The sequence below is a fragment of the Fructobacillus tropaeoli genome (assembly GCF_001047135.2).
Taxonomy (GTDB): Bacteria; Bacillota; Bacilli; order Lactobacillales; family Lactobacillaceae; genus Fructobacillus; species Fructobacillus tropaeoli.
Genome location: NZ_DF968086.1, coordinates 1 through 40,969, shown reverse-complemented (window position 1 = coordinate 40,969; position 40,969 = coordinate 1). Strand labels below are relative to the sequence as shown.

Below are 40,969 nucleotides of genomic sequence, written 5' to 3'. Positions count from 1 at the left end.
GGCCTTATACCAAGCCTCGGAGCGATTGTTTACTTACGTTGTTAATTTTAGGGTTGCACGTAGCTTGTAAAATTAAAGTTAACAGGGGAGCTTTAAACCGTTATTCAGTAACGGTTCTCATCGACTTAGGTGTGCAGAATAAGCTAATTTGTTAGCTTATTTTTTTTTGCACTTTTTTATCGAAAAATAAATACATTCTAAATAAGGGTACATATCATGAAACAACATATTGGGGAATTTGTTAAGGAATACCGTCAGTCTCACGTCTTATCACAAACTGAGTTTGCTAAGAGCGCTGGCACAACACAAAGTTTAATCTCTGCTATTGAACAGAACAATTATGGTCGCCATTTAAATATGCGAAACGCTGAGAAATTGGCGAAAGCTATGAATATGACTTTAAGTAAGTTACTAGAGAAAGTTGATTTTTAGATTAACAACGGTCCGTTATTATGCAGCGAATATCATTAGAACAAGTTAAAACATTTGAACAGTTTTATCGTCTTCCAAAAGTCTTTTTCACTTCTGAAAAATATCAGGATATGAAGCTGGAATCAAAAACAGCTTACGCCATTTTGCGAGATCGTTTTGAGTTGTCACTTAAAAATGGTTGGATTGATGAGGAACAAAATGTCTATTTTGTTTTTACGATCGCTGCTCTTCAAGAAATCTTGGGTTGTGGTAATAAAAAAGTTATTGCAATTAAACGCGACCTGACTAAATTCGGTCTTCTAGAAGAGGTTCGTCAAGGGCTAAACAAACCAAATAGACTATATCTTGGAGCCGCTAACGATGAAAATCCTCTAATAAAAGACGGAGAAGGCTTGGGAGAACCGGAAGTGTCAAAACGACACTTCAAGAAATGTCAAAATGACACTTCAAGAGATGTCAAAACGACACTTCAAGAGATGTCAAAACGACACTCTAATGATACTGAGTATAGTGATACTTACTTAAATCATACTGAGATTAATTCTATTGATGATGAAGATGATGACTATGTATATACGCAAGCGCAATCAGACATTGACCTGTTGGTTGACCAATACATCGACGAAACGGATTCTAAAATGTCGCAAGTCAAAAAAAGAACGCTTGAACAACTAAAGAATCAGTATGGTGCTTTGCTTGTTAGTGAGGCAATCACCAAGGCCGCTAATAACGATTCGGCTAATATGGTCTATATTCAACGTTGTTGTGAAACACTTGACCTTGAAATGAAAAAGAACTTTCCAGGGTTGGAGCCATTTGAATAGTTCCTGTGATTAAACGAATCATTTAATTATTTTGGCCCCGGGGAAGGCCATCTAAAAGCCGTCCTTGAACATTGAAAACTGAAAAAAACCATCGTCCCGATTAGTGCTGCTATGGATAAAGTGAATAGGGGAGATGGATGCTGAGCCTAATCGCTCAGTCCAGCAGCCAACACCAAACAAAAATTTGGGGAGTTTGCCGTTACTAGACTTAAAACGGTATGTAAAAAAAAGCAGTCGGCCCTACTGACATGATTTGGTCAGTAAGAGTACAGCTAACGCCATAATGATGGCCGTGTATGCCTAAGGAGGTAGTAGAAATGCACGAATTAACAATTAATGATCTTCGCCGTTTAGGACGAATTGGAAATGTCGAAGGCGTGTTAAATAACGGAAAGAAAGGGAAGGTAAAGGCCGATGGCTTTTACTTCATTCGCACAGACGCCGTGATTAACGGCATGTCTGCAGCAGTTGCTTTTAAAATGCCCTTTGTCAAAGCGCTTTCACAGTTATATTCCTTGTCACAAGGACGTATTCTTATCGCTAAGCGACAAGGAGGCCACTTAGTTGCCACTAAGGAGTATGGTTCTCGATTCGCACCTAAAGGAGATTTAACATGAAAATAATTACCGTCAATGTCAATAAAGGTGGTGCTGGTAAAACCACCTTAGCTTTTAACTTAGCTGAATACTTAAAAAAGAATCATCGAGTGCTTTTATTGGACTTTGATGACTCAACCAACTTAACCAACCGATACGGACACTATACGAACTTAAACAACACGGTTGTCAATCTATTTGAGAATGGTGATGTTTCACCAATTAAATTGGGTGATAACTTTGATCTCATTGCCGGGCATAGCTCAGTCGAACAGTTAAAAGAACGCTTGAACTCACGAAGGCGTCGCGAGTATATCTTTGGCAAATGGTTAGCGCTTAACGAAGAAAAATTATCCAAAAAGTATGATTACATTGTGATCGATACTGAGAACGATGAAGGCATTTTAACGCAAAACGCTCTTATTGTTTCGGACCTTGTTCTAGGAGTTGCTGAGGCCTCTAAAGATTCTTTCTTAGCTATAGTTGCTTTAAAGAAGTTTGTGCAAGAGCTAAATGATGATTTTAACTCAGAAATAAAGCTAGCTTTAATTGCTAATAAGATCAACTTGTCAGAAAATGCTTCTAAGGATCTCTTAGCTGAGTTGCAGAGTTACCCTGAGTATCTCGGTTATCTACCAAGAAGAACAAGGATTGCTGACGATAAAGCCGTTTTTTCAACCACTGATGAGGTCTTGAAAGAACAGTTGCGAGCAATCTTTGAGAAAGTAATTGAGGTGGTATAAGATGACCAAGGGAACAAACAAATTTGCGCAATTCTTAGATAATGAGCCAACCGGTAAAAAAGCAACAACTGTAAAAAAGAGGGAAACTGTCAAGCAGAAGTCAGGATCCTTATCCACTTCTGGAACCAAGTCTGTTCGAATCAACTCGGATAATTATGCCGAGCTAATTGAGTTGAAAAATAAGACCGGCGTTCCATTGTTACACTTATTAGATCAGGCTGTCGCTTCTTTTATCGAGCAGGAAAAAAGAAATGATTAGCCTAGAAAAAAGGAGATCATCATGCTGCGATTAAAAGATATTCGACAAATTGCTTACAACCACACCGCTGTTCCTACTGCTAAATTAGCAGATGGGGTCATTTATGATTTGCGTGCAGATCGATTAGTCGGTCCGGCACAAATTGGAATCATTCATGGAAAGGAACATGAGGTTCGTATGTCCTACAAGTTGAGCGATAAGTGGCAAGAAATCCAATCGATCAAGGTTGGTAAAAAGCTGATTGCTGTTCGTGATGAAGTAGGAGAACTTGTTTTAAAGCAATAAAAAAGCATGTACACTTAGCTTCTGTTCTAAAAGAAGTTGAACACAGAGACAAGGAGTAAACTATGGCCGATTTTTTCGCTTTCGACTGGGAATGGTCTGATATACCAGGCTTTCTATGGCAGTGCATTCTCTTTCCATTTCGAGCTATTTTGATCATTATTGGGGCCATCTATTGGTTCGCTCAATTATTGATTGGATTAACAGTGATGGGAGTGGTTTTGTTCTTCACCATTCCAATTGTTATCTATATCTTTTGGTTCTGTGTTCACTCAGTCTTTCCTAATATTATGTAATTGTATTCAGGATCACTTTTCATCAGAACTTACTAAGTATTCAGAAAAAGGAAAAAGGTTTAAAAATGACATTTGACGTATCAATTCTTACCAAAAAAGTACCATTTATGCTTGCTGGTGCAGCCGCTGCTGCCATGTTTGCAGGATCAACGGCCCATGCCGCTGACAGTAACGCGACTGGTTACGTTTATTCACCAGAAGTTTCGACTGCTAATGGTGGTTGGAACTGGCTCGAAAACGGTAAGCCTTACACGGGCTTCCGCTATCATGCAGGTACCTTCTACTGGTTTGTTGATGGTGTTCGCCAAAATGAAGGTTGGCGCCAAGCATGGGGCTTGACTTATTACACGGATCAAGATGGCCGTGCCGTTCAAGGTAACCGTATCATTGGCGGACAGGTCTTCAACTTTGGTGATGACAACACTTATTACCAGCGTCCATTGCAAGGTTACATTTGGGATAACTCATCAGCTAATGGTGGTTACCGCTGGTATGAAGATGGTCAACTCTACACAGGCTTCCGCTACTATACCGGCACTTATTACTGGTTTATCGATGGGGTTCGTCAAAATGCTGGCTGGCGTCAAGCTTGGGGTCTGACTTACTACACTGACCAAGATGGTCGTGCGGTACAAGGTCAAGTAACCATTGATGGCACGAACTATGATTTTGGAAACGATGGTACTTTCTATCTTCGAGTTCCAGGAACTAAGACGGCGACAACCCCTGGTATTGGTGGTGCACCGGAAGCTGATAAGAGTCCAGATACAATTGTGGCTCCTGTTACGACCACTTCAGAGCCAGAACAAAAGCAGGCAACTGCACAACCAGCAGCTACTAACACTAACCAAACAACTGCCCCCGCTACTTCAACGACAACCCGTACCTATACCGGCTGGGTTAAGAATGAAAAGGGTGATGTTATTTGGACAAAAACGGACTTTAGCACTATGAAGGACGCTGAGACTACCACTACTGACTATATGAATACCCACATGTGGGATGAAGGTGATATGGAACCTTATAGCTATGGTGCATATTAATAATTAGCTTACTTAAAGACACTCTATGGAGTGTTTTTTTTATTTGAAAGGAATTACTTATGGAAAACGCACAACCGCGACAGCACTATAAGCTGTATAAGTCTGGAAAGTGCTGGATTACCGCAATGGTATCTAGTCTTTTTTTGGCAACGATTGGCGCTATTAATGGGGGGCCGGCTCATGCCGATGAGTTGCCACAAGATGGAAAGGTTTCCTTTGCCGGCCCGAACCCAATTCAAGGGCATATTCAATTTTCTGATGGACACAATGACCCTGTTTTGAACATTCGAGTGAATGATCAAGTTGTCTTTTGTATCAATCCTTTTGCTCACTTGAAGGGGGGCGAATACGCCTCAAGCGCCCAGGGGCAACAAGATTTAACTGCGAACTACTGGCAATCGTTGACAAAGCAACAACAGAACTTGATCAATAATGCTGCTTACTTAGCGCAAGCTCAAGGGGCAGCACATGACAGTGAAACTTATTTCGCTGGACAATTGGTTGTTTGGTCGATTATCTCAGGTCAAAATGGGATTCCTGGTGTAATGGCCGGTTCTGACAAAATTGACTCAGCCGATATGCACAACGCCATTGGCGCAACCATCACTGGTTGGGACTCCAGCGTTGTTGGTTCCGGGGCAATTACCAAGACTGAACAGATTTTGAACAATGCCGCTGCTATGGGACAACGACCCAACTTCTCTCCGGCCCCATTGAACATCTTAGCTGGTCAGTCCGGGACTGTTACTGATACCAACGGTGTTCTGCAACAGTTTAAGAACATTAATGGATCTAATGGACTTTCTGCGTCCATTAGCGGCAACGACTTAACCGTCAATTCTGCTGATGACGCACAGGACGGTTCAATCCGTTTAAAGAATACAGCACGAGATTTATCCGACCAGCCTTATTATGTATATGGAACTTACGTCGGCAACGACTTGTCTAACCCACAACAGCCTGTCTTTGCAGCGAAGGACCCTAGTCGTAATTCGGCAGACTTACAAGTCAAGGTGAAGAAAGCCAACTTGAAAATTGATAAGTCAATTCTCAAGAATGGTGGTGTTTCTACTAAAGACTTGACCAACGGTAACTACTCATTGGCGAACAACGTCTTTGAAGTCCACAAGGACACGGCAGATGGTGAAGTCGTTGCCACAGTCACAACCGACGCCAATGGTACTGCCGAAACCGGTAATGTTCTTGCGGCTGGTAAGTATGTGGTCACAGAAAAGCAAGCCTCTGACGGTTTGGCTCGTACCTTCGACCCGGTCACGGTCAATGTTGACTCGGTCGATAATCTGGAAGTTCACGCTTCTGGAACCAATAAGGAAGTTACCGGTGGTATTAGTATTCAAAAGAAGGGTGCTGAAACCGGTACGCAATTGTGGAATGAAAATTACTCACTAGCAGGCAACGTCTTTAAGATTCATAAGGGTGACATTAATGGCGAGGTAGTTGATACTGTCACCACTGACGAAAATGGTTATGCCAAGACCCGTGAGGACTTGCCACTTGGTCGTTACGTCGTCGAGGAAGTTCAAGCCTCAAAGGGCTTCCAAAAGACCTTTGAACCAAAGACCGTTGACATCAACTATGAAGGCCAGGACAAGCAAGTTGTTCTGTCAATGACTGATGGAACCAACCAGGAAACTAAGGGCCGTGTTCTGATTGATAAGTCTGGTGAAGCAACCGGTAAGAACATGATCAATGAACACTACACCTTGGCTGGTAACGAATTTGACGTGATTGACTCAACTGGAAAAGTTGTGGATCATGTCACGACTGACACCAATGGTAAGGCGGCTTCAAAAGACTTGCCATTGGGGAAGTACACGATTGTTGAAACGAAGGCCTCGGAAGGATTCGCCAAGACTGCAGCCCCTAAAGATGTGCAGTTGAAATACAACGGGCAAGATATACCAGTAGTATTTGATACGGCCTTTGAAACGAACAAAGAAGTGACGGGCGGGATTAAGATTCATAAGGAAGGTGCCGAATCAGGGAAGACCCCTTGGAATGGTAACTACTCTTTGAAGGATAATGTTTTTGTTGTTCATAAGGGCGACATCAATGGCGAAGTAGTCGCTGAAGTTTCAACAGACGCAAATGGTTATGCTGAAACGAAGACGGATCTTCCACTTGGACATTATGTAGTGGAAGAAAAGCAAGCTTCTCAAGGATTTTTGAAAACCTTCATTCCGCAAGACGTTGACATCACTTATGCTGGTCAAGAGTTGTCAATCGTGATCGCTTCAACGGGCGGAACTAACCAGGAAGTGAAGGGTCAGTTGATTATTGATAAGTCTGGCGAAAAGTCAGGCAAGAACATGATCAATGAACACTACACATTGGCTGGTAATGAGTTTGACATCTTAGACGAGCAAAACAACGTCGTTGATCATGTGACAACGGACTCTTCTGGAAAAGCTTACTCAAAGTCTGACTTGAAGTTGGGTAAGTATACAGTTGTCGAAACGAAGGCCTCTGAGGGATTTGCCAAGACGGCAACCCCACAGAAGGTCGAATTGGCTTACAACGGCCAACAAACTCCGGTTGTCTTTGATACGGCTTTTGAAACCAACAAAGAAGTCACGGGTGGCATTACCATTCAAAAGACCGGTGCTGAAACCGGTACCCAGATGTGGAATGATAATTACTCACTGGCAGGCAACGTCTTTAAGATTCATAAGGGTGACATCAATGGTGAAGTTGTTGATGAAGTAACGACTGACGCAAATGGTTATGCCCATACACGAGAAGATTTGCCACTCGGGACTTATGTGGTTGAAGAAGTTCAGGCCTCAAAGTGCTTTGTGAAGACCTTTGAACCAAAGACTGTTGATATTACTTATGCTGGACAAGATAAGCAAGTTGTTCTTTCTTTGACAGATGGTACTAATCAAGAAGTTAAGGGCAAGATTGTCGTTGACAAGTCTGGAAAAGAATCAGACAAGAAGCTCTGGAATGGTAATTATTCTCTTGCCGGAAACGAATTTGATGTTCACGAAAACAACGAACTAGGCAAGGTTGTGGCCCATATCACCACTGATGAAAATGGACACGCTGAAACCGACGCTAACCTGCCACTTGGTGATTATGTCGTCACCGAAAGCAAGGCTTCAAAGGGCTTTGTGAAGACCTGTAAGCCACAGAAGGTGACATTGAAGTATGTTGGCCAAACGGTTGCTTTGGTGGCTGATTTGGCTCGTGATACGAACCAGGAAGTTACTGGATCCACGTCTGTTATCAAGCAAGATAAGCAGACTGGTGACAAGACACAAGGACGGGCAACCTTTGCTGGTGCAGAATACACTCTGTACCACGCTGACGGAACGCCGGTTAAGTGGAGCGAAGCAGGACAACCTGTTCCTGAAGTAACCGTTGGTAAGAAGGTTAGTCGTGACAACGTGACCCTGCGAATTGATGAAGATTTGAACCAAGCTGGTGTTAAGCATTTGGCCTTGGGTGACTACTACTGGAAAGAAACCAAGGCGCCTGAAGGCTACCAAAAGGATAAGGAACAGTACAAGTTCTCAATCAATTATCAAGACGAGTACACACCGGTTGTAACCAACGAGGAAACGTCGAAAGAACAAGTGATTAACTTCTCCTTTGATGGTTTCAAGTATACCCAGTCGCCAAGTGGTAAGTCTCAGTCAGGCTATGATGGGATTCAGCTTTCTTTGATTCCAATTAATGGTACCAAGGGTGAGAAGCAAACGGTCACAACTCATACAGACGCAAATGGTTACGATGGCTACTACAAATTTGACAATATATCTTACGGGGATTACGAATTGTGGGAAGAAAATGCACCAGAAGGCTACCAGCATATTGATCCGCTTTATGTTCATATTGAACTAAACGCGGACAAGACGGCTTATGTCTTTACAGTTACGGAAAAGGGACAGTCCACTCCGCTAAAGAAGATGACGGTACCGGTTTCTAAGATTGATGAAGGCACGGGGAATGTTTACCTGTCAAAGTTGTTCTTGTTTGATAAGTCAGAAGACACGAAGAGCTGCAACGGTGGGGGCAATAATCAACCGGTTATTAACATTACGAATAATAACCAGTCGAATGCCACAGCTAACCCAGTCGTTAACAACCAGTCGAGTTCAAACTCTCAGTCAAACCCAGCGATTAGCAACAACCCGCAAATTTCCAACAATAACCAGCAGCAGCAAGAAGAAAACCAGCAACAAGTGCATGGTGATCAAACGGTAACACAAACTGGTGCTAGTCAAAAGTTAGATGGGCCAACGACAACCCAGAACGGGGGCAATGTTCAACAAACTGTTGGTGATCAAAAGACCGAGCAAAGCCAAACTGGTCCAAATGCGACTCAGAACGGTGGTGATGTTCATCAGACAGGCGGCAGCCAACATCAGGAAGGGGCAACCATCACGAATACGCCTCAAATCACCAACAATAACAGTCAACAGCAGCAGCAACAGCAACAAGAGCCAACTGCTAAGCCAGCAGAAGCGACGCAAGTCAAGACCTCGGTGCAACCGGCAGCTGAGCAACAAACAGCGCCAGCAACCGAATCTGTGAGCCAAACAGGTAAGTCTACTTACTCAACGCCAGCCACAGCTACAAAGTCAACACGTAGCACTGCTCTTCCATCAACGGGAAAGAAGAATTCTAACCAGAAGGTTACGTTGCTGGCATTGGCAACGGCTACCGCGGGGGCTATCTTTGTCTCAGGTAACTTTGCCAAGGTTAAACAATTGAAGCGCAAGAAGGCACGTTTGGCAACGGCTAACAAAACTGCTTAATTGGTCTTAGCCGTCGATTTAAATTAAATGTGCAGTAAAAATCGACCGAAGTAGGAAAGGTAAAAGATAGATGAAAAGTGAAAAGTTAGCAGCTAGGGGATTGTTATTATTGATGTTGATGTTAGCATTCCTTGCCTTGTGCCTAATTAACTGGAGAATCTATTTATTCGGTATGTTTGCTCTGTTTCTATCTATTTGGACAGGAATTTGGTGCTATCTCAAGATTTGCTATATTTTTGATCGAGATAATCGTAGTGAATTTTAGCCTCAGATAATGAATTGTAAGAACATATTCTGTGATATGCTACTTTGTCTGGCAATACTTTCTTGTAAACAAGATTGTCTTTATCGAGTAGCTTTTGTTCAATAGTTGCTTCATATACAATGTAAAAAGCAACACCTGATACGGGAATAATATATTTTAAAATTCCTATTTCCTTTTTTTGTGATTCATCGGGCATGTAGGTAAATGAACAAATTGAATTATAGTAGCGTAAGTAAGTGCCAGAAAATATTGGTGTAATCCCTGGATATTTAATACTTCTTGAATAAATAGCCTGTAGTAATAAAAAAATTGTTAAAAATAGGTTTCCCCAAAACAACACGTTCTCACATAAAGTTACAGTGTCAGTAACAATGAATTGTCGTTCGTTTTGAAAAGTGTTTCCGTATAAAGTAGATATCAAGAAATAAATCGTCCAAAAGTTATAAATCAGTATTCTGACAATACTTAAAATAGGACTAACTCCAAAAGTTACTGACCAGTCGCGTGACGGTTGATGATCTACATCGGCATACAATGATCTTTTAATTGGTAAACGGGTGGTTACTTCCATACAAAATATTGTAAATAATATTCCAATAATCATCCAAAAAAGAATCGAAGGCATGTGAGCAATAATAATTATTGTCATTTGATTGAATAGAGGAAGAAATGGTATTCCCTTTACTGATAAATTATTATGAACGGCCTGTCCAAGATTTAATAAATTGAAGGCAGTGACGTATAGGATTGCGTTGGTTAAAGTCCACCAAGAAATTCTGATGCGTTTTTCTGTCCATTCTGAAAGGTCCTTAAATATACTATAAATAAGTGACATTAGATTTCTCCTTACATGTATTCTCGTCGATATTTTAGTTATTATTCAATATATCTTGGCATTAACTGTTTTGCAAAAAGATTCTATGAGTGACGCATTTCAAAAGTAAACGTAATTTCAGAAAACACCGCAATCAGCGGGACTAGCTGAACAGTCAAAGCAGGAACAGACAGTTTCAACCGTAAAGCCAGTCGAAGCTGTTTAACAATCAGCCCGACGAGCATGCCATCAACCGAGGAAATATTCTTGACATGGTGTTTTAATATTAAGAAAAATATTGGTACTAGTTGGAATAACCATATTATTCGAAATGATTTCAAAAGGAAAGGATCTGTCGAGCTGAGTCGGCAATCCTTACTCAGCGAATTTAGCAATATTACCAAAAGCAACGAATAAATTATTCGTTGCTTTTTTATTTGAAAAGAAAGAGAGTTTTAACTCATGGAACTTGTTACACGTTTAATTGGAATTACTGGAAGTGTCTTGGTTGTTATTGGATTGGCCGGAGTGCTCTTTGGTTACCAAAAATGGTCCGAAGGAAACAAGAATGACGATCCCAACAAGATTGATTCTGGCTTGAAGGGCATGATCAACGGAGGGGTCATGGCCGCTATCTCAACAGGGGTGACGGCAAGTATCATTGCCACACTCAGTACCATTAGTTTCTAACACATACAAGATACAGGACGGTTCCTTAAAACCCGCACGGGGTGAGAGGCCCGTGCTACATAAGCATGAAGAAAGGAATGAGAATGTATGTTTTTATTTAAATCAACCATCAGTAAAGATGAGTTAAATAATTTGACCTCGTCGATGGCCGAATATAACTCGAATACCAATGATTGGGTCCAAGCCATCGTCCACTCAATGATTCCAATTGCCTTGGCAATTTTAGGTGTCTGTTTTTTAGTCGAGTTCACCAAGACTAGTGAGCGTTTTCGCGAAACACAGGGGACACCCATTGACTCAGAAATCATGATGCAAATGGCGCTCAAGTATGTCCTAACTTTTCTCGCCATCATGTTGGCTTCTCAAATCATTGACGCAGTGCTTTGGGTTACAAATGTGATTGGTAAGAATGTGGCCACCACCGGTGGTTTATCTGGCCACAATGGTCCCGAAGAAAATGCCTTGTTCCAAGCGTCGAAGGTGAAAATGAACTGGGCACAAAAACCTTTGTTCTATACGATTTTCGCCCTGCATACTTGTGCCTTTGTGGGTATTGGTTTGTTGGCGAAGATCCTGATTTTCTTGCGTTTCATTACCCTTTGTATTTTCAAGGCTATCTCGCCGATTATTGTTTCACTGGGTATGACGACGGACTTCAAGTCGGTGGTCATCAACTTCTGGAAACAAATTATGGCCATCTCTTTGCAGAGTGTGGTCTTAATCATCGTCTTGAAGCTTTACCCAATGTTTCTCTCAGATGATAGCCTTTCGGAAACCGTTACTTTTGGTGAATGGGTTCCGGTGGCGATGGGGGCATTTTTGAAATTGATTGCCGTCGTCTTTGTCATCATTGGTTCACAAAATCTTAGTCGCCGACTGTTAGGAGTTTAATCATGGCCCAAAGTGAATTTTATACTGACTTATCGAAATATGAGACACGTATGTTTAATGGTTTAGTCACCAATCAACAATTTAAATTAGGACTTAAGGCCTTGCCAATTTGTGCGGCCATCGTCGTTGTCGAAATCTTTGTTCCACCACTGCTGCGACACTTCACCGCCTTTATTTTGGCCACCTTCTTCTTATTGCCCATCATGCTGAAATGGGTTGGCTATTGGCCCAAAATTAAACGAAGTTTGGACTTTTACTTCATCGTCAAAGAACGTCGCTTTCGATCAACTGAAAAAAATAAAGGAAGGAATTAATCGTGTTTACTAAAAAGAAAAAGAAACAAAATAAGCCTCGCTTATCCGCGAGAGAATCTCGAAAAAAGGCACGGCTTGAAAAATTAAAGCCCAGCACCCAAGATACCTTACGTTTTGAACGGCTTTATGATAATGGCTTGATTAAAGTGGCTGAAAATCAATTTTCACGTCAATACCGACTAAACGATGTGGCTTATGAAGCTGCCGGTGAGACCCAACAAGATGGTGTTGTTTTGTCTTATGCCAAAGCGCTGAACTCTTTAGATCATCATGACGCTTTTGAACTAACGGTTGTCAACGAACGGGTCGGGGAACGAGCCATTCAAAACTTACTAATGCCCTTGACTGGTGATGAAAATGATATTTATCGTTCCGAGATCAATCAAATTATGGCGCAAAAGTTTACGACCTCTGAAAACGAGTTCCAAGTACGTCGTTATATTACATTGTCCGCCGATTCAAGGAATGCTGAAGAGGGCGAAAAAGATATTAACAAGGCCGCGAAGGACTTTACCCAACGGTTCCAAGAAAACGGGATTGATCTTCGTTTTGAAAGTCTTAATGGCAAGCAGCGGGCTCATGTTTTGAACTTCATGACCAACCCCGGTGACGAACTACCAATTCGTGACCTGGACATTGCTACCAGTAATAAGGACGCGGTTGCCTCTAAAACGATGGACATTGAGTCGGGCTATTTAAAAATTAACGATAAGTTTGCCCGAATCATGTATATCCATGATTATCCAAAGCTGATGGAAGATAAATTAATTCGCGAATTACTAAGGTTGAACCGCGAGATGGTTATCTCAATCCATGCGGAACCTTACAACATGCAAGAAACCAAGCGAAAAGTTAATTCGATTGCCACGCAAAATAAGATTGATATGCGCCGACAACAAAAAGATAACTTTAAAGACGGAATTGGTGAAGACATGGTTTCGGGTGCTGCCTTGGAAATTAAAGATTCCACGGCGGCCTTGCAGGCTGACTTCAAGGACAACACGCAAAAGCTCTTTTCGGGAACCTTTACTATTATGATAATGGCGGACAGTAAGGAAGATTTACGCACTGCTACAAACGATATTAAGGGAGTTGGCCAAGGGCAAGGGGTCAATATTGAAAGTGTTTACAACTATCAAGAAGAAGGCTTTAACACAGTCTTACCTATTGGACACGCGGTGTTAGACAAGTTGCCAACTAAAGAGTTTATGCGGGACATGACGACTCTCAACGTGGCAACGCAGGTACCTTTTACTTCCGTAGAATTGCAAAGTCCCCATGGTGAGTTCTTTGGTCAAAACCAAATCTCAAAAAATCTGATTACCATTGATCGAAAGAACCGAGACGAATTAATCACCCCATCTGGTTTGATTTTAGGCTCGTCTGGTTCTGGTAAGTCAGTGGCCACTAAGTACCAAATCCTGAACACACTACTCAACCACCCCGATGATCGAATTGTGATTGTGGACCCGGAATCCGAGTATCTGCCAATTGGCCGTGCTTTAGGTGCTGAGATTTTGGATATTTCGACCGGAACCGATAACCACTTGAACATTTTAGACTTGCCCAACCGTGATGACCTGGATAATGAAGATCGTAAGTTAGATCTTTACAAGGAAAAGACCAACCTGTTAATCTCTTTGCTCTCAGATGTTATGCCGTTGACCCCTAGTGAACGAGGAATCATTGATCGCGTCACTCAAATGACCTATGCACGCTATCCGAAGCCAACCTTAATGGATTGGCAAGATGTTTTGGACCAGCAAGAAGATGAAGCAGCGGCTGAGTTGTCAAATGCCATGTTCCCTTATACCAAGGGGGCGCAGAACATTTTTGCTTATGAAACGAATATCGACTTGTCCAACCGTTTTATTATCTTCAACACGAAGAGTTTGGATTCCACGATGAAGCCTTTTGCCATGAAAGTTATTTTGGACCAGATTTGGAAACAAGTCGTGTCTTACCAAAACAAGGCCACTACTTGGCTTTACTTTGACGAGATTCAAGTTAATTTTGAAACCGACGACAATGCCCAATGGTTTACAAACCTCTGGGCGCGTGTCCGAAAATATGGTGCTATTCCAACTGGTATCACGCAAAATATTATTACCTTACTGACCAAGAACGCGGGTCAGAAGATGATAACAAACACCGAGTTTATGATTTTGTTACGGCAAAAAGGTCCCGACCTGCAAATGATGTCAGAAACCCTAGGCTATGATTCGGTTCTACTAAACCAATTCTGTGGTGGCCGTCCGCCAAAGGGAACGGGCTTAATCCAGGTTGATGGAATCATGATTCCATTTGAAAATGAAATTCCCAAGAATACCAAGTTGTTTGAGCTACTGAACACTGATGTTCGTGCTTAACAGAAAGAGAGAACGATGTTAGATAAAAAGAAACTCAACATAAAGGCCCGGGTAAAAACGGTCTGTACCTTATTCTTAGGCTTGGTTTTAGGCGTTGCCTTTGCCAGTGCGGTGATTACGCCCTCGCATAAGCCCAGCTCAAAGACGAGCACCTCAAAAACACCGAGTTCAACAACCCTTAGTTCAAAGAGCGTAAAGAATTTTTTGATGGCTTATTATACGCGGAAGGATTTAGGTGAGAACCGTAGTCGCTATCAAGATTATATGACCAAAAACGCCTATCAAAACACGGTCAAAACAGAGGACCAGCCAACAAATGCAGTTTATAAAGGCTTTGTCGTGGACCAAGAATTTGAAAGTGCTGATATTTTCATTGACGCTGATAAAAAGCAAGCCATCGTGACGGTCAATTACGTGAACCAATCATTGACGAAGAAAGATGATCGTTCAACTGGCGTACGCCAACACAAGACGGCCACACTGCTATTGACCTATGTTAACGAAAACGGCAAATTGAAGGTCAATGATATTCGTCCTAAGAAATTGACGGATAACACGGATACACAAAACCAGCAAAATGTTCAACAGGAACGGAACAATGCGCCGGTCAAAGATGACAACAACGATATAGCAGATTAAGTAGGACTCAAGACAGAATGGGTCTTTTTTTATTGATTTATTGGAGGTAGAAATGGCAAAGAAATCAGGACGCACCTTGTCGAAGAAACAACGAATCGACAAAGAAATCGATCAATTGGAAGAAAAGTTGGCACTTAAAAAACAAGAACAACAAGCGCTTAATGATCAATTGATTCAAGAAACGATGGCGGAAAACGATATTAAACCAGAGGACCTGTTGGCAATTATTGAAGAGAAAGCAAAGGAGCGAGCAAATGGGGTTGATTAGTTGGTTATTCCCGGGCGTTAGAAGCAAGGGTAAAAAGAAGAAGAAGAAGCGTGGCGATGACGTATGGACCTATTCTATCCGCTTTGGTCAAAGCATTGATGACCTGGACTTTTCAAGCCCTGAAGATCTCGCTAATGAAATTGAGAGCTTGAGTCAAATCATGGAACGGTCTGGTGAGACGGACCAAATCGTGGCCAAAAAGGAAAATCAAGATGGCGTGGTGATGTTTGCCGAACTGTTTAACTTACCGCTAGAAGTGGAAGTCGACGAACTAATGGACGGCTTTTATGGCAAGGAACGTCTGCCATATGATCAACGTCTGATTAACGGCATTCCCGATGACAGCAAGATTGACCCTTACGAGCCCGCAGAAGAAGTCGATCAAGAAGAAGCGGACCGGAAGTTTAAAGAACTGATCTACTATGCGCAACAGCCCAAACCCGCTGATGAGGACGAACCGGTTCAAAAAGCGGAGTCAAGGCAAAACGCTGATTGGTTACTGGAAAAGAATGAGGAAGAAACACAGGTGGGACAAGACGGATCATTTGAAGAAATACCACTAAACGCGACAAATGTGGAAGAAACGCGACAAAGCGCGACAAATGTAGCGAAAGTTCCACAAACTGCCACAAATGTGGCGAAAGCGCCACAAAGTGCGACAAATGTAGCCGTCGCTTCTCCCAACGATGAAAAAGAATCAGAAATTGAAAGCTTACGTCGTCAGGTTGCCGAGAATGAGGGCAAGGAATTAGAAGCGTTGCGTCGCCGCGTGCGGGAACAAAACGACATCATTCGTTCGCTAGCGGATGACCAAGAAACGCGACAAAGCGCGACAAATGTAGCGGAAACGCCACAAAGTGCGACAAATGTGGAAGAGGCACAAGACCAGATTCTAGATCCTGAAAATGATGTGGTCGCCAATGTGATTAAGTCCTTAAAGGCTGAACAAAGTAAGTTAGCTAAAGAAATTGACATTGATCGCACGGCAGAAATTCGCGAGGCTGTGAAGGCGGAGTCGGCCGAAGCATTGCAACAGGCTCAACATGAAGCTGAAGCTGAGGTTGAACAGGAACGTCAAGAACGGGTATCTTCTGAAAATGCTCGCCACGACAACGCCATTGGTCAAATTGAAGCTGACGCCGAAAAGCGTTTAACCACTTTGAAGAAGAACCTGCCAATTGAGCTTGCTGATAAGGCAGCCATCACACTAAAACAACGGTTGGCTGATGAAGAAAAGGCGCAAGCTCAACGTCAAAAGGAAAAGGAAGTGCTTGAACAAAAAATTAATGACGCCCTAGCGTTATTTGATAACTAAACACAGTAAAAAGGCAGCCATGGGCTGCCTTTTTAATACATAAAACAAGAGGGAGACGAGACCGTGAAATCAGAAAAGGATAATAGGATCAAACGTAAGTTTTCAAGCCGACGCACGCAAAAGCAACGGCTGGAACGACGTTTAAAAGATTATGAAGGGTCGAGTCCACGTCAAGCTCGGTTAGAAGCAAAAGCCGAATTTAAAAAACGCCGTAAAACACGTAAAGAACGTGAAAAAGAGATCGTCAAGCGACACGGTCGTGACGCCGTCAAAAAAAGAAATGTCTTTAGTAATGTCGAAACGAAAAATGCTAAGAACGTTAATAAGCGCCTGAAAAAACAAGACGATACCTATTTAGGCAATCGAATTAAAAGTAGTATCAAAACAGGGGTTCAACATAAGGTCACCAGCTCTTCTGCGCAAAAGTTAAAAGCCCAATTACGAAACGACGATGTCTTAGCTGAAGGAGTCGATACTTACGATAAGGTCCAACAAGGGAAATATTACGGCCGCGTAACCAAAAGCACAGGAAAGGTGACTGGTAAAATTGGCAAAAACCTCATCACGATTCCTTATGATGGCGCTGTTCGAACCAAGAATCTATTGCGCGGTCGTGGCTTTCAAAAGACGCCTTATGAAAAGCAATTTTTTGGCTTACGGAAGCAGACCAGTCAAGCCCGTCGGAAGTTGCAACTCAAAATGCGACGACAGGCTCGCCGTTTTGCTGGGCGGTACAAGAAGACGACGAAGATTGGACGTTTCTTTGGCCGCCGTTTTAAAAACATTTTTGGTGATCTGTTTGGGAAAGGAATCATGCGCTCTAAGATTGTTTGGGTTTTCATCGGTCTTTGTGCATTCTGTTTAATTCTTGCTGGGGCTACTGGTATGCCTGGCCTGAAACAAGACAACCAAGAAATTAACGAGACCTGGCTGGCGCTGACCAAAGAAGACGCTGAGCACACGGATTCGACCCACCGTTACTTCACTGATTGGCAGCCTTTCATGTTTCAATTGAATGGTATGTTTGGAGACTTTGATCCTAAGGATACCAACCAAGGGGCTGGTTATCAAAAGTTACGGAAGTTTGATGATAAGGGGACTTACCCCGTTGTCTTGACTAAGCTCTATGAAGAAACCCATAAGAAGTCAAAGGCGTTGACCTCACAAGAATTGATGGACGGAAAAAACGAGGACGGTGAAAAGGCCGCCGACATTATCCAAAACCCTTGGTTTGTGATGAACAACGACGTGCGTGATGACATTGACGCCTCAAGACGCATGGGCTTTTCGGTTTTGGGGCATGAACTAGCCGATATGCAAGACAACCCAGAAGACAAACCAGTTCAAATTGCCCGGCGATATGGTTATGAAAAGGTCAACGACAAGACCGAACTTCACGATGGGAACACCATTGTGGTGACGCCAAACCAAGCGGTTAAAGCGCCGCTAGCTGGTAAGGTGTCAGTCTTAAATGACCATGCCATTAGGATTTTCATTGATAAGGGCCATGATTTAGTGGTTGATGGTTTGACCAACTTTCGGGCTTATGACGGCCAAGAGATTCAAGAAGGCGACATACTCGGTGACGCTAGTTCCAATCAGTTAGAGCTACAATACAAACTTTGGAACAGTTATGAAAAAGAGTGGTTCTCGGCTAACGTTGGCTTTTATTTTAGAAAAGTAGAGTTCTTGCAGTTCACCTCAATCGTTGATGATGACTTTGACCCATCTTCTAAGGTCGAAGACCGTGCACTGACCATTTGGCAGCACTTGAAAGATAAGGGCTACACCATGGAAGGGGTCGCCGCTATGATTGGAAACTTTGCTGTTGAAAGTAATATCAATCCAAAACGAGCCGAAGGGGACTACCTCAAGGCGCCCGTAGGTTCTAGTGATAACTCCTGGGACGATGATAACTGGTTGAACATGAGCGGTCCGCAAATTTACGATGGACGGTTCCCAAACATCGTTCATCGAGGCCTTGGTCTTGGACAGTGGACGGACGTCGCCCCCGGTCCTGGGGGTCGAAACACGGCTTTGCGAGAATATGCTAAATCAAAGAATAAGAAGTGGTATTCCTTGACCCTGCAAATCGACTTCATGCTAGAGGCCGATAGCGGGGCCAACATTGCCAAAAACATTCTCTCAACTAAAAACACGGACGTCGGTGCTTTGGCCATCCAGTTCCAACAGTCTTGGGAAGGAAACCCCGGCGATAAAACAGCAGAACGTGTGCAAGCCGCCTTGAACTGGTTCTCATACTTGCAAACTCACGGCGACGACAAGACAGAAGCTGATAAGAAGAAGTCGGACCAGAAGAAGGAAAGCGAAAAGAAGGCTAACGACACCATTAAGGAAGTTGAAGACGCCGAGAAGGACAATCGAACCGTATCTTGGTAAGACCTTTAGTAAAGAAAGGAAATTGTAATGGAACAACAACAAGTAATGAACCGTTTCTTCTCAGTTGGAGAAACCTCAATCAAAGGAGTGTTAGAAGCCCTTGCGAAATTGACCAAATTGGAGCTTCGGGATCTTACGCGCGCTCTTTGGCTCAAGGCGCGCCCGATGACAGGCGAGCAAAAACTCTACCGCTTTATGGCTGAGAAGTCGATGAAAGAGGTGGTCACTTTGCCGGATAGCTTTAATACCCCGGCCAACTTGGAGGAATTGAAGAAATATTTGGCAAAAAAAGGCGTTCCCTTTGCATATGCAAAAAATGGGGATCGAACGGAGCTCTTCTTTCAAGTACGCAATGAACGAGTGATTCGTTCGGCACTAGCGGATATGTTGGAAGACATTCAAAACCCCGACCACGACTTGTGGGAGTGCTTAAACAAAAAAAGTCCGAAGACCGCGGCGGACCGGCTCAAAGAAGCGAGAGCCGAGCGTGCCAGCCAACCGCACAAACAAGCTACAAGGCCAAAGCAACCCATGCACCCAACCATGAAAGGAAGATAAAATGGATCCACAACGACCTTATAAGAAACGATTACGGCCACACCTCATTTTGGGCGGCTTTCTGGCTGTCTTTTTTTATTGGGCTGGTAATTTTGTCAGTCACTTACCAGGGCAAACCTTTGGTGAAAAAGAGTTGGCCTTGTTTAACTACACGCCGGAAGTCCAACAAATGCTTTCTCATTGGCCACTTTACTTCATGCCAACCCTTGCCGGACTAATCACGGCCATGGTGGGTTTCCTACTCGGACTCATGCTCTACGCCCATGGTAATGATCGTGGGGTTTATCGAAATGGGGAAGAGCATGGTTCGGCTCGATACGCTAACCAAGCCGAAATGGATCGACTCAAAGACCCCGTGCCTGATAATAACCTGATTTTGTCACAGAACGGTCGAATGGGTTTGTTCAATCGAAATCTTCCTCGCCCGGAACAGCGTAACAAGAACATGTTTGTGATTGGTGGTGCTGGTTCGGGAAAGACCTTTACCTTTTTAAAGCTCAACCTGATGCAAATGAATTCGAGCTTTTTAGTCACCGACCCGAAGCGCCTCTTAGTCCGCGAACTTGGAACCATGTTGCGGCAACAGGGTTATCAAATTAAGGTCTTTGATCTGTCTCGTTTGACGGATTCGGACCAATTTAATGTTTTCAACTACATGCCAACGGAACTTGATGTCGATCGGGTTTTGGACAGTATCTCCATTGCAATCCAGGACTCAGACCGTAAGAAGGACTTTTGGCAGCTTGCCTCAGATATGTTGGTGCGTTCTTTGATTGCTTTGCTTTGGTATGACTCACGCGATAATAACTATCAAGCCGACATCTCGATGGTGACCGAACTCTTGCGTGGTCTGCAAAAAGACGGCGATGATGAGGAACCCAGTGATACGGAATTGCTGTTCGCTGAACTGGAAAAGTCCCACCCGAATAACTATGCAGGGAAACAATTTAAAAACTTTAAGTCGATTGCTGCAGCACCTGAGACCCAAGCGGGTGTGATTGGGAATGCTGTTTCAGTCTTTGCTAGTTTCGATCACCAGCAAGTTACTGACATGATCAACAAGGACACCATGGACATTGAGTCTTGGAACGAAAAAAAGACAGCGGTCTTTGTGCATATCCCGGAAATCTCGGCTTCTTATAACTTCTTGGCCTCACTGCTGGTGACCACGTCGATTACGGTTTTGTCACGGAAGGTCGATGAAGTCAACGAAGGAATTCGTCAGACCAAAGATGGCAAACCCTTACTGCATTTTCGGTACTGGCTGGACGAGTTCGCCAATATTGGGAAAATGCCTCATATTGATAAAGCCTTAGCCACCTTGCGTTCTCGTGAAATGTCTCTGGTGATTATCTTGCAGGCTTTAGATCAGTTAAAAACGATGTATCAAAAGGGCTGGGCAGGACTTTTAGCGACTGCCGACACTTTGATCTTCCTAGGTGGTAATGAAAAAGAAACCACCGAATATCTCTCGCAGCGTGCGGGAAAGCAAACCATCAATATCCGAAATCACTCGATTAACAGCGGACGCAATGGTTCTGAAAACCGCCAAACACAGGCCCGTGATCTGTTGACCCCAGATGAAGTGGCGCGACTCGATAACCGAAAAGCCCTGGTCTTTGTCAATGGGCGCAATGTTTATATTGATGATAAATATGACACGCTGGAACACCCACGTAAGGACTTGTTAGCTAATAGTCCAAAAGATAAAAACTGGTATCGCTACAAGCGCTTTAAAGATGATTATGAACGCATGAAATATGCCGCTGTGACGAACCCATCCATTGGTTTTGTCGATATGGGTCAAGTCAGTGGCACAGTTGAAAGTTAATAGCTAGATTTGTTACTTAACTATGTATCATTAAAGGAGAAAAAATGATCGGAGAATTTAGCATTATGACTTGGACTCAACTTGGTGGTATTTTAGCCTCTTTGGCAGCAATTGCTGGTACATTTTATAAAATGTACCGTGATAATAAAAATTTGACTAAACAATTGGAAACCATCTCTAGACAGAATGGAACCGTTGAAAACGCGCATGAAAAGATTTTGGATAAGCAAAGTAATTTTAGTGCCAACCAAAGGGAGCAACTCATTAACTTAACCAATAGCGTTGGTGCCGTGCGGAAGTCCGTTGAGGAGGAGGCACTTTTACGAATGCAGATTCAAGCAAATGATCAGACTGCATTTGATGCGGTGAGCAATTTGCAAAAATATCTTAGCAATACAAAGGACCAAAAAGAGGCCCAAATGATGAAAGTAGTTGAGTTAAAAAGGACGATCGAAAAGCTTGAAGAGGAAAAGAAGGCTTTGCAAACTGAACTTAGTCAAGTAAAATCACGGAATTTAGAACTATCCCATGAAAACGCTAAGTTAAAGGCCGGTAATAATCCCAACCGTGGTCGAGGCCCAGTATTGCGACCATAAACCTAAATAGTGAAATGAATAGAAAGCCTACTAACTTGCTAGTGGGCTTTTTTGTTTGGAAAGGAAACAGAATGAACTTTAAAGAACGTAGTGCGCTAATTGAACGAGCCAAGACGATGTCCATCATCGACGTGGCCAAACAGTTAGGTATGGAACTCGAAAAAACTGGGCGTTCCTATCAATGGACCGAACACGATTCGCTAGTCCTTGTGCCCGACAAGAACAACTTTTATTGGAACTCACGCAGTGATGGTGGGGACGCCTTGAAGCTGGTTCAGATGGTCCGAGATGTGGGCTTCATTGAGGCCACGGAGATTCTGGGTGCGATGGAAGGCATTCCTTCTGATCAGGCTAATCAAGCAGTAGCACCGCGCGCACCCTTTGCGTACAAGCTAAAAGAACACAAGGTGATGAACGCTGGTGAAAAGTATTTAACCGAAGAACGGGGCTTGACTCAAGAAACAATCGACTTCTTCAGAGAACAAGGAGTCTTAGCCCAGGCCTCTTACACAACAGATTTTGAAAAGAAAAAGTCCGAACCGGTGTTGGTCTTTAAAGGACTATCCAACGGAGAAGTGGCTGGTGTTTCCTTGCAAGGCGTTTGGAAGAACGAAGCTTATGGCAAACGAGAACACCTCAAGTGCAATCTTGGCGACGGCTATGCTGGTTTTCGGGTTGCGGTTGGCTCACCGTCAAAGAACCCTAAAGAGCAACCCTTAAAGGTGAAAGCCTTTGAGTCGCCCATCGACTTGATGAGTTATTACCAACTTCATCAAGCAGAGCTAGAAGATACGCTGTTAGTGTCCACGAATGGCTTGAAGAAGGGGGCGATTAGTTATGCGGTGGCGGACTGGTTGAACCCGTCAATGGCCAATGAACAGAAGAGTCGTTTACTTGATTTTCTTAATGATAAGCAAACCTACGAGAAGGGAGCGATTAAAGTTGATTTGGCCGTTGATAATGATCAAGCTGGCCATAACTTCACCGAAAAGATTGGTTGGTCAAACCTAACTGTCACAGCCGAATATCCTCAAGGTACGGCGGGGCAAGCGATTAAAGATTGGAACGACGTCGTAAAACTAGCGAAGCAGGACAAGAATCCAAAAAGCCTTGATTCTGAAGCCTTAATAACTGACGAGTATCTTGAATCAAAAGGATTTAATAAAAGTACCTTAGAGGGAAGCGTGAATTCTCTTTTTGAGACTGCTTTTGAAGACGATGATTATATCGTTTTGCTTAACGAACACCTCGATCTAGATAGGCTGTATAGAGATGTCAGAGCTGAGTTCGTAAAGAGGCTTCCTGAAGAACCCGACTTTAACATGGACGTATACACCGATGAACTATTCGCGGATAGTGCCGCAGTAATCACTAATCACTATGTAAACTTACCAGCAGAAGAACTTCTGCAAAGCAAAACGAAAGTGAGTAATGAACCGATGACAAGAGAAACGAACAAAGAACTCTTTACGGACTACCAGCAAGCCTTTACGGACGTTCAAAGCTACACCAAGACCGAGCAAGCGAAGTGGTTATTGAAATTGGCAAAACAGCCAATGAATCCAGTTGTCTATGAGGACTTTCTTTACCCCGAAGGTATGGTGCCAGAAAATTGGCCTGTACAAGCTGGTGTGCCCTTTGATGAAGCGGCCAATCAGCAACAAGCCATTCTGAAAGCGATTGATGTAACGGCCCACACAATGGCAGACCCTGAGTTTGTGCAAGGCTTAGAGCTTGGAAACAGTCCTCACCCAGCCACGGCCAGTGAGGTTTACCAAGAACCTAGTCAGCTTTTCGATGACAACGGTAATCTTTATGATGATGAAATGGCTATGGGCGACCTCTTAAATGACATGAAGGATTATTTAAACCCACCCGTTGAACTAACTACCCAAGAAGCCGCCATTCTTAGTGCCGTTGACCCTCGTTTGATAAGCAATGCTCACCAAGAGACCGTCAGTCCTGAAAAGGTGGCAGAGCGTCAAAACGATTCTGCAATGAATCCACAAAGTCGCAAGGCCTTGAAGAGTATGAAGAAGTCCATAGTGAATGACGGCGCCTTGTCCATTGGTTACTTTCAAGGGGTTAAGGCCAAGATGTTAGAACTAGATCCTGACATTTTGAAGAAAACAATGGCCAGCGCTGGTGGCTGGGTTGCCGAAACCTTGACAACTAACGCTGATCTGGCCATGGCGGATAAACCCAATGAGTTTGACAACGTGCTAGTCACGGAAATGGTTCGCAACTTGAACTATCAAGACTTCAAAGAGGTAGCCCCATTCTTCTTTAACTACCAGGTTAGCCAGGAGGATATTTTAGCTACACCAATGGAGGCTAGTCCGCGTAATAAGATGGCCATTGAGAATGGTGGTTTAACTGATCATATTCGTTTTGAGCTACCGGACAGCTTGATACAAGCTAACGAAGGACTGGAACAAGGTGAAAAGAATATTCTTGCTTATAACCCGTTAACTGATGACATTTTAGCCATGGAAGGGGGACGCCCTGACTTGTTTATTATGAACAGCCAGTGGGAAGAGAAGGCCTCGATTGAACTAAGTGCCAGTGACCTTTTAGACCGTGCGCAGATTGGTATTCAAGATAAGGCTTTCCAGTTGCTTGAGCAATACGGTGAAAAGCAATACGCTAATGACTTTATCTCAATGAGTGAGGCCTTACAGTTGGAACATTCTGATTTAACTTTCTCAGATGACGAAATGAAGGCGGCTCTACAGGAGGTTGACCGTAACAAGGCCTTTGACGATCTCATTGACTGCAAAAAAGCCCAGCAGAAAGTAACACGAAAACGGGGGTTGAAAATGTAAGCGGATGTATTCAATTAACAAAAAGAAAAACCACAGCTATTACTGTGGTTTTTTATGTACAAGGAGAGCCTAAGCTAGTGGGATAATTCAAGGCTTATCCTGCCCGTGCTCATTTCCTATAAATAAAATTATAGGAGGAGCACTGATGAAAAGTCTAACGATTCAAAAAGGCCAACTAACAAGTTATCAAAGACCCTGAACCTTACGCAAAAATGCAATGTATGAAAGGACAATTATGCCGGAAGAAAAATCATTACAAACTTTGATCAAAGAGGAAGATACAAAAGGGGTTAGTGCCCACATAAAAGCAGGTATGGCCGACTACCTAAAGTCTGACCAGTTCGCTGCCTTTTTGCGATTCTCAAATCGTTTTCCAAACTACTCAAGTCGAAATCGTCTCTTGATTCATCGACAAAATCCAGACGCCACTCACGTTGCTTCTTTCAAAAGATGGAAAGAAATGGACAACCCCGTTAAGAAAGGAGCGAAGTCAATTCGAGTCTGGGCACCCGTTCAATATTGGGTTAAAGACAAGAATGGAAAAGTAAAACTCGACGAAAATGGTGAAAAAATTGTTCGTAAGGCCTTTCGTTTAGTGCCGGTCTTTGACCAGACCCAAGTCCAATATCCTGAAAAAATCATCAGTCCAGTTAAGGACTTAGAGGGTGATTTAGATAAAGGCAAGTCTTCTTTTGAGTCGATTATGAAAGCACTCGATGAAGAAACCGACGCTAAGATTACCATCGGACAAACGGAGCGTCCGGAGGTAAAAGGCTTTTACCAGCCAGCCAATAACTTGATTGTTTTGCGGGCTGGTATGGGCGAAAAGCAAACGATCAAGACGGCCATTCATGAGATTGCCCACAGTAAGTTACACAAGAATGATCAGAACCGTTACGGTTCACAAGACTATGCCAAAAATGAGTTTGAAGCAGAAAGTATTGCCTATATGGTGTCGGACAAACTAGGTATTGATTCGTCCGATTATTCCTTTGGCTACCTAAAAAACTGGCAACCGAATGAAGAAAACTTACAGGCTTTATCAGATAGTTTTGAAACAATTACGGCGGTTGCCAGCGAAATGATTGACGATATTGACAACCGAATTGAAAAGTTTCAAGTCGAATCTGTGCAACATTTTTCACCACTAAACCGTGTCCGAAATCGTGGAAAGCAGACAAATTCCAATACAAAAAATCAAGAAAAGTCGTCCCAATCGAAGCGAGAAAACGACCCAACTCGCTCAAAAAGGAAGGGGCCTCAGCGATAAAAAATAAACACTTTGGTGCTGGGGCCCACCTAAATCGAGCCGAAGAAGAACGTAAAAGGCAAGTAGCGCAAGCAAATAAGAATAGCCAATCTTATACACGAAAACTAACCTTAGAAGGACGTGATTTAAATGAATAATGAAGAAAAAGAACTCATCATTGGGGTAATTGTTGAAGAGACAACGGTTGATTTTAGCCGAATTATTTTAGACAAAAACGATGTCAAAATAGATCGAGTCGGCATGTTACATTACCTCGAAAATGCTCTCGAAGGTTACGAAAAGAGTGCCATTGATTTTGAAAAAGAGGATCTAAAAAAAGCGATTCTTTGGTTGGAAAACGAAGAAAATGAGGCAAACTATGAAGAAATCGTGACCGACATTTTTGAGAATTATGAACTAAAAACGTTTTAAAAAATGACGCAGACATTACCGGGGATTGGGGTGAAACCCCAAAATTTAGCAAGCAAAAAGAGGCCGAAGGAGGGCCTTTTTTTGAGCGGTAATGTCGCAAGTGGCTATCCACTTGCTCTGCTTGCAAAGATAATTTTCCTATTTTTGTTAACTTTTTGGATACCCTCTTTCTTAGGCAGATAATGACAATTTTTTATTAACAGAAAAGGAGATAAATATTTGGAAGACTCGAAGAATAGATATAGAAAAGTTCAAAAAATACTACGGTTAACCGATCGGGAAAATGACATTTTAAGTAAACGAATTAAGAAAAGTGGGTACGAAACTTTTCAAGCTTTTGCTTATCAAATGTTGTTCGATGGTGAGATTTATTTTCAAGACTTTTCGGAACTAAACGACTTACATTATGAGATCAGTAAGCTAGGAAATAATGTCAATCAATTAGCAAAAGCCGCTAACATTTATAAACAAGTTAGCCCGGATGACGTTCAAGAATTGACCGACGAAATTGAACGACTAAGCAATTTACTTGAAGAAAAATTGAACCATCTCACAAAAAAGAGGAGGGAATAATTTGGTTTATACAAAGCACAAGGTTGTTCACTCTTTTACCCAATTACGAAACACGGCCGCTTACGTTAAGGACGAGGCAAAAGTAATTGATCCATCGAATTCTTATTTAGAAAACGCTTTTGCTTATATTGCGGACGCAAATAAAACTGAACAAAAGAAAATGGTTAGCGGACATTTATTGAACAACCTAAATGAAGCGACGGCAGCCTTCACACGAACCAAATATATCGCTGGATTATCCAAAGGAAAACATTTAGCCCTTGACGAGTTTGGAAAAGTTGCCTCCTTTCATTCTGATCAATTTGAAAAAGAATTGGCTCGTGGTAAATCAACCTTAGCCCATCATCTGATTCAATCTTTTAGTCCTGATGACGATCTAACACCAGACGAAGTTCATGAAATTGGTCGGCAAACTGTCATGGAATTAACTGGTGGGAATCATCAATTTGTGATCGCCACTCACTTAGATAAGGGACATTTACACAATCATATTATCTTTAATTCAACTAATTCCTTAACGGGTAATGCCTTTCGCTGGCAAAAACAAACGAAACAAACCTTTGAGAGAATTAGTGATAAAATTGCCAGTCGTTATGGTGCCAAAATTATTGAAAAGCGTCCTGGCAATAATCACGCCCAATACACCAAGTGGCAGGCGCAAAATATTTTCAAGAAGAAAATTAAGCGCCGACTGGACTTTTTAATTGCACGGTCAAACTCGAAGGAAGACTTTTTTGAAAAGGCCACAGCTTTGTCCTTAGAGATTAACGACAAGGGAAAGCACACGAAGTTTCGTTTGAAAGATCGTGACCAGCAACAATGGACCCGCGCGCGAACCTTAAATAAAAAGGACACAGATTATTATCAGTTAGATCACATTGCTAAGCTGGTTGAACAAAATAATCTCGATGTCTCAGTGGAAGATGTTTTCAACGAATACATTGATACGGTCCAAGAAACCAGCCAGGACTATACCTGGAAACTGGAAATTGAACCCTTTCAAATTGATTCATCGAATGAGCATGGTCTTTATTTAAACGTTGACTTTGGCGTTGATCGACGCGGCCAAGTGTTTGTGCCTGGACGATATTTAGATCCACTGGAAAACGGTAACTATCTCTTTTTCTTAAAGGACGATGACTTCTTTGAGCTAACGGAAAACCGTACTGAAAGACCAGAAGCTAGTTTCAATAGTCAGAGTAAAACACCACGGTACATGAAAGGAAAGACACTGGTTCGACAACTTTCTAGTCAAAATGGCAAGCAACCGGTTCGAAAAGAGCCCGTTTTAAATACAATTAACGACTACCTAAGAGCGCTCGACTTCTATGCCAGCCATGGTGATGGAACTTTGCAAAGTGGCCAGGCTAAACAGATTGACCAGAAACTAACGGAATCTCTTGAAGAGGCCAAGTCAAAACTTTTTGAACTTGATCAAAAGATTGTGGACTTGAAACAAGAAATGGCCAAAGACCTGACCAATCCTCGTATCGTTGAGGGTTATAAAAGAGAACTGGACGCCATCATGGAAAGTCGTGACCTACTCAATACGCAATACGAACAAGCCGTTCAAAACCTCGATTACTACAGAGGAATCGAATCGAAGTTTCACAATGATAATCAAGAACAAAACAAAAAGGCCGCTCAACAGCGTGGCCCATCTTTATAGGAGAACTAACATGAAACAATCAGGATTAACGACAGTATGGAGTGTTTGTAAACAGTTAGATTTATATTGGTGGCGCTGGGCACAACGTTGTTCCTTTGGAATGATGATTCTTGTATTTGGGGGAAGTTTGCAAACGGCTCTACCAGCCGAACAGTCAGGTGACTTTTACTCACTATTGAGCTGGCTGTTATTAACAGTCCTACTTTGGCTACCGCTTTTAATCGCGATAGTTGAAGTAATGTTCGAGTTGTTGACTAAAAGCAAGTCAAAAGTCAACAAATAAAAAGCGCTAAAACCCGCATGGTTAAGGCGTTTATGGTATAATATTGGTATGCAAACAAGTGAAGATGGTGGCTATCCTGGAAAGGTGGTGGTGCCTATGGTTTTACAATCATAACCCACATTATCCTAGGAAAGGAGAAGCCTGATGTCCGCAAAGGATGTCTGCACATTGTTGTTAGCGTTTGGAATGTTTATTCTAACGTTTATCGGCATTGTGATTGAACTAATCAAATTAGCTCAAAAAAATAACCATCCATGCTTTGACCGGCTGATGGTTATTTAATAATCTGAAGGCTAGCCACCGTTTAACGGGTTTGCTAGGGAAGCGGTGTTGTTCCAGCAACATCGCTTTTCTTATGTCTTCATTATATCACGTCCAGTAAAAAGAACAATGATAAGAAACGGAGTATTGTAGGTTTATTAAACCAGCTTGGTTGTTTTTGCAATTCAAGCTTTTGAAGGTAGAAGAATTTCTTTCACAAATGTGGAAGATCGTTTTAGGAGGATATAAAATGACTGATAAAAAATACCATTTAGAGTATGACAAAATTCTTATTGTTAACCCAGCAATCAAGCTGGACAACGGAGAATGGCTGTCGGATTTAAGCCTTAATATTCGACTTTCACCCATTTTTGATATGAAGGAAATTGATGAACATGAAGCACAGTTTAAGCTGCCCCCCTTCCGTTGTTAAAGTAGGGTATGACCAAAAAGCCAAAAGTTTCACTTTTAATAAGCAACCTGACTTTGATGGCGATTTTGAAATATCTGGCTATATAAAAGGAATTGTTTCTAGTAAAGAAAGTAGGTGGGTCGAACAAAAAATGACGAGTAAAAAAGAATTTGATGATCTCATTACTAAGTATGGATCAAGCATCGACTCAGATTGTTCTTTGCAATATTGTGCTTACAGCATTCATTATTTGGATTCTGAAAGGAAGTGACTGAACATGACAAAATATCTGATTTTGACCGAAAAACCTTCCGCACGGAAGAACTTTGAAAAAGCACTCGGTGGCCTGACAGGTCACTTTGCGAATTACGACTATGAACTAACAAACCTACGGGGTCATGTGATGACCCTTAAAGAGCCACAAGACCAGGTGCCTGGCAATCTCAAAGAAAAGTACAAATCCTGGCAGTTAAAAGATCTACCTTGGGATTTAAAAGACCTTTCTTGGAAGCGAACTTACTTGAAGTCTTGGAACCTCCGTTCTAAAAAGATGGAGAGCACCAAGAAGCTTGTCGATGACTTGAAGAAGAAGTCGGCGACAGCCGACGCTTTGGTGATTGCCACCGATACGGACCCATCTGGTGAAGGTGACCTACTGGCCTGGGAAGCCATTGACGCCATTAAATGGACAGGACCAGTCTATCGCGCTAGTTTCGCTGATGAAAGCCCTAAGAGCTTACGAAAGGCCTTAAATAATTTAACGGCCATCGAGGGCAAGGAACAACATGGCGCTTATCAGAAGGGGCTGGCCCGTAATAAATGGGACTTTGCTTCTATGCAGTTGACCCGTGCTGCCACTACCCTAACTCGTGGGGAAGGGTACTCAATTGTGTCAAGACAAGGCCGCTTAAAGTCCGCCATGTTGCTCAAGATTTACCAGCAACTGCAAGCAATTAAGAACTATGTTAAGGTGCCATATTTTGAGTATCGTTTTAAAGACGAGAATGGCAATGTTTTCGCACGAAAAGCACCCGAGAAGGGAGAAGAAGTTCCTTTCCGTTATGCAACGAAAGAAGCCTTAATGGCAGCCGAGAGCTACCAGGAAAGCAGTGCTGTCCAACAGTTATCCGTAACTGATAAGAAAACCGTGCCACCTAAGCTCTTAGACCTGGCCTCATTGTCGGCTATCCTATCCAAAGAAGGCTTTAAAGCCAAGGCGGTCTTGGCGACCTATCAGAAGTTGTATGAAGCTCAGATTGTTTCTTATCCCAGAACCGAAGATAAAACGATCACACCAGAGCAGTTTCAAGACATGCTGCCTTTAGTCAATCAAATTGCAAGCCTCGTTGGAATTGATCAGGCACTGCTTACTCATCGTCAACCACGTCCTAGCCATGTGAAAGAAGAAGGCGCTCACGGTGCTAACCGTCCCGGAACTAAAGTGCCAAAGGATTTAGATAGCCTTAGTTCCTTTGGGGATTCTGCTAAGCGAATTTATGAGGTCTTGGCTAAGAACTTCTTGGCGATGTTCGCAGAAGATTATCATTACCAGCAGATTAAGGGTGCTCTACAAGATTATCCTGACTTCATCACGACGCTTAACCTACCTACCAAACTAGGCTGGAAGGCCGTCTATCAAGACCAGGATAACGATGAGGAGGACAAATCCAGCCATGGGCTTGGTACCATGGCAAACCTATTTATTCATGAAGGACAAAATAGTAAGCCAACTGCACCCACCTGGAAATGGCTGAAAACCTTCTTAGAAAAGAACAATATTGGCACCGGTGCCACCAGAACCAGTACCTATGGGGAGCTTTCAAGCGGTAAAAACGCCTATATCATTGATAAAAAGGGGAAGATTGATCTAACCAAAGATGGACAAGCAGTTGCCATCATGGCACAAAACACTTGGTTAGCGGATCCTCGAACCACCAAACGGGTTTTTGAGATTTTTGACCAAGTTGGCCGTTTTGAAGTAAGCGCTGATCAAGCAATGAACTCGATTGTTTTGACGGTCAACCATGACATTCCTGTTATGGCTGAGAATGCCAAACAGCTAAAGGACAATCTTGGGGCCCAAAAAGAAACTAAAAAACAATCAAAAGGCCCGGTTAAGGAAAAGGTAACTGGACTTTGGCGGGGCAAAGAAGTGTCCTTCTCAGGCGTATTTTCTGGCCACAAATTTACTGAACAAGAGATTGAAGACTTGCTTGATGATCAACGAATTGCTTTCAAGGCGAGAAGTAAAAAGGGGAAGTCCTTTGAAGTAGCCGGAAAGCTTGAGGTACAAACTTACAAGGCCAGTCAGTTTGTTGGTTTCAAACCAGAATTTAAATAAAAGAAGAGGGCTCCAGTAAGTCTTCTTTTTTGTACATATTGTGTTGAATATCATTAATATGCTCAATTATTAATTGATAACGAACGCGGTCGAATGACACTAAAAAACGTACCATTGGATCAATTAAGTACTGAAATCCAAAAAGGTGGTAAAAATCCACAGATAATGAACATGCTATACTATTTTAGTAAGCAAACAACAATAAATAACGCACCTTAAAAATGGAGTAATTAGGTCAATGATAGATTCCAAAATTATGGCAACAACCAAATCAATTTTAAAAGATTTCGGTTCAACATATTTTACTAGTAATGGTAATTTAAAGCGAAACAAAGTCATTGAAGATTTGGACGCATATACCCCAATGCTGATGAAAGCATTGCTGTCTAATCAACTGATTCACGATACCTATACAGAGAACGTTTTAGTTGATGAAAAAAATATTGAAGTGTTTAAGCTTAATCAGTTTATTGAAATGTTCACCTATAAGGAATACTGGCAAGACAGCTACACTAGGTTCGAAAATAAAATTGGACTAAACGCCGGAAATAAATTTATTGATGAAACCGCTGACGTAGTCTTAGATTTTCCTTTTAAAGATACTGTGTTAAAGGCAGGTATGACCAAAGAAGATCAAAAAGATACAGACGAAGTGTTTCTAAATGAAACCATAGCTAAGTCTGAGATTGATGAATTATTAGAACCTAAAATCTTTAAAAATGCTACTAAATATGACAAAGAGCATTTAGATGGCGAATCTGTTGATACTTTTGATGGCGATAATTTAATTATCAAAGGAAATAATTTAGTAGCGTTGTATAGTTTGAAAAAACGCTATGCTGGTAAAGTAAAACTGATTTATCTAGATCCTCCCTACAATACTAATTCCGACTCTTTTGCTTATAATGATAAATTCAATCATGCTTCATGGTTAGTCTTTATAATTAATCGATTGGAAATTGCCAAACAACTATTATCAGATGATGGTATGATTTTTATTCATACAGATGATGGTGAACAAGCATATCTTAAGGTAGTAATGGATATGGTTTTTGGAAGAAATCATTATTTAAACACTGTTACGGTTAAAACGAAGTCTTCAAGTGGAGCATCAGGAGGGGGAGAAGATAAAAAATTAAAGAAAAATACAGAGTTTATTACTATTTATCAAAATGACTTCGCACAAATCAACATTCAAAATAAAACGGTTCCGTTAGATTTGTATATTCAAGAACGTAAATCTTCAGGAAAGTCATTCGCGTATAAATCTGTCTTAGTTGATTCTGGAGAATTAGTTAAAATTGGCGAGACCCTTGATGGTTCAGGTAAGCCCATTGAGTTATTTGAAGTAAAAAACTTCAAGATAAAAAGCATTTCTGAAATTTCTAAGGAAGAAGGTATACCTGAAACAGATGTGTATGTAAAATATTTAAATAAAATATTTACTACTGAGAATGCACAAACTAGTATTAGAAAGAGGGTTAAAAACGCTGTTTCTGATAAAAATGAATTTGTTATAGCTAGATATGCACCTATCTCTGGACGAAATAAAGGAAAAAAAATTGATGTAGGATTTATTGGAAAAACAAAAAGACTTGTTAGCTTTCTTTCGGCAACAGCTTTTGAAGAAGAAGGAGTTGTATATAAAACAGAAAAAGCTGGTACTTTGTGGGACGATATATCGTGGGCATCCATCAGTAAAGAGGGTGGCGAAGTAACGTTTGAAAATGGAGAAAAGCCAGAAAAACTACTTCAGCGAGTTATTCAATCTAATAGTCTTTCTGGAGATATTGTGTTGGATTTCTTCATGGGATCCGCAACCACTCAGGCAGTCGCCATGAAAATGAACCGTCGCTTTATTGGAATTGAACAGATGGACTACATTAAAACGGTCTCTGTTGAACGCCTTAAAAAAGTGATTGCTGGTGAGCAAGGCGGAATCTCCAAAGATGTTAATTGGCAGGGAGGTGGTTCCTTTGTCTATGCGGAATTGATGGAAAAAAATCAAGGCTACCTGCGCGATATTCAAAATGCCCAAAACGCTTCCGCACTTAATGACGTCGTCACTCCTATGCTGGAAGGTGCGGCAGACCTTGATTTTCGGGTCGATCTGGACAAAGTTCTACAAGATGCTGAATATCAGGAAATGCCACTCGATAACAAGAAAAAACTCCTCATCAAGGTATTAGACAAGAATCAACTCTATTACTCTTACAGCAATATTGATGACGCTAATGTCCAAGAATTAATGTCCTCTAATGATATTGCCTTTAACAAAAGTTTTTATGCGGAGGACGACTAATGGCCAAGAAAATTACTCGTCAATTAGTTCTACCCATTATTCAAGAAATTCAAAACTATAGCCATAATTTTTTGAAAAATGATGAGCCTCGCCATAATTTTACCTACCCCGACTACATCAAAAACAACCTCAAGCATCAGTTACGTGACTATCAAAAAGAGTCGCTTTATCATCTCAACTACACACAAAAAGATGATAACGTCACTAGTCGTTTTAATCAGCTCCTTTTTCATATGGCGACAGGGTCCGGTAAAACCGACGTTATGGCCGCTGATATCCTTTATTTCTACCAAGAATTTGGCTACCAAAATTTTCTCTTTGTGGTCAACACAAATGCCGTGATTACCAAGACTCGCGAAAACATGGTGAATACGCAGTCGCCCAAATATCTGTTTTCGCAACCTCTAAGTATTGATGGACTTAACTTGCAAGTAAAAGAAGTCCAGCAGTTCCCCAAGAATCCAGAACCCGGTGTCATTTATCTACGAATGACAACCATTCAAACACTAGCAAATGAACTCAACACCCCGCGTGAAAATGGATTAACTTATGAGGACTTAGCCAAACAAAAACTCATTATTTTAGCTGATGAAGCCCACCATTTTTCTGCCGGTACAAAGAGTAAAAAGGATCAGGAAAATAGGGCCTGGGAATATACACTAGATCGCGTACGTCAATCGAACCCAGCAAATCGGCAACTAGAGTTTACGGCCACTATTGATTTAAATAATGAAACCATCTATGAGAAATACCGGGATAAGGTCATTTTTCAGTATGATTTAAAACAGTTTCAGGAAGCTGGTTATTCGAAAAAAATTGCTCGTCTACAAGCCAATGATGATGACCAAGCTAAGATGCTAAATGCGATTTTACTCTCGCAGTATCGGAAAAGAATGGCTCATCAAGCTGGCATTCCAGACTTCAAACCGGTTATTTTGTTTAAATCCAATAAAATTGACGTCTCCAAAGAAGCACGCAATCAATTTCTAACGATTATTGAGCAACTAACAGTCGACTCCCTTTCTAATTTCATCAACGATCAGAGTCAGACTACTCAGTCCTCTACTTTAAGACAAGCTTATCGCTATTATCAGACGGTTGACTTAGGCGTGCTCGTACGCGAATTACAACGTGATTTTCAGGCTTTAAATACGATTAACGTCAACGATACCAGCCAAAAAAGCCTCTTAGAAGACACTAATAACTTTCATAATCTAAACACTCTAGAAGAGCCGAACAACCCGTTTCGTGCTATCTTCGCGGTTGCTAAGCTATCGGAAGGTTGGGATGTTTTAAACCTCTATGATATTGTTCGCATTGGGGAGCAAACAATTACCCAGAATCAAACGAACAGTGAGGCACAATTAATTGGACGTGGGGCGCGATATAATCCTTTTGTCTTTGAAGGGGCGACATCATTTACCAGAAGGTTTGACCACGCGACACCTGAACGACAGATTTTGGAGTCACTGCATTATCACACCATCAACGATAAAAAGTATATTGAGAATCTAACCAAATCATTTGAGGCCATGCAATTACAGGTAGAAGATGACCAAGATTTTGAACTATTAACAACGCGCGTCAAAGATTCTTTTAAACGTTCCCATGTCTATCAACAAGGAAAGCTCTACTATAACGAAGTCGAGGATATCCCTGAAAATGACTATAATGGTCTCGAAAAATATGGTGTTTCAATAGCCGAATTACCAACTGTCAATATTGAAACGGCCACCCTAGAAGAGAGCGCCTTTCGTCCAGAAAATTCTTCTCAACAGACGGAGACACGTCTCGTTAAAATGGATGATCAACTCGTTAAAAAGGCGATGGCTCGAAATCCATTTTTCCGTTTTCAAAATATGAAAAAGTACATGCCTACCCTTAGTTCTTTGGAGGAGTTTCGAAAGGCGCCAGAATGGTTAGGTAACATTCTAGAAATTCAAGCAATTGTTTCAGCTGGCGCTGTAAAAGAGCTGCCCCGAGCTACGCAGTTACTGGTCGTGGAAAAATATCTCGCTTATATTCAACGCATGTTGGTGATGAATTATAAGCGTCAAAGGGGAACGAATCGGTTCTTGGGTATTCCCATTAAAGAAGTCATACAGGATTATCAGAAACGTGTTCCTATCAACCATAAAGGCGCTGGAATAAGTGAACTTATATCCGCTTATGATTTGAAAAAAGAATCCTGGTTTGTCTATGATGAAGCAATTGTCGATGGCTTAGAAAAAAGCCTAATCGAATTGGTTCGTGGCTACATTGCAAAGTTGCAAGAACGTTACCAAGATGTCTACCTGATTCGTAGTGATGAACGAAATTCCAATCTGAAACTGCATGCCTTTTCCGGTACAGTTTCGCACTATGCTGGATTTTTGCCGGACTTTGTTTTGTATCTTGCCAATGAATCCTATATCTATCAGCTTTATCTTGAACCTAAGGGTAATCAATTATTAGCTCAAGATCAGTGGAAAGAAGATTTGTTAACAAGTATCTCCCCAGAAAATATTGAGATTATTGGCGAAAATAGCAACACCAAATTGTATGGTGTCCGTTTTTATGTGGCCGGTGATGAACGGGAAGTAAGAAAAAGTATTTCAAAGTTTATTGACTGATAAAACTTATTAGAAAAAGGAGCAGTTAAAATGGTAATTTCAGATTGGATAACTCTACTAGGTATTATTCTATCTTTAGGTACCAGTGCTTGGTCTTTATGGCAAACAAACAGAACACTAAAACAATCGAATAAGCTTGAGCTTTTAGAAAAACGTTTCAATACTTTCCAACTCTCCGAACAGTTATACGAAGTCATAGTTGCTGAAAAAAGCATTTTGAAATTGAACGAAAATTATCAAGAAGTGAATCCCATTAACTTTAGAGCTATGATTAATTGCACTGAATTAGAAAGCTTAAGGGCAGTTATTCCTAATCCCTTTGACGTTTACGAGAACCCATTAAATTATCCTGAAGCTCAAAATGTATTTTTGAAAAAAATCAGCGATCTTAATAGTCGAGCAAATCTTTCTAATTTTTTGTTTGATGAACCAGCAAGTAAGGCCCTATCAACTTTTATCAAAAACTATGCTGATTTACTAGATGGCCGGAGACATTATGCTATTTTATTAGCACAATATCGAAAAGAAGAAGATCGATATAATAGAGGTCACCAACTTAATTTCGGAAATAAAATAGACCACTATGAATTTCTAGAAAAACATACAGAGGAACCAAAAATTCGAAAACTTTATCTTGAAGAACCTATAAGAAACTTGCAAAGATCCTTCGATCAATACGAAAAAGCAAGAGAGTCAATCAAAGATCAAATTAAGTTACCTAATAAGTAGCAATGACTCATGATCAAATCGAAACTGCATAAAAGTTTAATAATTTTCTTGCTACAATTTAGCATAGGAGCACAGTCTATAATGAAAAAATTTAACATAAAAATAATATTGCCCATTTTAATAATTTATTGTTCTCGCATGTTTTTCTCTTCCAACAGCATTGGGGGATCTTAGAGAAGTATTCCTTCAAGCATGGGCATCAATTTTGGCCGTTTTTATTGTTTTTTGTATATCACAGCTTGTCTATCAAAATATAAAAACACCACTTTCCTCTTTCTTCACATTTAAAATTGAAGAACATCCAAAAATTTCAAATGAAAAAACAAATTATTATAAAGTAGGCTCAGTTATTGATGGTAAGCAATTAATTGAGACGTTTAGAGAGAAGAAGATTATTGGTATTAGTTGGAATGATTTAGGTGATATTAATGAGTTACTAAAAAAAATAATTATGATAAATCAGATGATAATATTCGTAAGGTTGTTAAACAAGAAATTAATAAATTGAAGAAGAAAGAAAATAATCAGTATTATCGTGAGATGTCAGACACATATATTGGTCAAATTGCTGGTTACTTCGTTAAATTGCTAAATATGAAGGAAGGGGATATCGTCTCTATACCCGTTAACGGCAAGATTCATCTATTTACCGTTAGCGGGAAATACAAATATAGGAAAGACCTTAAAGTAGAAAAAATAGCGCATGCAGTTCCCATTGACACATCTTCAGAAGTAATTGTCAATTTAGAAGAGCTTGATTTTTTGAACTCTACACCAACCTTTAAAAGGGCTGTTCAAAATAGGTCAACTATTATTTCACTGGATCCGTATGCTGAGCAAATCAACAGTTTAATTGAATGATTTCTATCAATAAATCAGAAGTCCTTTACTTGCAAACAGTAGGGGGCTTTTTCTTTTGCTATTATCAACCTTTTCTCTTGATAATACGAACAGATGTTCGTATACTATTCTTATGTTTTAAAGAGGTGAACAAGATGAGCGTTGAACAACTACAATCAGTCTATGAAAAAGAAGCGCGTCGCGTTTTCTTTCTCATTGACTCAAAGAGTTTTTATGCCAGCGTTGAATGTGTCCAACGTGGGTTGAACCCCCTAAAGGCTGAACTCGTCGTTTTGTCTGAACAACGTAATACCAATGGCGGGCTTGTTTTAGCGGCCTCACCAATGGCCAAAAAGCACTTGGGTATTAGTAATGTTACTCGTAAACGAGAGCTACCTAACACTTCATCATTGATGATGGTCAACCCGAGAATGAACCTCTATATCGAAAAGAACCTGGCCTTAAACGAAATCTTTTTGGAGTTCGTCGATCAAGAGCACGTTTTACCTTATTCGATTGATGAATCCATTTTAGACATGACCAGTTTCTGGCACTTATTCGGTCGTAGTCCAGAAGAAGTGGCATTGAAAATCCAAAAAGAAGCACGTGACCGCATGGGTCTTTACTTAACTGTTGGGATTGGTGACAGTCCTGTTTTAGCTAAATTAGCCCTAGACATTGAAGCCAAACACGCCAAAGATTTAAAGGGGACTTGGCATTATGAAGATGTGGCGGAAAAACTGTGGCCGATTACCAGTTTGACTGATGTATGGAGTATTGGAAAACGAACGGCTAAAAAGCTAAATAACTGGGGGATTAACTCGATGGGTGATTTAGCTAACTATGATCCCTATGCCTTGCGTGAAAAAATGGGTTTGATAGGTGAACAGCTATATGCCTTAGCCTGGGGGATTGACCGTTCTGAATTAACTGAAAAGCTAACAGTCAAGAATAAGTCTTACAGTAATTCGCAAGTTTTACCCCGTGACTATCGTAGACAAGAAGAGATTGAGGTAGTGCTTAGCGAGTTAGCTGATCAAGTTGCTGCTCGGATTCGGCACCACAAGAAACAGGCTCGCCTCGTCACTCTGAGTATCGGCTATCCTTATTCAGCTATTGAAGAGGAGGGGACACATGGCTTTCATCAAACAGTGCGCATAGAACCCAGTAACCACAGCAATGTTTTGATAAAAACTGTCTTGAGTATTTTCCGCAAGAATTGGCCTGGGGCGTCAATTCGGAACATTTATGTAGCTTATGGTGATCTGATCGATGATAACCAAGAACAGATTGATTTATTTAATGCCACCACCGAAGAAGCGCCCAATCATGTCGAGCAACTACTGGATCAGTTACGTGATCGTTTTGGTAGTACGGCAGTAATGCGAGCGATTTCTTATGAAAAAGGAGGGACTGCTTTGGAACGTGGCAACCTTGTTGGTGGTCATAATGGAGGGAATAGTTATGAATGAAGAAGCGATTCGTCGTGCTAAAGTTTTCTTTGAACAAGATTACCGGGAGCGCGGCAAAATCAAGTGGAACGGCTTCTTTCTTTCTGATCATACCCAGAAAATTAATCGTACTAAGCAGGCTAGTCAAGAACAGCTCACTTGGTTAGAAGAAACCCCAATTTATGATATGCAGTTCCTATGTCAGGAGGCTTTCGCCAATCATCGAAAGGTGCTTGTACAGGTCAACAAGACCTCAACGGACCAGCAACCGACAAAGCCTGTTATCGAAGAAGTGACTGCCTTTGATGAGTGTGGTTTTTGGTCTGGAAGTAAACATTATCAATACGAATTAGTTCGCCACCTGGAGGTTATCAAATGAAAACGGAATCAATCAAAGCGGAAATTTTAAAAAACGTTACACCACTGTGGCTGAAAGCACCCAATACCCTTTATTCCTTACGGGTCGTTTTACCACAATTTGACAACCCAGTTGGGCTTTTCTTTGAGTGGAATAAAATTGGACGGGCAACACACTCTCAAGCTATCGCCTCTTATCCAGCCCAACAATCAGAACAGGTACTGCTAGCAGTTGAAGAGATTAAGACAGAACACGGTTTAACAGTCGTGATCTCCAAGTAGCACCAATCATTATGGGTGTGGGCAAAGCCCACATAGCTGCGAAGCAGCAGCCAAACGGTTTTATTTATAAGACCGTTTGGAAATGTAGCGAAAGTTCCACAAAGCGCGACAAATGTAGCGAAAGTTCCACAAAGCGCGACAA

37 protein-coding genes and 1 pseudogene are annotated in these 40,969 nt (G+C 41.5%); 37 read left to right on the top strand and 1 reads right to left on the bottom strand.

Annotated elements, in window-relative coordinates; translation table 11 throughout:
* The first annotated feature begins 216 nt into the window (after nt 1–216).
* From AOQ32_RS06950 to AOQ32_RS06910, 8 genes and pseudogenes are all read left to right on the top strand, one after another.
* Entirely contained in the window at nt 217–432 is a 216-nt protein-coding gene (locus tag AOQ32_RS06950) for a helix-turn-helix transcriptional regulator (protein ID WP_059394182.1), read from the top strand.
* Between the two features lie 20 nt (nt 433–452).
* Nucleotides 453–1,256, top strand: coding sequence for a replication initiator protein A (locus AOQ32_RS06945; protein ID WP_059394181.1), 804 nt, complete (start codon nt 453–455; stop codon nt 1,254–1,256).
* A 317-nt stretch (nt 1,257–1,573) separates the two neighbouring features.
* Entirely contained in the window at nt 1,574–1,873 is a 300-nt protein-coding gene (locus AOQ32_RS06940) for a hypothetical protein (RefSeq protein WP_059394180.1), read from the top strand.
* The gene (locus AOQ32_RS06935; RefSeq protein WP_059394179.1) at nt 1,870–2,595 is read left to right on the top strand and encodes a ParA family protein; all 726 of its coding nucleotides are present in this window, start codon (nt 1,870–1,872) and stop codon (nt 2,593–2,595) included. The genes AOQ32_RS06940 and AOQ32_RS06935 overlap by 4 nt, the downstream gene beginning before the upstream one ends.
* 1 nt (nt 2,596) lies before the next feature.
* Complete coding sequence (locus AOQ32_RS06930) at nt 2,597–2,854, top strand: ribbon-helix-helix domain-containing protein (protein WP_059394178.1); 258 nt, start codon at nt 2,597–2,599, stop codon at nt 2,852–2,854.
* Nucleotides 2,855–2,875: 21 nt separating this feature from the next.
* Nucleotides 2,876–3,139 (top strand): hypothetical protein, encoded by a 264-nt coding sequence (locus AOQ32_RS06925; protein WP_059394177.1) that lies wholly within the window; start codon nt 2,876–2,878, stop codon nt 3,137–3,139.
* A 466-nt stretch (nt 3,140–3,605) separates the two neighbouring features.
* A pseudogene (locus tag AOQ32_RS09200) lies at nt 3,606–4,130 on the top strand (1,4-beta-N-acetylmuramidase); the annotation flags it as partial.
* Nucleotides 4,131–4,534: 404 nt separating this feature from the next.
* Entirely contained in the window at nt 4,535–9,259 is a 4,725-nt protein-coding gene (locus AOQ32_RS06910) for a SpaA isopeptide-forming pilin-related protein (protein ID WP_059394175.1), read from the top strand.
* A 218-nt stretch (nt 9,260–9,477) separates the two neighbouring features.
* On the opposite strand, the gene AOQ32_RS06905 is transcribed toward AOQ32_RS06910, so the two are convergent.
* Entirely contained in the window at nt 9,478–10,359 is an 882-nt protein-coding gene (locus tag AOQ32_RS06905; RefSeq protein ID WP_059394174.1) for a hypothetical protein, read from the bottom strand.
* 441 nt (nt 10,360–10,800) lie between these two features.
* Here AOQ32_RS06905 and AOQ32_RS06900 point away from each other — a divergent pair, with 441 nt between their 5' ends.
* The 29 genes from AOQ32_RS06900 (at nt 10,801) to AOQ32_RS06760 (ending at nt 40,827) form a co-directional block, all read left to right on the top strand.
* Nucleotides 10,801–11,028 carry a hypothetical protein gene (locus tag AOQ32_RS06900; protein WP_059394173.1) on the top strand — a complete coding sequence of 76 codons (228 nt, stop codon included), beginning with the start codon at nt 10,801–10,803 and terminating at the stop codon, nt 11,026–11,028.
* Between the two features lie 87 nt (nt 11,029–11,115).
* Nucleotides 11,116–11,919: a hypothetical protein gene (locus AOQ32_RS06895; protein WP_059394172.1), complete on the top strand. Its 804-nt coding sequence runs from the start codon at nt 11,116–11,118 to the stop codon at nt 11,917–11,919.
* Between the two features lie 2 nt (nt 11,920–11,921).
* On the top strand, nt 11,922–12,233 hold the full coding sequence (locus tag AOQ32_RS06890) for a hypothetical protein (RefSeq protein ID WP_059394171.1): 312 nt from the start codon (nt 11,922–11,924) through the stop codon (nt 12,231–12,233).
* A gap of 146 nt (nt 12,234–12,379) precedes the next feature.
* Nucleotides 12,380–14,602 (top strand): VirB4-like conjugal transfer ATPase, CD1110 family, encoded by a 2,223-nt coding sequence (locus AOQ32_RS06885; RefSeq protein WP_158531877.1) that lies wholly within the window; start codon nt 12,380–12,382, stop codon nt 14,600–14,602.
* A 15-nt stretch (nt 14,603–14,617) separates the two neighbouring features.
* The gene (locus AOQ32_RS06880; protein WP_059394169.1) at nt 14,618–15,241 is read left to right on the top strand and encodes a hypothetical protein; all 624 of its coding nucleotides are present in this window, start codon (nt 14,618–14,620) and stop codon (nt 15,239–15,241) included.
* A 52-nt stretch (nt 15,242–15,293) separates the two neighbouring features.
* Complete coding sequence (locus AOQ32_RS06875) at nt 15,294–15,509, top strand: hypothetical protein (protein WP_059394168.1); 216 nt, start codon at nt 15,294–15,296, stop codon at nt 15,507–15,509.
* Entirely contained in the window at nt 15,496–16,824 is a 1,329-nt protein-coding gene (locus tag AOQ32_RS06870) for a hypothetical protein (RefSeq protein WP_059394167.1), read from the top strand. The genes AOQ32_RS06875 and AOQ32_RS06870 overlap by 14 nt, the downstream gene beginning before the upstream one ends.
* A gap of 63 nt (nt 16,825–16,887) precedes the next feature.
* Nucleotides 16,888–19,224, top strand: coding sequence for a phage tail tip lysozyme (locus tag AOQ32_RS06865; RefSeq protein ID WP_059394166.1), 2,337 nt, complete (start codon nt 16,888–16,890; stop codon nt 19,222–19,224).
* Nucleotides 19,225–19,251: 27 nt separating this feature from the next.
* On the top strand, nt 19,252–19,782 hold the full coding sequence (locus AOQ32_RS06860) for a DUF3801 domain-containing protein (RefSeq protein ID WP_059394165.1): 531 nt from the start codon (nt 19,252–19,254) through the stop codon (nt 19,780–19,782).
* A 1-nt stretch (nt 19,783) separates the two neighbouring features.
* Nucleotides 19,784–21,613 (top strand): VirD4-like conjugal transfer protein, CD1115 family, encoded by a 1,830-nt coding sequence (locus AOQ32_RS06855; RefSeq protein ID WP_083994457.1) that lies wholly within the window; start codon nt 19,784–19,786, stop codon nt 21,611–21,613.
* A 44-nt stretch (nt 21,614–21,657) separates the two neighbouring features.
* On the top strand, nt 21,658–22,209 hold the full coding sequence (locus tag AOQ32_RS06850; protein ID WP_059394164.1) for a hypothetical protein: 552 nt from the start codon (nt 21,658–21,660) through the stop codon (nt 22,207–22,209).
* Nucleotides 22,210–22,280: 71 nt separating this feature from the next.
* Nucleotides 22,281–25,034 (top strand): toprim domain-containing protein, encoded by a 2,754-nt coding sequence (locus tag AOQ32_RS06845; RefSeq protein ID WP_059394163.1) that lies wholly within the window; start codon nt 22,281–22,283, stop codon nt 25,032–25,034.
* A 235-nt stretch (nt 25,035–25,269) separates the two neighbouring features.
* The gene (locus AOQ32_RS06840; RefSeq protein WP_059394162.1) at nt 25,270–26,304 is read left to right on the top strand and encodes an ArdC-like ssDNA-binding domain-containing protein; all 1,035 of its coding nucleotides are present in this window, start codon (nt 25,270–25,272) and stop codon (nt 26,302–26,304) included.
* Nucleotides 26,305–26,433: 129 nt separating this feature from the next.
* Nucleotides 26,434–26,715 carry a hypothetical protein gene (locus AOQ32_RS06835; protein WP_059394161.1) on the top strand — a complete coding sequence of 94 codons (282 nt, stop codon included), beginning with the start codon at nt 26,434–26,436 and terminating at the stop codon, nt 26,713–26,715.
* A 219-nt stretch (nt 26,716–26,934) separates the two neighbouring features.
* Nucleotides 26,935–27,288 (top strand): MobC family plasmid mobilization relaxosome protein, encoded by a 354-nt coding sequence (locus AOQ32_RS06830; protein WP_059394160.1) that lies wholly within the window; start codon nt 26,935–26,937, stop codon nt 27,286–27,288.
* A gap of 1 nt (nt 27,289) precedes the next feature.
* Entirely contained in the window at nt 27,290–28,957 is a 1,668-nt protein-coding gene (locus AOQ32_RS06825) for a relaxase/mobilization nuclease domain-containing protein (RefSeq protein ID WP_059394159.1), read from the top strand.
* A gap of 10 nt (nt 28,958–28,967) precedes the next feature.
* Entirely contained in the window at nt 28,968–29,240 is a 273-nt protein-coding gene (locus AOQ32_RS06820; RefSeq protein ID WP_059394158.1) for a hypothetical protein, read from the top strand.
* 144 nt (nt 29,241–29,384) lie between these two features.
* Entirely contained in the window at nt 29,385–29,522 is a 138-nt protein-coding gene (locus AOQ32_RS06815; RefSeq protein WP_083994454.1) for a putative holin-like toxin, read from the top strand.
* A 229-nt stretch (nt 29,523–29,751) separates the two neighbouring features.
* Complete coding sequence (locus AOQ32_RS06810; protein ID WP_148666528.1) at nt 29,752–29,934, top strand: hypothetical protein; 183 nt, start codon at nt 29,752–29,754, stop codon at nt 29,932–29,934.
* The gene (locus AOQ32_RS06805; RefSeq protein WP_059394156.1) at nt 29,897–30,184 is read left to right on the top strand and encodes a hypothetical protein; all 288 of its coding nucleotides are present in this window, start codon (nt 29,897–29,899) and stop codon (nt 30,182–30,184) included. Before AOQ32_RS06810 ends, AOQ32_RS06805 begins: the two co-directional genes overlap by 38 nt.
* A 6-nt stretch (nt 30,185–30,190) precedes the next feature.
* Complete coding sequence (locus AOQ32_RS06800) at nt 30,191–32,254, top strand: DNA topoisomerase (protein ID WP_059394155.1); 2,064 nt, start codon at nt 30,191–30,193, stop codon at nt 32,252–32,254.
* Nucleotides 32,255–32,510: 256 nt separating this feature from the next.
* A complete protein-coding gene (locus AOQ32_RS06795; RefSeq protein ID WP_242976724.1) occupies nt 32,511–34,556 on the top strand; it encodes a site-specific DNA-methyltransferase in 2,046 nt (681 codons plus the stop codon).
* The gene (locus tag AOQ32_RS06790) at nt 34,556–37,168 is read left to right on the top strand and encodes a DEAD/DEAH box helicase family protein (protein WP_059394153.1); all 2,613 of its coding nucleotides are present in this window, start codon (nt 34,556–34,558) and stop codon (nt 37,166–37,168) included. The genes AOQ32_RS06795 and AOQ32_RS06790 overlap by 1 nt, the downstream gene beginning before the upstream one ends.
* A gap of 30 nt (nt 37,169–37,198) precedes the next feature.
* Complete coding sequence (locus AOQ32_RS06785; protein WP_059394152.1) at nt 37,199–37,897, top strand: hypothetical protein; 699 nt, start codon at nt 37,199–37,201, stop codon at nt 37,895–37,897.
* Between the two features lie 160 nt (nt 37,898–38,057).
* Nucleotides 38,058–38,405 carry a hypothetical protein gene (locus AOQ32_RS06780; protein WP_207657369.1) on the top strand — a complete coding sequence of 116 codons (348 nt, stop codon included), beginning with the start codon at nt 38,058–38,060 and terminating at the stop codon, nt 38,403–38,405.
* A complete protein-coding gene (locus AOQ32_RS06775) occupies nt 38,402–38,758 on the top strand; it encodes a hypothetical protein (protein ID WP_059394150.1) in 357 nt (118 codons plus the stop codon). The genes AOQ32_RS06780 and AOQ32_RS06775 overlap by 4 nt, the downstream gene beginning before the upstream one ends.
* Before the next feature lie 134 nt (nt 38,759–38,892).
* Entirely contained in the window at nt 38,893–40,209 is a 1,317-nt protein-coding gene (locus AOQ32_RS06770; protein ID WP_059394149.1) for a Y-family DNA polymerase, read from the top strand.
* Nucleotides 40,202–40,567 carry a hypothetical protein gene (locus AOQ32_RS06765; RefSeq protein ID WP_059394148.1) on the top strand — a complete coding sequence of 122 codons (366 nt, stop codon included), beginning with the start codon at nt 40,202–40,204 and terminating at the stop codon, nt 40,565–40,567. The genes AOQ32_RS06770 and AOQ32_RS06765 overlap by 8 nt, the downstream gene beginning before the upstream one ends.
* Complete coding sequence (locus AOQ32_RS06760) at nt 40,564–40,827, top strand: hypothetical protein (RefSeq protein ID WP_059394147.1); 264 nt, start codon at nt 40,564–40,566, stop codon at nt 40,825–40,827. Before AOQ32_RS06765 ends, AOQ32_RS06760 begins: the two co-directional genes overlap by 4 nt.
* Nucleotides 40,828–40,969: the final 142 nt, after the last annotated feature.

What these genes read in the sequence shown, in the direction of transcription:
- AOQ32_RS06950 (WP_059394182.1), top strand. Translation starts at nt 217, where the DNA reads ATGAAACAACATATTGGGGAATTTGTTAAGGAATACCGTCAGTCTCAC.
- AOQ32_RS06945 (WP_059394181.1), top strand. Translation starts at nt 453, where the DNA reads ATGCAGCGAATATCATTAGAACAAGTTAAAACATTTGAACAGTTTTAT.
- AOQ32_RS06940 (WP_059394180.1), top strand. Translation starts at nt 1,574, where the DNA reads ATGCACGAATTAACAATTAATGATCTTCGCCGTTTAGGACGAATTGGA.
- AOQ32_RS06935 (WP_059394179.1), top strand. Translation starts at nt 1,870, where the DNA reads ATGAAAATAATTACCGTCAATGTCAATAAAGGTGGTGCTGGTAAAACC.
- AOQ32_RS06930 (WP_059394178.1), top strand. Translation starts at nt 2,597, where the DNA reads ATGACCAAGGGAACAAACAAATTTGCGCAATTCTTAGATAATGAGCCA.
- AOQ32_RS06925 (WP_059394177.1), top strand. Translation starts at nt 2,876, where the DNA reads ATGCTGCGATTAAAAGATATTCGACAAATTGCTTACAACCACACCGCT.
- AOQ32_RS06910 (WP_059394175.1), top strand. Translation starts at nt 4,535, where the DNA reads ATGGAAAACGCACAACCGCGACAGCACTATAAGCTGTATAAGTCTGGA.
- AOQ32_RS06905 (WP_059394174.1), bottom strand. Translation starts at nt 10,359, where the DNA reads ATGTCACTTATTTATAGTATATTTAAGGACCTTTCAGAATGGACAGAA.
- AOQ32_RS06900 (WP_059394173.1), top strand. Translation starts at nt 10,801, where the DNA reads ATGGAACTTGTTACACGTTTAATTGGAATTACTGGAAGTGTCTTGGTT.
- AOQ32_RS06895 (WP_059394172.1), top strand. Translation starts at nt 11,116, where the DNA reads ATGTTTTTATTTAAATCAACCATCAGTAAAGATGAGTTAAATAATTTG.
- AOQ32_RS06890 (WP_059394171.1), top strand. Translation starts at nt 11,922, where the DNA reads ATGGCCCAAAGTGAATTTTATACTGACTTATCGAAATATGAGACACGT.
- AOQ32_RS06880 (WP_059394169.1), top strand. Translation starts at nt 14,618, where the DNA reads ATGTTAGATAAAAAGAAACTCAACATAAAGGCCCGGGTAAAAACGGTC.
- AOQ32_RS06875 (WP_059394168.1), top strand. Translation starts at nt 15,294, where the DNA reads ATGGCAAAGAAATCAGGACGCACCTTGTCGAAGAAACAACGAATCGAC.
- AOQ32_RS06870 (WP_059394167.1), top strand. Translation starts at nt 15,496, where the DNA reads ATGGGGTTGATTAGTTGGTTATTCCCGGGCGTTAGAAGCAAGGGTAAA.
- AOQ32_RS06860 (WP_059394165.1), top strand. Translation starts at nt 19,252, where the DNA reads ATGGAACAACAACAAGTAATGAACCGTTTCTTCTCAGTTGGAGAAACC.
- AOQ32_RS06855 (WP_083994457.1), top strand. Translation starts at nt 19,784, where the DNA reads ATGGATCCACAACGACCTTATAAGAAACGATTACGGCCACACCTCATT.
- AOQ32_RS06850 (WP_059394164.1), top strand. Translation starts at nt 21,658, where the DNA reads ATGATCGGAGAATTTAGCATTATGACTTGGACTCAACTTGGTGGTATT.
- AOQ32_RS06845 (WP_059394163.1), top strand. Translation starts at nt 22,281, where the DNA reads ATGAACTTTAAAGAACGTAGTGCGCTAATTGAACGAGCCAAGACGATG.
- AOQ32_RS06840 (WP_059394162.1), top strand. Translation starts at nt 25,270, where the DNA reads ATGCCGGAAGAAAAATCATTACAAACTTTGATCAAAGAGGAAGATACA.
- AOQ32_RS06835 (WP_059394161.1), top strand. Translation starts at nt 26,434, where the DNA reads ATGAATAATGAAGAAAAAGAACTCATCATTGGGGTAATTGTTGAAGAG.
- AOQ32_RS06820 (WP_059394158.1), top strand. Translation starts at nt 28,968, where the DNA reads ATGAAACAATCAGGATTAACGACAGTATGGAGTGTTTGTAAACAGTTA.
- AOQ32_RS06815 (WP_083994454.1), top strand. Translation starts at nt 29,385, where the DNA reads ATGTCCGCAAAGGATGTCTGCACATTGTTGTTAGCGTTTGGAATGTTT.
- AOQ32_RS06810 (WP_148666528.1), top strand. Translation starts at nt 29,752, where the DNA reads ATGACTGATAAAAAATACCATTTAGAGTATGACAAAATTCTTATTGTT.
- AOQ32_RS06805 (WP_059394156.1), top strand. Translation starts at nt 29,897, where the DNA reads ATGAAGCACAGTTTAAGCTGCCCCCCTTCCGTTGTTAAAGTAGGGTAT.
- AOQ32_RS06800 (WP_059394155.1), top strand. Translation starts at nt 30,191, where the DNA reads ATGACAAAATATCTGATTTTGACCGAAAAACCTTCCGCACGGAAGAAC.
- AOQ32_RS06795 (WP_242976724.1), top strand. Translation starts at nt 32,511, where the DNA reads ATGGCAACAACCAAATCAATTTTAAAAGATTTCGGTTCAACATATTTT.
- AOQ32_RS06790 (WP_059394153.1), top strand. Translation starts at nt 34,556, where the DNA reads ATGGCCAAGAAAATTACTCGTCAATTAGTTCTACCCATTATTCAAGAA.
- AOQ32_RS06785 (WP_059394152.1), top strand. Translation starts at nt 37,199, where the DNA reads ATGGTAATTTCAGATTGGATAACTCTACTAGGTATTATTCTATCTTTA.
- AOQ32_RS06770 (WP_059394149.1), top strand. Translation starts at nt 38,893, where the DNA reads ATGAGCGTTGAACAACTACAATCAGTCTATGAAAAAGAAGCGCGTCGC.
- AOQ32_RS06765 (WP_059394148.1), top strand. Translation starts at nt 40,202, where the DNA reads ATGAATGAAGAAGCGATTCGTCGTGCTAAAGTTTTCTTTGAACAAGAT.
- AOQ32_RS06760 (WP_059394147.1), top strand. Translation starts at nt 40,564, where the DNA reads ATGAAAACGGAATCAATCAAAGCGGAAATTTTAAAAAACGTTACACCA.